This window comes from Mesorhizobium sp. W067, from assembly GCF_054719525.1.
Genome location: NZ_JBTTII010000001.1, coordinates 1,525,102 through 1,581,394 on the forward strand (window position 1 = coordinate 1,525,102; position 56,293 = coordinate 1,581,394).

51 protein-coding genes (2 of these 51 running past the window's edge) are annotated in these 56,293 nt (G+C 63.0%); 30 read left to right on the forward strand and 21 right to left on the reverse strand.

Translation table 11 applies throughout. The features are described 5' to 3' along the window. On the reverse strand, positions 1 to 34 hold the beginning of the coding sequence (locus tag ACYG97_RS07480) for a DUF1176 domain-containing protein (RefSeq protein WP_023734547.1). The gene continues 1,025 nt to the left of window position 1, outside the view; 34 of the gene's 1,059 nt are visible here — the first part of the coding sequence; the start codon lies at positions 32 to 34; the stop codon falls past the left edge of the window. 124 nt (positions 35 to 158) lie between these two features. On the opposite strand from ACYG97_RS07480, the gene ACYG97_RS07485 reads away from it, so the two are divergent. After that, positions 159 to 665, forward strand: a complete 507-nt coding sequence (locus ACYG97_RS07485; protein ID WP_023734548.1) for a DUF1993 domain-containing protein — start codon at positions 159 to 161, stop codon at positions 663 to 665. A gap of 75 nt (positions 666 to 740) precedes the next feature. On the opposite strand, the gene ACYG97_RS07490 is transcribed toward ACYG97_RS07485, so the two are convergent. Next, positions 741 to 905, reverse strand: a complete 165-nt coding sequence (locus ACYG97_RS07490; protein WP_023734549.1) for a hypothetical protein — start codon at positions 903 to 905, stop codon at positions 741 to 743. A gap of 330 nt (positions 906 to 1,235) precedes the next feature. Here ACYG97_RS07490 and ACYG97_RS07495 point away from each other — a divergent pair, with 330 nt between their 5' ends. From ACYG97_RS07495 to ACYG97_RS07505, 3 genes are all read left to right on the forward strand, one after another. Next, positions 1,236 to 1,778 (forward strand): hypothetical protein, encoded by a 543-nt coding sequence (locus ACYG97_RS07495; protein ID WP_023731182.1) that lies wholly within the window; start codon positions 1,236 to 1,238, stop codon positions 1,776 to 1,778. Between the two features lie 118 nt (positions 1,779 to 1,896). Next, entirely contained in the window at positions 1,897 to 2,964 is a 1,068-nt protein-coding gene (locus tag ACYG97_RS07500) for an aldo/keto reductase (protein WP_023734551.1), read from the forward strand. Between the two features lie 52 nt (positions 2,965 to 3,016). After that, positions 3,017 to 4,279: a cysteine desulfurase-like protein gene (locus ACYG97_RS07505; protein ID WP_023734552.1), complete on the forward strand. Its 1,263-nt coding sequence runs from the start codon at positions 3,017 to 3,019 to the stop codon at positions 4,277 to 4,279. A gap of 4 nt (positions 4,280 to 4,283) precedes the next feature. Here ACYG97_RS07505 and ACYG97_RS07510 read toward each other — a convergent pair whose 3' ends face one another. The 5 genes from ACYG97_RS07510 to ACYG97_RS07530 form a co-directional block, all read right to left on the reverse strand. Continuing rightward, positions 4,284 to 5,312, reverse strand: a complete 1,029-nt coding sequence (locus tag ACYG97_RS07510; protein WP_023734553.1) for a histone deacetylase family protein — start codon at positions 5,310 to 5,312, stop codon at positions 4,284 to 4,286. After that, the gene (locus ACYG97_RS07515; protein ID WP_031262449.1) at positions 5,309 to 5,812 is read right to left on the reverse strand and encodes a GNAT family N-acetyltransferase; all 504 of its coding nucleotides are present in this window, start codon (positions 5,810 to 5,812) and stop codon (positions 5,309 to 5,311) included. Before ACYG97_RS07515 ends, ACYG97_RS07510 begins: the two co-directional genes overlap by 4 nt. A 209-nt stretch (positions 5,813 to 6,021) precedes the next feature. After that, positions 6,022 to 6,951, reverse strand: coding sequence for a beta-keto acid cleavage family enzyme (locus ACYG97_RS07520; RefSeq protein WP_023734555.1), 930 nt, complete (start codon positions 6,949 to 6,951; stop codon positions 6,022 to 6,024). Positions 6,952 to 6,961: 10 nt separating this feature from the next. Next, the gene (locus ACYG97_RS07525) at positions 6,962 to 8,335 is read right to left on the reverse strand and encodes an aminotransferase family protein (RefSeq protein ID WP_023734556.1); all 1,374 of its coding nucleotides are present in this window, start codon (positions 8,333 to 8,335) and stop codon (positions 6,962 to 6,964) included. Position 8,336: 1 nt separating this feature from the next. Beyond that, complete coding sequence (locus ACYG97_RS07530) at positions 8,337 to 9,968, reverse strand: N,N-dimethylformamidase beta subunit family domain-containing protein (RefSeq protein ID WP_023734557.1); 1,632 nt, start codon at positions 9,966 to 9,968, stop codon at positions 8,337 to 8,339. Between the two features lie 169 nt (positions 9,969 to 10,137). On the opposite strand from ACYG97_RS07530, the gene ACYG97_RS07535 reads away from it, so the two are divergent. The 6 genes from ACYG97_RS07535 (at position 10,138) to ACYG97_RS07560 (ending at position 14,441) form a co-directional block, all read left to right on the forward strand. Next, positions 10,138 to 10,386, forward strand: a complete 249-nt coding sequence (locus ACYG97_RS07535; RefSeq protein ID WP_023694150.1) for a ParB N-terminal domain-containing protein — start codon at positions 10,138 to 10,140, stop codon at positions 10,384 to 10,386. 117 nt (positions 10,387 to 10,503) lie between these two features. After that, positions 10,504 to 11,460 (forward strand): alpha/beta fold hydrolase, encoded by a 957-nt coding sequence (locus ACYG97_RS07540; RefSeq protein WP_023690161.1) that lies wholly within the window; start codon positions 10,504 to 10,506, stop codon positions 11,458 to 11,460. Positions 11,461 to 11,647: 187 nt separating this feature from the next. Further along, positions 11,648 to 12,046 carry a GFA family protein gene (locus ACYG97_RS07545; protein WP_023684918.1) on the forward strand — a complete coding sequence of 133 codons (399 nt, stop codon included), beginning with the start codon at positions 11,648 to 11,650 and terminating at the stop codon, positions 12,044 to 12,046. Positions 12,047 to 12,162: 116 nt separating this feature from the next. Next, positions 12,163 to 12,360, forward strand: a complete 198-nt coding sequence (locus ACYG97_RS07550) for a hypothetical protein (RefSeq protein WP_023684919.1) — start codon at positions 12,163 to 12,165, stop codon at positions 12,358 to 12,360. Positions 12,361 to 12,715: 355 nt separating this feature from the next. Next, complete coding sequence (locus tag ACYG97_RS07555) at positions 12,716 to 13,780, forward strand: glycoside hydrolase family 25 protein (protein WP_023734558.1); 1,065 nt, start codon at positions 12,716 to 12,718, stop codon at positions 13,778 to 13,780. A gap of 154 nt (positions 13,781 to 13,934) precedes the next feature. Then, positions 13,935 to 14,441, forward strand: coding sequence for a DUF2314 domain-containing protein (locus ACYG97_RS07560; protein WP_023700830.1), 507 nt, complete (start codon positions 13,935 to 13,937; stop codon positions 14,439 to 14,441). A gap of 162 nt (positions 14,442 to 14,603) precedes the next feature. On the opposite strand, the gene ACYG97_RS07565 is transcribed toward ACYG97_RS07560, so the two are convergent. Beyond that, a complete protein-coding gene (locus ACYG97_RS07565) occupies positions 14,604 to 15,509 on the reverse strand; it encodes a LysR substrate-binding domain-containing protein (protein WP_023734560.1) in 906 nt (301 codons plus the stop codon). Positions 15,510 to 15,613: 104 nt separating this feature from the next. Between ACYG97_RS07565 and ACYG97_RS07570 the strand changes: the two genes are divergently transcribed. From ACYG97_RS07570 to ACYG97_RS07580, 3 genes are read left to right on the forward strand one after another with little or no spacing between them, the layout of a single operon-like run. Further along, a complete protein-coding gene (locus ACYG97_RS07570) occupies positions 15,614 to 15,787 on the forward strand; it encodes a hypothetical protein (protein ID WP_023669054.1) in 174 nt (57 codons plus the stop codon). Positions 15,788 to 15,813: 26 nt separating this feature from the next. After that, positions 15,814 to 16,422 (forward strand): class I SAM-dependent DNA methyltransferase, encoded by a 609-nt coding sequence (locus tag ACYG97_RS07575; protein WP_023669053.1) that lies wholly within the window; start codon positions 15,814 to 15,816, stop codon positions 16,420 to 16,422. Further along, on the forward strand, positions 16,419 to 17,303 hold the full coding sequence (locus ACYG97_RS07580; protein ID WP_023734561.1) for a DMT family transporter: 885 nt from the start codon (positions 16,419 to 16,421) through the stop codon (positions 17,301 to 17,303). The genes ACYG97_RS07575 and ACYG97_RS07580 overlap by 4 nt, the downstream gene beginning before the upstream one ends. A gap of 20 nt (positions 17,304 to 17,323) precedes the next feature. Here the strand turns inward: ACYG97_RS07580 and ACYG97_RS07585 are convergent, their stop codons facing one another. Continuing rightward, positions 17,324 to 18,265 carry a phosphoribosylaminoimidazolesuccinocarboxamide synthase gene (locus ACYG97_RS07585; protein WP_023734562.1) on the reverse strand — a complete coding sequence of 314 codons (942 nt, stop codon included), beginning with the start codon at positions 18,263 to 18,265 and terminating at the stop codon, positions 17,324 to 17,326. Positions 18,266 to 18,428: 163 nt separating this feature from the next. On the opposite strand from ACYG97_RS07585, the gene ACYG97_RS07590 reads away from it, so the two are divergent. Next, positions 18,429 to 19,400 (forward strand): DUF3592 domain-containing protein, encoded by a 972-nt coding sequence (locus ACYG97_RS07590; RefSeq protein ID WP_023734563.1) that lies wholly within the window; start codon positions 18,429 to 18,431, stop codon positions 19,398 to 19,400. Positions 19,401 to 19,430: 30 nt separating this feature from the next. On the opposite strand, the gene ACYG97_RS07595 is transcribed toward ACYG97_RS07590, so the two are convergent. Genes ACYG97_RS07595 through ACYG97_RS07605 form a run of 3 tightly spaced genes read right to left on the reverse strand, consistent with a single transcriptional unit; the run spans position 19,431 to position 24,462 of the window. After that, a complete protein-coding gene (locus ACYG97_RS07595; RefSeq protein ID WP_023734564.1) occupies positions 19,431 to 19,637 on the reverse strand; it encodes a type II toxin-antitoxin system HicB family antitoxin in 207 nt (68 codons plus the stop codon). A gap of 36 nt (positions 19,638 to 19,673) precedes the next feature. Further along, a complete protein-coding gene (locus ACYG97_RS07600; RefSeq protein ID WP_084023792.1) occupies positions 19,674 to 20,681 on the reverse strand; it encodes a DUF4062 domain-containing protein in 1,008 nt (335 codons plus the stop codon). A 16-nt stretch (positions 20,682 to 20,697) separates the two neighbouring features. Then, positions 20,698 to 24,462 (reverse strand): vitamin B12-dependent ribonucleotide reductase, encoded by a 3,765-nt coding sequence (locus ACYG97_RS07605; protein WP_023734565.1) that lies wholly within the window; start codon positions 24,460 to 24,462, stop codon positions 20,698 to 20,700. Between the two features lie 732 nt (positions 24,463 to 25,194). Here ACYG97_RS07605 and gltX point away from each other — a divergent pair. Then, a complete protein-coding gene (gltX, locus tag ACYG97_RS07610; RefSeq protein ID WP_023734567.1) occupies positions 25,195 to 26,568 on the forward strand; it encodes a glutamate--tRNA ligase in 1,374 nt (457 codons plus the stop codon). On the opposite strand, the gene ACYG97_RS07615 is transcribed toward gltX, so the two are convergent. After that, positions 26,486 to 27,682 (reverse strand): DUF2865 domain-containing protein, encoded by a 1,197-nt coding sequence (locus tag ACYG97_RS07615; RefSeq protein WP_023734568.1) that lies wholly within the window; start codon positions 27,680 to 27,682, stop codon positions 26,486 to 26,488. The genes gltX and ACYG97_RS07615 overlap by 83 nt on opposite strands. Before the next feature lie 203 nt (positions 27,683 to 27,885). Between ACYG97_RS07615 and ACYG97_RS07620 the strand changes: the two genes are divergently transcribed. Further along, entirely contained in the window at positions 27,886 to 28,506 is a 621-nt protein-coding gene (locus ACYG97_RS07620; RefSeq protein WP_031262451.1) for a DUF1287 domain-containing protein, read from the forward strand. 5 nt (positions 28,507 to 28,511) lie between these two features. Here ACYG97_RS07620 and ACYG97_RS07625 read toward each other — a convergent pair whose 3' ends face one another. Both ACYG97_RS07625 and ACYG97_RS07630 read right to left on the reverse strand, forming a co-directional pair. Continuing rightward, on the reverse strand, positions 28,512 to 30,836 hold the full coding sequence (locus tag ACYG97_RS07625; protein WP_023684938.1) for an NADP-dependent malic enzyme: 2,325 nt from the start codon (positions 30,834 to 30,836) through the stop codon (positions 28,512 to 28,514). Between the two features lie 159 nt (positions 30,837 to 30,995). Beyond that, positions 30,996 to 31,775 carry an SDR family oxidoreductase gene (locus ACYG97_RS07630; protein WP_023699356.1) on the reverse strand — a complete coding sequence of 260 codons (780 nt, stop codon included), beginning with the start codon at positions 31,773 to 31,775 and terminating at the stop codon, positions 30,996 to 30,998. A gap of 120 nt (positions 31,776 to 31,895) precedes the next feature. On the opposite strand from ACYG97_RS07630, the gene ACYG97_RS07635 reads away from it, so the two are divergent. Both ACYG97_RS07635 and ACYG97_RS07640 read left to right on the forward strand, forming a co-directional pair. Then, positions 31,896 to 32,711 carry a UDP-2,3-diacylglucosamine diphosphatase gene (locus ACYG97_RS07635; protein ID WP_023669040.1) on the forward strand — a complete coding sequence of 272 codons (816 nt, stop codon included), beginning with the start codon at positions 31,896 to 31,898 and terminating at the stop codon, positions 32,709 to 32,711. Between the two features lie 104 nt (positions 32,712 to 32,815). After that, positions 32,816 to 34,030: an MFS transporter gene (locus tag ACYG97_RS07640; RefSeq protein WP_023726894.1), complete on the forward strand. Its 1,215-nt coding sequence runs from the start codon at positions 32,816 to 32,818 to the stop codon at positions 34,028 to 34,030. Here the strand turns inward: ACYG97_RS07640 and dgcA are convergent. Next, complete coding sequence (dgcA, locus tag ACYG97_RS07645) at positions 34,001 to 34,984, reverse strand: N-acetyl-D-Glu racemase DgcA (protein ID WP_023734570.1); 984 nt, start codon at positions 34,982 to 34,984, stop codon at positions 34,001 to 34,003. The genes ACYG97_RS07640 and dgcA overlap by 30 nt on opposite strands. 77 nt (positions 34,985 to 35,061) lie before the next feature. Here dgcA and ACYG97_RS07650 point away from each other — a divergent pair, with 77 nt between their 5' ends. Genes ACYG97_RS07650 through ACYG97_RS07665 form a run of 4 tightly spaced genes read left to right on the forward strand, consistent with a single transcriptional unit; the run spans position 35,062 to position 39,136 of the window. After that, positions 35,062 to 36,249 (forward strand): MlaE family ABC transporter permease, encoded by a 1,188-nt coding sequence (locus ACYG97_RS07650; RefSeq protein WP_023734571.1) that lies wholly within the window; start codon positions 35,062 to 35,064, stop codon positions 36,247 to 36,249. 1 nt (position 36,250) lies between these two features. Continuing rightward, a complete protein-coding gene (locus ACYG97_RS07655; RefSeq protein ID WP_023694175.1) occupies positions 36,251 to 37,069 on the forward strand; it encodes an ABC transporter ATP-binding protein in 819 nt (272 codons plus the stop codon). Positions 37,070 to 37,083: 14 nt separating this feature from the next. Next, entirely contained in the window at positions 37,084 to 38,457 is a 1,374-nt protein-coding gene (locus ACYG97_RS07660; RefSeq protein ID WP_023690141.1) for an MlaD family protein, read from the forward strand. 37 nt (positions 38,458 to 38,494) lie between these two features. After that, the gene (locus tag ACYG97_RS07665; protein WP_460221573.1) at positions 38,495 to 39,136 is read left to right on the forward strand and encodes an ABC-type transport auxiliary lipoprotein family protein; all 642 of its coding nucleotides are present in this window, start codon (positions 38,495 to 38,497) and stop codon (positions 39,134 to 39,136) included. Positions 39,137 to 39,446: 310 nt separating this feature from the next. Here the strand turns inward: ACYG97_RS07665 and ACYG97_RS07670 are convergent, their stop codons facing one another. After that, positions 39,447 to 45,656 carry a kinesin gene (locus tag ACYG97_RS07670; RefSeq protein WP_352916659.1) on the reverse strand — a complete coding sequence of 2,070 codons (6,210 nt, stop codon included), beginning with the start codon at positions 45,654 to 45,656 and terminating at the stop codon, positions 39,447 to 39,449. A gap of 313 nt (positions 45,657 to 45,969) precedes the next feature. Here ACYG97_RS07670 and ACYG97_RS07675 point away from each other — a divergent pair, with 313 nt between their 5' ends. The 3 genes from ACYG97_RS07675 (at position 45,970) to ACYG97_RS07685 (ending at position 47,922) form a co-directional block, all read left to right on the forward strand. Beyond that, entirely contained in the window at positions 45,970 to 46,308 is a 339-nt protein-coding gene (locus tag ACYG97_RS07675) for an Hpt domain-containing protein (protein WP_023688665.1), read from the forward strand. Between the two features lie 157 nt (positions 46,309 to 46,465). Next, complete coding sequence (locus tag ACYG97_RS07680; RefSeq protein WP_023673507.1) at positions 46,466 to 46,786, forward strand: 2Fe-2S iron-sulfur cluster-binding protein; 321 nt, start codon at positions 46,466 to 46,468, stop codon at positions 46,784 to 46,786. Between the two features lie 104 nt (positions 46,787 to 46,890). Further along, positions 46,891 to 47,922 carry an NAD(P)/FAD-dependent oxidoreductase gene (locus ACYG97_RS07685; RefSeq protein ID WP_023734295.1) on the forward strand — a complete coding sequence of 344 codons (1,032 nt, stop codon included), beginning with the start codon at positions 46,891 to 46,893 and terminating at the stop codon, positions 47,920 to 47,922. Positions 47,923 to 47,942: 20 nt separating this feature from the next. Here ACYG97_RS07685 and ACYG97_RS07690 read toward each other — a convergent pair whose 3' ends face one another. Continuing rightward, positions 47,943 to 49,427, reverse strand: a complete 1,485-nt coding sequence (locus ACYG97_RS07690; protein WP_023734296.1) for an MDR family MFS transporter — start codon at positions 49,425 to 49,427, stop codon at positions 47,943 to 47,945. A gap of 233 nt (positions 49,428 to 49,660) precedes the next feature. Continuing rightward, positions 49,661 to 50,281, reverse strand: a complete 621-nt coding sequence (locus tag ACYG97_RS07695) for a DUF922 domain-containing Zn-dependent protease (RefSeq protein ID WP_023728091.1) — start codon at positions 50,279 to 50,281, stop codon at positions 49,661 to 49,663. Positions 50,282 to 50,429: 148 nt separating this feature from the next. Here ACYG97_RS07695 and folP point away from each other — a divergent pair, with 148 nt between their 5' ends. From folP to folK, 3 genes are read left to right on the forward strand one after another with little or no spacing between them, the layout of a single operon-like run. Continuing rightward, on the forward strand, positions 50,430 to 51,275 hold the full coding sequence (folP, locus tag ACYG97_RS07700) for a dihydropteroate synthase (protein ID WP_023734297.1): 846 nt from the start codon (positions 50,430 to 50,432) through the stop codon (positions 51,273 to 51,275). Between the two features lie 35 nt (positions 51,276 to 51,310). Next, positions 51,311 to 51,670, forward strand: coding sequence for a dihydroneopterin aldolase (gene folB, locus ACYG97_RS07705; protein ID WP_023673502.1), 360 nt, complete (start codon positions 51,311 to 51,313; stop codon positions 51,668 to 51,670). Then, a complete protein-coding gene (gene folK / locus ACYG97_RS07710) occupies positions 51,654 to 52,172 on the forward strand; it encodes a 2-amino-4-hydroxy-6-hydroxymethyldihydropteridine diphosphokinase (RefSeq protein WP_023734298.1) in 519 nt (172 codons plus the stop codon). Before folB ends, folK begins: the two co-directional genes overlap by 17 nt. On the opposite strand, the gene ACYG97_RS07715 is transcribed toward folK, so the two are convergent. After that, complete coding sequence (locus ACYG97_RS07715) at positions 52,169 to 52,717, reverse strand: DUF924 family protein (protein WP_031204189.1); 549 nt, start codon at positions 52,715 to 52,717, stop codon at positions 52,169 to 52,171. The two genes, folK and ACYG97_RS07715, sit on opposite strands and share 4 nt — an antisense overlap. Then, a complete protein-coding gene (locus ACYG97_RS07720) occupies positions 52,717 to 54,564 on the reverse strand; it encodes a monovalent cation:proton antiporter-2 (CPA2) family protein (protein ID WP_023734300.1) in 1,848 nt (615 codons plus the stop codon). Before ACYG97_RS07720 ends, ACYG97_RS07715 begins: the two co-directional genes overlap by 1 nt. A gap of 160 nt (positions 54,565 to 54,724) precedes the next feature. On the opposite strand from ACYG97_RS07720, the gene ACYG97_RS07725 reads away from it, so the two are divergent. Further along, complete coding sequence (locus ACYG97_RS07725) at positions 54,725 to 55,714, forward strand: AraC family transcriptional regulator (RefSeq protein ID WP_023734301.1); 990 nt, start codon at positions 54,725 to 54,727, stop codon at positions 55,712 to 55,714. A 59-nt stretch (positions 55,715 to 55,773) separates the two neighbouring features. Beyond that, positions 55,774 to 56,293: the beginning of an MFS transporter gene (locus ACYG97_RS07730; RefSeq protein ID WP_023734302.1), read on the forward strand. Its footprint extends 689 nt past the window's final position; 520 of the gene's 1,209 nt are visible here — the first part of the coding sequence; it begins with the start codon at positions 55,774 to 55,776; the stop codon falls past the right edge of the window.

Consider the following 56,293-nt stretch of genomic DNA (forward strand, 5'->3'; position numbering starts at 1 on the left):
AAAAGGCGGCCGCTGCCAGAAAGACGCGTCTCATCGGAGAATCTCCACCACGAAAGGAGCCTATCATAGAGATTGCGGCGACGTGGTGACGCTTGAAGAATCGCCCGGGAAGGCGCTACGTCCCGCGGTCGGCGCTTCAGCCGCAATGGAGATTTGACGTGACACTATCGATGTATGAAGCCTCGGTGCCGGTGTTTTCGGCCAGGCTGAAGGCGCTGTCCGGCGTGCTGTCGGCAGCCGAACAGAATGCAACTGAACGCAAGATCGACCCGCAGGTGTTTTTGACCGCGAGGCTGGCGCCCGACATGTACGCGCTGGTCAGGCAGGTGCAGGTCGCCACCGACCACGCCAAGGGCGCGCCATCACGGCTGGCCCGTCGCGAGGTGCCGAAATACGAAGACAATGAAGCGACCTTCGCCGAGCTTCAGGCGCGCCTGACCAAGACGCTCGATCTGCTGGCGTCATTCTCGGCCGCCGAATTCGATGGTTCGGATGACAGGGTGGTCGAACTGAAGTTTGGCCAGCGCGAAGTCTCGATGCCCGGCATGCAGTATCTGCTGCATGTCGCCATGCCCAACTTCTATTTCCACGTGACCACGGCTTACGACATCCTGCGCCACAACGGCGTGCCGCTGACCAAGGGCGCCTATCTCGGTAATCGTTGAAGCATTCGCCGTTGCGAGGTTTCCCGGCCGCTGCCGGGAAACTTCGTTTGGCGCTGGTTCAGCGCCAAGGCTTACTCAACGCAGTGACATTTCGCGCGCGATGCGCGGGAAATCGGCCGGCTTGACGCCGATGTCGGCGCGGTCGGCATTGCTCATCAAGTGCAGCAGTGCCAGGGCGGAACGATAACGCTGATGCTCCTGCGGACGCGGACGGGCAAACATTTCAGTGAAGAACCCCATGATTCGGCCCCTTGTTGATCCTCCACGGCGCCGAGTATAGGAAAATTGTGAAGATTGTGCAGTGCAGCATTTGCATGGCAGCCATGCCAAGCGATTTTTTTTCGGCACAATTGCCGCGTGCGCTGAAACTTGTGGCGCATCCCCACCGTATGCATAGACGCTGGCACATGGCCGGCTTTTCCTCGCCACTCCTGGCGAATTTCCGGACTGCATGCAAATGCAGTCCGGCTTTTTGTTGGGTCTTGCGCATCGCCAACCGGGCCCGCCCAAACCTCGCAAACGCCTAAACTGGTTAAGATCAGCGGCATTCATTTTTAACGAGCCGGTTCTATGCTGCGACCGGCTCTGTTCGCACGCTTAAACGAGGGGGAGGCTGACATCGGCGCCAAGCGGGATTTCGCTTCCTTGCTCGACGATCTGTTCGTTGCCTCCGACAAGGACGAGGCGGGCGAGGAGACCGGCGCGCGGCCGTCGATCCCGTTCGACTATCTCTCCGTGGCCGACGAGCTTCATTCCGGCCGGATCAAGGTCTCGGGCGAAACATTCGCCGCCGAATACCGCGAGGCGGGAGCCGATCTGGCCGCAGAATTTGCCGCCCTTCTCGATCATGCCAAGCTGGCGCTGGCCGGCGAGGAGGCAAAGCCCGAGGAAAAGCTGCCGCCGATCGACCCTGACGCGATCGCCGTCGAGCTCGGCCTCGATCATCCAGTCAAGAACGCCGATCTCGGCCGCATGCGCCGCAGCTTCGCCTTCGCCAACCACCCCGACCGCGTCGCGCCGCATCTGCGCCAGCGCGCCATGATCCGCATGCAGGTGGCCAACATGCTGATCGACGAGGCCAAGCGGCGCGCGCTGGCCGGCGCAAGGCGCTAACTTTTCCTCCTTCACGCAAAAGTCGGTCCGCTGAGGGTTGGAGAGCGGCGCCGCTTTCCCTATAGATGCGACTTCCTTCCCGCGCTGTCGCGCCCAGCATTCCCGCCGGAGAAATTCCATGCACAAACGCCGTCTCGGTCGGACCGATCTTCTTGTTACCCAGATCTGCCTGGGGTCGATGACCTGGGGCGAGCAGAACACCGAGGCCGATGGCCACGCGCAGATGGATCTGGCTTTTGAGCGCGGCGTGAATTTCATCGACACCGCCGAGCTCTACCCGATCCCGCCCAAGGCCGAGACGCAGGGGCGCACGGAGAAGTTCATCGGCAGCTGGATGAAGGCCAACGGCAACCGCGACAAGGTCATCCTGGCCTCGAAAGTGGTCGGCCGCACCGCCAACAGCTGGTTCCGCGGCGGCCGTCCGTCGAAGCTGGTGCGCGCCGACATCTTTGACGCCATCGACAAATCGCTGTCCAAGCTCGGCACCGACTATCTCGATCTCTATCAGATCCATTGGCCGGAGCGCGACATCCCCTGGGGCGCCAACCCGACCCGCGTGGGTGCTGTGCCGCGCCGTGCCGATGCCGTTGGCGCGCCGCCCGGCGAGACGCCGATCGCCGAGACGCTGGCTGTCTTCGATGAACTGGTGAAGGCGGGAAAGATCCGCCATCTCGGCCTGTCGAACGAAAGCTCCTGGGGCGTCATGCGCTTCATTGCCGAGGCCGACAAGGGCGTCGGCCCGCGCGTCGTTTCGCTGCAGAACGCCTACAATCTGGTCAACCGCACGTTCGAGGTGAACCTCGCCGAGGCCTGCGAACGCGAGGATGTCGGCTTTCTCGCCTATTCGCCGCTGGCGCAGGGCTATCTCACCGGCAAATACGACCATGGCGCACGGCCGCAGGGTTCGCGCTCGCAGCTGTTCAACCGCGGCCAGCGCTACGAGACGCCAAATGCGGCGGAGGCGCAGCTCGCATACAATAAACTGGCGCGTTCCTTCGGCCTTGAACCGGCGCTGTTTGCCAACGCCTATGTCGCCAGCCGGCCTTTCGTCACTTCCAGCATCATCGGCGCGACGACGATTGCCCAGCTTGAGATGGCGCTGTCGTCAGCCGACGTGACCTGGACCGACGAGATGCAGAAGGGCGTGGATGCGATCCACCAGCGCGTCGGCAATCCGTGCCCATAAGCAGACCGTTTGGCCGGAATTGCCGAGCAAAGACAAGGGGAAGGGGACAGCCATGGATTTTCCGATCGAGACCGTCAGGGGAAAATTTCCGGCGCTGGACCTGACCGATAAGGGCCGCCGGCGCATCTATCTCGACAATCCGGCCGGCACCCAGGTGCCGCAAGCGGTTGCCGACGCGGTGGCGCGCTGCCTCCTGACCACCAACGCCAATCTCGGCGGTTATTTCGAAACCACGCTTGCCGCGCAACAGGTGGTCGACGGCGCCCATGCGGCGATGGCCGATTTCCTGGGTGCAGCGAGCGCTGAGGAAATCATCATCGGCGCCAACATGACGACGCTGACCTATCACATGTCGCGCACGCTCGGCCGCGGCTTCAAACCGGGCGACGAGATCATCGTCACCCGCATGGACCATGAGGGCAACGTCTCGCCCTGGCTGCAACTGGCCGAAGACCTTGGCCTCGTCTTGCGCGTCCTGCCCTTCGACGAGAACAGCTGGCAGGTCGAGGAGGCGGCATTGAGCGCTCTGCTTACCGACAAGACGCGGCTCGTTGCGCTGAACTATGCCTCGAACCTCACCGGCTCGATCAATCGGGTGAAAGCACTGACCGCCATCGCCAAACAGGCCGGCGCGGTGGTCTATGTCGACGCCGTGCAGTTCGCGCCGCATGGGCTGGTCGACGTGCAGGACCTCGGCTGCGACTTCCTGGTCTGCTCTGCCTACAAGTTCTTCGGCCCGCACATGGGCATTCTTTGGGGCCGCCGCGACATCATCGATGCGCTGAAACCCTACAAATGCCGTTGCTCGTCCAATGGCCTGCCGGAGCGCTTCGAACTCGGCACGCCGCAGATCGAACTGATGGCCGGACTTACCGCAGCGGTCGATTACTTCGCCGAACTCGGTGCTGCGGCCGGCGAGGGCGGTTCGCGAAGGCAAAAGATCGCAAAGGCATACGAAGTGTCGATCGCCTACGAAAACCCGCTGGCGCTGAGGCTGATCGATGGGCTGTCCGCCATTGAGGGCCTGACCATCCGCGGCATCACAGATCAGAAGCGTGTCATTGAGCGCGTGCCGACCGTGTCCTTCACCGTCGACGGCATCGTGCCAGAGACGATCGTGCGGCAGATGAATGCCGAGAACATTTTTCTATGGTCGGGTCACAACTACGCCTGGGAGATCGTCCACCATCTCGGCATTCCGGCCGAGCAGGGCGTCGTGCGCATCGGTATTGCGCACTACAACACGGCGGCAGAGATCGACGAGACGTTGGAAAGCGTGCACCGGGTGATCGCCATGCTGAGGCAGCAGCGCTAGTCAGCTATCGCTGTTTGCCGCCGAAACCGGTGAGGAACGCCGTGAGATTGTCGCCGAGCGCGTCGCAGAGATAGCCGCCTTCCTGGACGATAACCGTCGGCAGGCCGAGCTTGGCAATTGCCTCGCCGATCCGCGAGAAACCGGGCGTGGTCACCGAAAGCCCGCCGAACGGATCGCCTTCGAACGCATCGAGACCCAGCGCCACGACCAGCGCATCCGGCGAGAAGGCGCGGATACGCTGGAACGCCACTTCGATTGCTTCGAGAAACGCCGCGTCGGCGGATTTGCGCGGCAGCGGCAGGTTGAAATTATAGCCGAGGCCCGGCCCTTCGCCGCGCTCATCGGCATGGCCCCAGAAGAACGGGTAGAAGCGCACCGGATCGGCATGCAGCGACACCGTCAGCACGTCCGAGCGCGTATAAAAGATGCCTTGCGTGCCGTTGCCATGATGCAGGTCGACATCGAGGATCGCCACGCGCGCCGCCTGCTTGCGCAACACTTGCGCTGCGACCGCCGAATTGTTGATGAAACAGAAGCCGCCGGCGACATCGGCAAAGGCATGATGGCCGGGCGGCCGGCAGAGCGCATAAGCGGCAGGCGCGCCCGATATCACCGCTTCGGCTGCCTCGACTGCACTCCAGGCGCTCCACAGCGCGCTGTGCCAGGTTTCGGCCGAGATCGGGCAAGCGGTGTCGGCCATGTGGTAGCCGGCCTGGCCGACCGCCGAGGCCGGATAGGACCCTGTGCGGGCCAGTGGATGGATGTTGGGGGTGACTTCCGCGGATGCGCCCTCGATGCGCTGCCAGCGCGCAAAAATGTGTTCGAGGAAGGCGAGATACTCCGGCGTATGCACGGCCGCCACCGGGCCTAGGCCATGTTCCCTGGGCCGCTCGATCATCAATCCGGCGGATTTTGCGCCGGCTAACAATCGCTCTGCCCGCTCCGGCTGTTCGGGATTGGGCTGCGGCGCACCGCTGGACAGAAAGGCCTTCGGGTCGTGGCGTTTCTGCTCCTCGGCAAAGAAGGCTTTCATTCCGCGTCCCCATCCTGCGCTGCATCGGCAAAGGCGAAAAAGGCATCGCCAACAATCTTCCGCGTCTGCTCGTAGCTCGACCAGGCGATGCCCAGTCTCTCATAAAAAGCCTTGGCGCCGTCATTGTCGGTGTCGACGGACAGCCTGAGATAGGCGCCGCCGTCCTTGCGGCAGTCGCGCGCGACCCGGCGCAGCAGTTTTTCGCCGATCTTGCGGCCGCGAAACCGGTCCTCGACATAGAGATCCTGGATATAGACGCCGGGCCGTCCCATCCAGGTCGAGAAGATCGGGAAATGCAGGCACAGGCCTGCGAACTCGCCGCCTGCCTCGGCGATCACGGTGGAGAAGGCGGGTTTGTCGCCAAAGCCGTAGCGGCGGAGATCGTCGGCAGTGGACGTGATCTCCTGATGCGCGCCGATATGGGTGCCGAGCTTGAGCAGCGCGGCATGGATGGTGTCGATGTCGTCGATGGTGCCGGGGCGGAGGGTGACTGTACTCACGATAGGCAAGGCGCCCAGGCACCCCCCTCTGTCCTGCCGGACATCTCCCCCTCAAGGGGGGAGATTGGCAGCCTTGGCGCTGCCATCCATTTTGCAACGATTGAGATTGGCGAAGGCCGCAGTGACATCCGATCTCCCCCCTTGAGGGGGAGATGGCCGGCAGGCCAGAGGGGGGGGTGCCAGAACGCCATCATCGCAGATCAATCATCTCAAAACGCCACCCTATCACCGCCCTTCAGCGCCAGCATCTCGCGCGCCTCGGTCGGCGTTGCGACCTCCAGCGACAGGCCATCGAGAATAGCGCGTATCCTGCGCACCTGGTCGGCATTGGCTTTCGCCAATTGCCTTCCATCGTAGAGACTGTCCTCCAGCCCGACGCGGACATTGCCGCCCATCGCCGCCGCGATCGAGATCAGCGGCATCTGGTGGCGGCCGGCGGCGAGCACCGAGAACTGGTAGCTGTCGCCGAACAGCTTGTCGGCGATGCGCTTCATATGGATGAGATTGTCGGGATCGGCGCCGATGCCGCCGAGAATGCCGAGCACGAACTGGATGAACAGCGGCCCCGACACCAGCCCGCGGTCGCGAAAATGCGCCAGCGAATAGAGATGGCCGACATCGTAGCATTCGAACTCAAAGCGCGTGCCGCAGCCCTTGCCGAGCTTTTCGAGCACGCCTTCCATATCGGCAAAAGTGTTCTTGAAGATGGTGTCGCGCGTGGCTTCGAGCAGCTTTGGTTCCCACTCGTGCTGCCACTCCCTTGGCTTGTCGAGCATCGGGAACAGCGCGAAATTCATCGAGCCCATGTTCAGCGAGCACATTTCCGGCTCGGCCCGCAGCGGCGCGGCCAGCCGCTGGTCGAGCGTCATCAGCGACGAACCGCCGGTGGTGATGTTGATCACCGCATCGGTCGCTTGCTTGATGCGCGGCAGGAACTGCATGAACACCTCAGGATCGGCGGTCGGCCGGCCGTCTTTGGGATCGCGGGCGTGGAGATGCAGGATTGAGGCGCCAGCCTCGGCCGCCGCGATGGCGTCGGTCGCGATCTGGTCCGGCGTCACCGGCAGATAGGGCGACATGGACGGGGTGTGCACCGAACCGGTGACCGCGCAGGTGATGATGACTTTCCTCGGCGCCATTCTTTAGCCCTCAGCCTTCGACCGGCAGGTCGAGTTCGGCGGCCAGAACTTCCAGCGAATCGCCGGTGATGGAAATGATCTCGCCGACCTGCTCAGCCGTGACGATCATCGGCGGCGCGACCATGAAATTGTCGCCGTCGACGCCGCCCTTGACCCTGCGGCCATAGATGATCAGCCCGCGTTCATAGGCGAGGTCGAGCAGCCGCTGCGTGGCTTTCTTGCCCTGCTCGATCGGCCGCAGCGTCTCGGGATCGGCGACCATTTCTGCGCCGGTGAGCAGGCCTTTGCCACGCACATCCGCAATGAACGGGAAGCGCTTGGCCAGCCCTTTCAACCCGTCCATCAACACGTCGCCCATGGCGGCGGCGTTGGCGATCAGGTCGAGCCGATCCATTTCGCCCAGCACGGCGAGCCCGGCGGCGCAGGCGAGCGGATTGCCGGCATAGGTGTGGCCGTGCTGGAAGCCGCCCGACGCCAGCAGCGGCTCGACCAGCCGCCTCGGCGCGGCCAGCGCGCCGAGCGGCGCATAGCCGGAGCCCAGCCCCTTCGACAGCGCGACGATGTCGGGCTTGCAGTTCCAGTGATCGCCGCCAAGGAATTTTCCGGTGCGGCCGGCGCCGCTCATGACTTCGTCATGGATGAGCAGGATGCCGTAGCGGTCGCAGATCTCGCGGATGCGCGGATAATAGCTGTCCGGCGCCACCAGGGCGGACGTCGCGGCACCGCCGATGGGCTCCATGATGAAGGCGAGCACGCTGTCCGGGCCCTCGGCCTGGATCTTCTCCTCCAGCATGTCGGCATAGCGGATGCCGCGCTGTTCCATCGACAGGTTGTCGCGGTCGCGCCAGGCGGTCGGCGCCGGCACGGTCGGCATCACCCGCATCATCGGTGTAAAGGTCTCGGCCAGCGCATCGTCGCCGGTTATCGAAAGCGAACCCAGCGTGCCGCCATGATAGGAGGGAAAACGCGTGATAACCTTCCAGCGCTTCGGCTGGCCGGTCGCGACCGCCCATTGCCGCGCCAGCTTGATGCAGGATTCCGTCGCCTCCGAACCGCCGGAGACGAAGAAGATTCGGTCCATGCCCTCCGGCAGTTTGCCGGCGAGCTCCCGCGCCAGTTCTTCCGCCGGTTCGTTCTCGAAATGCAGCCGGTAGGCGAAGGTGGCGCGGTCCATCTGCCGCTTCATGGCATCGAGCACGTTGCGGTTGGAGTGACCGATATTGGCGACCATCGGCCCGCTCGATCCGTCGATGAAGCGGCGGCCGTCCTGCGTCCACATATAGATGCCTTCGGCGCGGTCGATCAGCGGCCGGCGCAGGCTGGAGAGGTAGAACAGGTGCGATGGCGCGCGCGTTTCTGAACCAGTTGATGAGGGCTTCTGCATGTCAGGACTTTCCGAGGTAGCGATCGATTACATTCCTGGTCACGCGCTCGACCATCGGATCCTGCCTGAGCAGGCCGGCCACCCATTCGCAGCTTCCGGCGTGGAAAACCTCGCCCTTGCCGCGCGGGAAATTGACGATCATGCCGTTGCCGCGTTTGACTTTTTCCAGATTGGCGTCGGTCGCCTCGCCAAATAGCGTTTCGGCCGTAAAGCGGCCATCCTCGTCGGTGAGAAACTGGTCCTCGATCGGGATGTCGGCGCTTTCCTCGACCTGGCTCGCCATGCCGACGGCCAGCACCTGCAGCCCGTCAGGCGCACCGCTGTCCGGTGTCGGATAGGGCAGGCCGCCGCGGATCTCGAAATCGAGCCCGTCGACCTCATAGCCATAGACATGGCTGTCGGCGCCAAGCAGGTCGCCATAATAGATGCCGGTGCCGGCAAAGGCCCAATGCTCGGGCCGATAGACCGGAAAGCCGCGCACGCCGCGCGGCGCGCACCCGCCCCAACCGGCATAGACGCCGCGCGTGGCGTTGAGGCCGAAGGTCATTGCACCGGGACGACCGATCTCAGGCGCTTCCCAGGAATTGGTGGCGCGGGTGACGTCGCCGCTATAGGCCGGGTCTTCGGCCCGCGCCCGGTATTTGTAGCAGACCTGCCGGCGGCCTTCGTCCTCGAGCCTTGTCTGCCACATGAAATTGCCGGCAAAGCGAGCCGCATGACCGCCGCGCTCGACGTAGCTGTCGACGGCGTCCCGCATTTCCCAGGTCCAGTACTCGTCATGGCCGACGAAGACCACGCAGTCATAGCCATCGAGGATTTCGGGCGAGAAGTGCAAATCGTGCTGGCTGGCGAGATCGACGCCGTAGCCGGCGCGCTCGGCAAAGCGGAAGAAGTGGCAGTCATAGCCCGCCCAGCCGGAGGAGGTGTATTTCTTCGAATGTCCGGTGGCGTACGCCCATTCCATGTGCGGATAGCGCGGCACTGTTTTCGGCGGCACCGCAACCTCCAGCGGCACGCGCGGCGCATCCTTGGGCAGCACCACGAAGCCGCGGCACCAGGGCCGCTGCGTCGACACCATGCGCGCATATTGGTCGCGGCCCGGGCCGGTGATGCCCTGATAGGCGTTGGAGCCGCCCCATGTGTTGTAGGACAGCCAGGTGCCGGTCGCCGCCACCTGCAGCACGCGACCGGGTTTTCTGCCGGGCAGGGGCGCGACGATGATGAGGTGATGGCAATGGATGGGCTCGCGCCCGTCCGCCGTCAGCGTCAGCCGATAGGCGCCGGATGGCCAATCGTCGCCGATGCGAAATTCGAAAGACGCCTCCCAGCCGCAGCCTTCGACCGAGCACTGGTCGGGCGTATCCTGCCAGCGCGCCGAAAGCCCCGTTTGCTCGAAGACCTTTGTCTCGCTGCCGCCGTCGCGGACAATGACAATGCTGAAGCGCAGCGCCGTCGAGCTGACATGCAGCGTCACGGTCTCGCCGGCGCGGTAGGAAAATCGATCAGAATAGCACCAGATCTCGCCCCGCTCGCCGTCCATTCCCGGCCATTCATAGTAATGGCCGCGCACTGCCTCGCGGCGCTGCTCGGGCGTCAGTCCGAAATCGGGAAATTCGGTTGGCAGATGGGTCATGAACACCGGAAAAGTGACAGGCCGCCATTTCGGCCATCTGCCGGCCAAGCGTCAAATGGAAACGATCGGGCCAGCAATTGCATACGACACAATTGCTTGGCCGCTCTTGGCCGCACCCGGCAAACCGACTATCTCAGGCGAGGCGGTATGTTCCGCCTCGGGAGCCGGCATGCTGAGAGTGCAGAAGGTCAAGGTCGACGACATCTACGTGCCGACGGCGCGCAAGAAGACGCTGCATCCCGAAACGGTCCGGCACCTGGCCGAAGACATACTGGAAAACGGCATGAAGACGCCGATCCAGGTTCGCAATGACGGCAAGCGCCACATCCTGGTCGAGGGCCTGCACCGGCTGGAAGCCGCCAAATGGCTCGGCGAGACCGAGATCGACGCCTATCTGGTGCAGGCCAAGCGCCACTGAGGCGCGCGACCCGATCGAAAACAGCCAAACCGGTCATTCTTCCGCGGATTTTTTCGCAGGGCATGTCGGCATGCGGCGTGCTCGCTCGTCCTTGGGGCGGAACCCGAGGAGACCGACATGTCCAGACCAATCTATTTCGCCATTCTTGCCTCGGTCGCTGCCTTGTTTGCAGCGCCCGGCCCAGCCAATGCAGTGGAGACCAAGCCCGCCATGACCACCGAAGCAACAGCCATGCCGAAGCCGGAAAAGTCCGGCCTGCTGCCGATCGACGGCCTGAATTACTACTATGCCGTCTACGGCAAGGGCGAACCGCTGCTTCTGCTGCATGGCGGCCTTGGCACGTCGGACATGTTCGCGCCGCTGCTGCCGAAGCTGGCGGAAAACCGCACCATCATTGCCGTCGACCTGCAGGGCCATGGCCGCACCGCGCTCGGCGAGCGACCCTTCAGCCTGGAGGGGATGGGCGACGACATGGCTGGTATCGTCAAGGCGCTCGGCTATGACAAGGTCGACGTGCTTGGCTATTCGCTGGGCGGCGGCGTCGCCTTCCGTATGGCCGTCCAGCATCCCGAGACGGTGAGACGTCTGGTCCTGGTCTCGACCGGCTTCGCCGCCAATGGCTTCTATGACGAGATGCGCGGCCAGCAGGCGCAGGTGAGCGCGGCCGCCGCCGATTTCATGAAGGACACGCCGATGTACAAATCCTACGTCGCCGTCGCCCCACGTCCCGACGATTTCCCTAAACTGCTCGATGCGCTGGGCAATTTCATGCGCAAGGATTACGACTATTCCGCCGATGTGGCGAAGCTGAAGATGCCAGTCATGCTGGCCTATGGCGACAGCGACATGTACAAGCCCGAGCACGAGATCAAGTTCTACCAGATGCTCGGCGGCGGGCTGAAGGATGCCGGCTGGATGCGTGAGAACCTGTCGCAGAACCGGCTGGCCATCATTCCCAATCGCACCCACTACGACGTCTTCTTCGCACCGGAGCTGACGGCCGCGGCACTGCCCTTCCTCAATGGCGAAACCAAGGTGAAGACCTGGGACGAAGTCCTCAGCGAAACGAAATAGCTTGCCTGAAAATACATGCCGGCCGTCTCGAAGAGGCGGTCGGCTTTTTTGTGCCTGCGAAGCTACGGAGCCTTGGCGCAGCCATTGGTCCTATCGGCGCAATCGATGGCGCCATCAGGGCTTTTCAATTGACCGGAAGGTACCTGTCGATATCATCAAGAGACCTTCAGTGCGATGGGTTCGAATGATGACGAAATACCAGGGCGGATGCCATTGCGGGGCAGTGCGCTACGGCACCGAGGCGGCGCCGCTCAACCAGCGCGTCTGCCATTGCCGGCGCTGCCAGAAGGTGATCGGCGCGGCTTTCAATGCCCGCCTTTTGTTTCGCATCGACGATGTCACCGTCGAGGGAGAGGTGGCGACGGTCAACACCTCTCCGGACCTCAAGCGCGGCTTTTGCGCCGCTTGCGGCACCACGCTGTTTTCCCGACGCGACTCCGCCGGCATCGTCGGCATCACCACCGGCTCGCTCGACGATCCCTCGCTGTTCAAGCCGGAAATGCATATGTGGACCGCCTCGAAGCAGCCCTGGCTGCAACTCGATGACGGCCTGCCGCACCATGAAGGCGCGCCGCCTCCGAACTGACGCCGGCCTTACCGGAAATTAATCCCGAACCCACGACATAGCCGGCAAAGCGTCATTGGCGGGCCATGATTGCCTGCCTATCTATCGTCTGCGGGCCGGTATCGAGGAGACGACCGATGAGCGACAGAATCAACACCCTGGACGAGCTTTTGAGCGACCCGATGGTCCTCCTCGTCATGGAGCGTGACCGCGTGCGCCCCGAACAGGTTCGCCTGCTGCTCGAACGTGCCCGCCGCCCGGCCGCCGACGAACCGTCGGTGCCGCCGGCGCATGTGGTGGCCAAGACTTGTTTGCAGCAATGGCTGGGAAGGTAAGGCTATGATCCTTCGTCGTCCTCGGGCTTGACCCGAGGATCCACGCCGTGACGTCGGCCGAAGTATGTCGCGGTCGAGAATGGCTTCCTTGCTCGACCCGTTTCGCCCAAACTCAATCTTGAACCGTCTTCATGCCATGGATGCAACGGCATGGATTCCAGGGTCTGCGCGACGTCGCTTCGCGACTGCTTCGCCCTAGAATGACGAAGGTAGGTTATGGCCGCCGAACATACCCCGGCCAATTCCTAACAACTTGATTCAAACTTTGTTGGTAATTTCTCGTTAGTAATCGAGGCCGGTTTGTCCGGCGGCGTCTGTTTGCCTTCGGTCTGTTGTGTTTTGCGTACAGGTCCAGATGCGGATTTCAGGCGTCGTCAGTTTCATGTTGGCATCGCTGTGGCTTGCCGGCTGTTCGTCCACAGCGGGCGTCGATGGCTTGCAGCCGTCGAACGAGACGACCAGTTCGGTCGTGCGTCCGAGCGCGCCGGTCACAGCGGCTCCGGCGGAGACCGCCGACCTCGCGCCGATGCGGTCCGACATGGTGGCCGACAACGCTGTGGCCGACAATGCGCCGCCCTTTTCCATGGTCGAGGAAGAAGAGGCCATCGTCGCGGGCACGCCGCAGGGGAGCACCAGACCACAGCTCGAGCCCGCCGCTCTGATGTCTGCGCCGAAGCGGTTGACGCGCGCTGCGCCGGCCATGCTGGCCTCGCCGGTCACCCGCTACGGTTTTCGCGACGCCAAGCCGATCAATTTCGGCAAGGCTTCGCCACGCTACCTTGCCGTCCACGGCGTCGACGTCTCGCGCTGGCAGGGCAATGTCAATTGGGGCAAGCTGCGCGCCCAGGGCGCCAACTTCGCCTACATCAAGGCGACCGATGGCGGCGACCATCTCGACCCGATGTTCATGAAGAACTGGCGCAATGCCGACGCCGCCGGGCTGAAGCGCGGCGCCTATCATTTCTTCTACTGGTGCCGCACCGCGGGCGAGCAGGCCGACTGGTTCATCCGCAATGTGCCGAGGGTCGAAGGCGCGCTGCCACCGGTAATCGATGTCGAGTGGAACGGCGAATCTTCCTGCAAGCGGCGGCCGTCGCGGGCCACCGTGCTGGAAAAGATGAAGGTGTTCATAGACAAGCTGGAGCGCCATTACGGCCAGCGGCCCATCATCTACACCGCACCGGATTTCTATCGCGACAATCTCAAGGGTGCGTTTCTCGATTATCCGTTCTGGCTGCGCGCCGTGGCGCGGCATCCCTCAAAAGTCTATCCCGGCCGCAAATGGCTGTTCTGGCAGTACTCCGGCTCCGGCCTGTCGCACGGCGTGACCGGCCGCATCGACCTCAACGTCTTCCATGGCGACGAGCGCGCCTGGCGGGCATGGGCAGGCGGGCAGACGACCGTCGCCGACGCCGACTGAACGTCAGGCCGGTGTCGGTGCGCCTGCGCCGCCTGCCGCTGCGCCTTGGGTTGAATTTTCAGCGTCTCGCTAACGATCCGCTCACTCTGTCCTTTAGCGGTATCGCAACAGCCTTCCGGTAACGTGCCCGTGATCGGGTTTTCGGAGGGATCCATTGCGCAATCCAGTTGTGGCTGTCGCACTTGCCGCCGCCGTCGGCTACGGGTTTTTCAGTTCGCTCGGCCACATGCCGGGCGGAAGTGGCGCTTCGCTGGCGGAGTCGAAGCAGAACGTCGTGTCCTATTCCACCGAGGACAAGGCGATGCAGGCCGCCAAGGACAGCGGCCGCTCGACCCTCAAGCGCTTCCACGAACTGATGGACGCCGGCACGCCGGGCACCTACACGGTAAAATTCCCGCTGACCCAGAACGGCGCCACCGAGCATATCTGGCTGCAGCTGGTGGGCTACAGCGAAGGCTCCTATATCGGCCTGCTTGCTGACGTGCCGGTCAATGGCAACAAGTACAAGATGGGCGACAGGATGACGGTAACCGAGGCCGACGTCGAGGACTGGATGATCAAGAACGGCAAGGTGATCTACGGCGGCTACACCACGCGCCAGGCGCTTGCGGATATGCCGAAGGAGCAGGTTGCAAAGTACGGGTTGACCTTCAAGGACTGAGCGCTTCTTCCTTCTCCCCTTGTGGGAGAAGGTGGCCGAGCGAAGCTCGGTCGGATGAGGGGTGTTCCAGCTTGGCAATGACGGTACTCCGTCACGCACCCCTCATCCGTCTCGGCGCTATCGCGCCGATCCACCTTCTCCCACAAGGGGAGAAGGGAAAGTCTAGCGCCTTTCGCGTTCGCGTATGTCAGCCGTCTGCGCCAGCACCCAGTCGCGAAACACCTTGATTTTGGGCGCGTTGCGGCGGCTCTCCAGATGCACCAGCCAATAGCCGTCGCCGTCCGAGCCAAGCACGTCGAACGGCTGTATCAACTGGCCCTTTTCCAACAGGGCGCTGTAAAGGTTTCTGGTGAGGATCGCGGCGCCCTTGTCGGTCAGCGCCGCCATCGCATCATAGGCCTGCGTACCCAGCTTCGGGCCAGCGATGACGCGATCGGGCTCGAACGGCACGCCGGCAGCCTTGAACCAGATTTCCCACCAGGGATCGTCGGCACAGCATAGCGGCACTTGGTAAAGATCCTCGGGGCGGTGGATGCCGCCGACGCTTTCGGCGAGTCTCGGGCTGAGCATCGGCGTATAGTCCGCCTTGAACAGATAGTGAGCCGTCAGGCCCGGCCAATTTCCACTGCCGGTGCGAATGCCGACATCCATGTCGCCGCGCGTGAAATCGACCAGCCCGTGCGATGTATTCACCTTCACGGCAAGGTCGGGATGCATCAGCTGGAATGTTCCAAGCCATACGGCCAGCCAGTTCGATGCGAAGGTTTCCATGGTCGTCACCGACAGCACGCCGGTCGCTCCACCCTTGGTGGCGACCCATGCGTCGGCCAGGGTCGAGAACGCGCCTGTTGCGTGCGGCGCCAGCTGCTGTCCGGCCTCGGTCAGCGCGATCTGCCTTGTTTTTCTTATGAAAAGCAGCGTTCCGGCACGTTCTTCCAGCACCTTTATCTGATAGCTGGCAGCTGATTGGGTCATGCCGAGTTCTTCGGCTGCCTTGGTGAAACTGCCCAGCCGGGCCGCGGCTTCAAAGACCCTGATGGCTCCTAATGGTGGCAGTTCCCAGCTCATGACGCATCAATCCCGCTGATGCATACTACGCGACGTTCGATTGGAAACCAAGCCCGGAAAACGGCATGCTGCATTCATCGGATCAAACCCTGGAGGATACGGCAATGACCACCACCATCGCTCTCTACAACACGCTTCGCCGCCCGGTGCTCGACCTCTTCACCGCGCCGTTCAGGCCTCGCAAGCGCGGCCTGCTCGACCGCCGCTCGCTGTCGGATCATTTCCTCAGGGATATCGGTATGCTTGACGGACGCGTGCCTCCCGGCACCATTGGCTAAGCAAGCTCTTTGACCATGGGGGAAAGATGACTGTGCCATCCGAGGATCTGGCGAAGAGCCGCCAAACGATCAACGCCTATGAGGACTATGCCGAACGCTACGACGCTCTGGTGCGGCACGTTCCGAACCAAAGAGAACAGAAATGGCTGAAGCGCCTGGTGAAGATCGCCGGCAAAGGCGGCCGGATTCTGGAAGTCGGTTCGGGACCCGGATACGATGCGGACTTCGTCGAAGGGCTCGGTGTCCAGGTTCGGCGCACAGACGCAACGAAGCGGTTTCTCGAGTTGCAGGCCGCACGCGGCAAGCATGGTGAGTTTCTCGATCTCATCACCGACGATCTCGGAGGCCCCTACGACGCGGTGCTGGCCTTGTGCGTCCTGATCCACGTGCCGCGCGAGCAGGCCGACCAGGTGCTTGCCAAGATTGCCGGGTCGTTGCGGCCGGGCGGCGCCTTCCTCGTCTCGATGCGCATTGGCGATGGCGAGAAGAGCGGCGAATATCATACGGTCTACTGGCGCAGGGACGACTTCGCGGCCCGCCTCGAAAACGCCGGGCTGGTCCTTGTCGGAGACGAATTCAACGTCGGCCGCGATCGCGAAGAGTGGACCACCTTTCTGGCTGTGAGGCCGTCATGACGCGCCGCGGACTGTTTTTGTTCGTGCTGCTCAGCCTCCTGTGGGGCATTCCCTATTTGTTGATCAAGCTGGCGGTTGCCGAGGTGTCGGTGCCCTTCCTGGTCTTTGCCCGAACAGCCGTCGGCGCGCTCGCGCTGCTGCCCTTCGTCCTTGTCCAGCGCAGTTTCGGATGGCTGAAGACACATTGGCGGGCGGTCGCCGCATTCTGTCTGGTCGAGATGAACCTGCCATGGGGGCTGATCACCCATGGCGAAGTCAGCATCGACAGTTCCACCGCCGGACTGCTGATTGCCATGACGCCGGCCGTAACCGTCGCGCTCTCAAAGCTGATGGGCTCGGATGAGCGGCTGGGGATACGCCGCTGGACCGGCCTTTTCCTCGGTTTTGCCGGTGTCTTCGTGCTGGCGCTGCCGACCTTGGGTGGCGGATTTCTCGCGGTCGTCGAGATTCTCGTGGCCGCGGCCTGCTATGCCTCGGGTTCGATCATCGCGTCGCGCTGGCTGAACGATGTGCCGGCAACCTCGCTGACGGCAGTCTGTCTGGCAGGGGCCGCGCTGATCTACGCCGTGCCGGCGGCGTTGGCCTGGCCGGCGGCCATGCCGTCGACAACGGTGGTTGGCGCAATCCTCGGTCTTGGCGTGTTTTGCACGGCGATTGCCTTCGCCACCTACTTCTTGCTGGTGCGGGAGATCGGCCCCGAACGGGCGGTCGTCATAACCTATGTGGCGCCCGCCGTCTCCGTGGCAGCCGGCGTGCTCGTCCTTTCAGAGCCGCTCGATATCGGCATTGTCGCGGCCTTCGCGCTCATCCTGTGCGGATCATATCTCGGCACGTGGCGCGCTCCGCCAGAACCGTCCGTATCCGCGACCTCGGCAAGTTGACCCGCGGCCGCCAGCCGCCGTCAGAAATAAGGGCGCAGGTTCTCGCGAATGCGGTCCAGCACCGTCTTTCCCGAGATATCGGCGGTGAAGGTCTTGCCGGTGATGGTCTCAAAGGCCTGCGTATAGACACGCGACGTCTGCTCGATGAGTTCGGCGGGGATTTTCGGAATACGATCCTTGTAGGGATCGCAGCGCGCGGTCACCCAGGCGCGAATAAAGTCCTTGTCGAAACTTTGCGGCCGCTCGCCTGCCTTGAAACGCTCCTCATAGCTTGCCGCAAGCCAGTAGCGGCTTGAGTCGGGCGTATGGATTTCATCGGCAAGGATGATGGCGCCATCCTTGTCCGTGCCGAACTCGTATTTGGTGTCGACCAGGATCAGGCCGCGCTTGGCGGCCAACGCCTTGCCGCGCGCAAACAGCGCCAGCGCATAGCGCGAGACTGTGTCCCATTGCTCTTCCGATAACAGGCCGCGCGTCAGGATCTCGTCGCGCGTCAAGGGCTCGTCATGGCCGCCATCGAGCGCCTTGCTGGTCGGCGTGATGATGGCCTGCGGCAGCTTCTCATTGTCGCGCAGTCCGTCCGGCAGGCGGATGCCGTACATATCGCGTTCGCCGTTCTTGTATTTCGTCAGCACCGAAGTGCTGGTGGTGCCGGCGAGATAGTCGCGAACGACGATTTCCACCGGCAGAATGTCGAGCCTGGTGCCGACGACGACATTGGGGTCGGGATAATCGAGCACATGGTTTTGGCAGATATCCGCCGTTTCCTCGAACCAGTAGCGCGCCGTCTGCGTCAGCAGTTCTCCCTTGAGCGGTATTGCGGTCAGGATCACATCGAAGGCGCTCAGCCGGTCGGTGGCGATGATGATGCGGCGGCCATCCGGCAGATCGTAATTCTCGCGGACCTTGCCTTTGTAGTGGTTCGGGAGTTCCGGAATGAAGGCATCCGAGAGAACGCGCAGTGCTGTCATCCTGGTCTCGTGGCTCCTAACAGTTTGGGCGACTCTTAACAAAGTTGGCGGGGCTTCGATACCCGAGGAAGGGCGGTTCGTCCTTTGCGAATAATCAAGACATTGCCTTCGCCGTGCTATCTATTCGCAGCTTCCGACACTCCTGGGGGACGCGGTGGACGTAGAGCTCAAATTTCTGATTGTCGGGTTTGCCTGCGCGATCGCGGGCGGTCTGTCGTTCATCACCTTCGTCAAATGGCGCGAGGTGCAGGCGATGAGCCACTGGCTGCCGGCGCCGGGCAAGATCATCTCGTCGCGCGTCGAGGCGCGTGAAGTCAGAAGGTCGGGCGTCGGCTCGGACAGCAGCGACACCACCGAGATGCGCAATTTTCCGGCGATCACCTTCGAATACAAGGTCGGTAAAAAGAAATTTCAAAGCTCGCGCTACAGCGTGAAGGAGAATCTGGGGAATTTCGAAGTCACCGAAACCCTGGCGCAGTTTCCCACCGGCGCTGAAGTGACCGTCTTCTACAATCCGGCCGATCCGGGCAAGGCCGTGATCGAACGCACCCTGCCGGACGGCGCCTTCAAGTTCATGGTCAAGCTCTCGGCCGGGCTGGTGATCGGCACGGTGGTGTTGGTGTTTTCGCTCGGTGGCGTGCTGGAGGCGATCCGGCCGCACCTGCCCAAGCCGCAGAACCTCGGCGCCGGAGCGCTGCTGCTGTTCATGGGCCTGATGATCCTGCGCATGGCCTTCGTCCAGAAGTCGCTTGCCGAGCAGGCGGCAAAATGGCCGGTCGCGCCCGGCCGCATCGATTCCTCCGGTCTGCAGGCGCTACGAAACTACAGCGGCCATCGACGCTGGAGCACCGTTTTCAAATCCCGCATCGTGTACAGCTACGGCGTCGCAGGCCAGCACTACACCTCAGACCGCGTCACCTTCGGCGCCACGGTCACCGCTTCAATGCCCGGCCTCGTCAGCGGCCAAGGGCGCAGCTATGCCGAGGGCGGCAAGGTCGACGTGCATTACGACCCAGCCAACCCCGCCTCGGCAGTGCTCGAATGCAGGGTGCGCGGGCTTTGGCTGCTGTGGGTCTGTTCGGTGGGGTTTATCGGCGCTGCGGCCTGGTTCGTCGGGCTGGTGTGAGGCATTGAGTCTTCGGCCCGTCGGGTTGCTTCATGCCTCCACATACTCGGCCAGACTAACGCCTTTGGGCACGTCCAGCCCATCGGCGCGCAAGCCTTCGATGTGAAAGCGTATAGCGTCGCGGATTTCGATTTCCACCTCAGGCACGGTCGCGCCCGTCGCGGTGCAGCCGGGCAGATCCGGCACATAAGCAGAGAAATTATTGCCAGCGGTTTCGATCACTACGGCATAACGCATATAGCTAGTCCCCAGCACACGTCTTAATGGGAGAAGTTAGTCTTCTTGGGTTGCAATTTCAAAAAGAGCTCGTTTTCCTTGTGGCCCAAGCGTAAATAATCCGGGAGAGGATTCCAACAAAATGCCAGTTGCAGTCAAAGCAATGCGTATCTTCTCGGAACTGCTTATTGTTAATTCTAAGTGTGGCGCTAAATTTGATGTAATTCCTAGGCCATAGACTCCTTTGTTCGCCTCGGGTATCAATTTTGTCAAATCCTTCAGGGGCGCTGGTTCGAGATACTCATATCCAATTTTCTTAACAATCTCTGCCAGTGAAATTGAAAAATGATGACTACTTGGTGTGGAATCTGAACCTAGAAGACCGGGGGAAATTCTTTGTATGAGCGGAATCGACTTTCGGTAGTCCAGATTTATAATCTTGTTTAGATCCGATATTAGTCGGTCTTGGTCGCCGGATCCCTTTGCTTTTAGCTGAGCTTTCAGTCGGTTATTTTCTTCTCGTAGACTTACTAGCTCGTTTAGTGTTTCTGGTGGGGCTTCGCGATTTCCTCGAACCCATCCTATTGCCGGCTTTCGTCTTATGGCTGAGTTGAGCGAAATAACTACTTGCCCGGGCAATTCCTTTGGGTCAGCCCAGTACTTCACTAATCGACCCGTCGAGACTTTCTCTTTGAACCGCTCGAGGGACTTCCTAAGGTCTTCGCTAGCCTCCGATTTTCCGGAAGGTATACAATTTGGATTGGAGTGAATAAATGCGCAAATCTCCAATCCTCTAGATGAGGCGTAGTCGTATTCTTTCTCTGTGAACGATACCCCTTCGCTGCTCACGGTCCCATATCTGCCGCCAATAATGAGTAGATAGTAGTCCGACTCATCAATGACAGTCTTTATGAAAGAAAACTGCTCCTCGTCAGTTGCTGGAAAAAGCTCCATGCCTGCCGGGATGCAGCTCATCTCCATTAGGGCCTGCGACACCCGCGCGCGCTCCTCCTTCAAATCTGAAAAGGTGGAGCTAACAAAAACCTGATAACGGGTGTCGCTCACTTTGGGTCAGTAAGCCTCAGCTGCACCCGCTCGTCGATCCACAAGTATCGCACTTCTCGCAGGTTCCGTTCCGCACCATGGTGAAGTTGTGGCATTCCGAGCATTCGTTGCCGGTGTAGCCTTGCATCAAGGATTGCTGACGCCGCGTGGAGGCAAGCGCCTTTGCCTCGGCCGCTTCTTTCGCTGCTTCGTCGGTGAACAAACCGGTGAGGTCGGCTGCCTCCTCGGAAACAATATCTTCGACCAGTTCCTTGGCTCGCTCCTCATAGTCGCGCTTGTAGGCGATGGCTTCGTCGCTTGCTGGTTTAAGCGCCAACACGTTGGAGCCTGAGAACGCAGTTGGAGTGACCCGGGCCGGGGCCGCGGCAGGTGATCCGGCAAAACCCTTGGGTTCGCCACCTAGGCCAGACACCAACTTGACCGGCGAGGCGCCGCGGGTAAGGCCCTTCGAGAACGGCGTCGCCTTGCCTTCGTTGATGCCGCGTCCGAGCGCCGTCTTGTCGAAATCCGACTGGTCGACATGGGCGAGGTCGTGGCGGCCGAGGTAGGACACGGCGAGTTCGCGGAACACGTAGTCGAGGATCGACGTCGCATTCTTGATCGCGTCGTTGCCCTGCACCATGCCGGCCGGCTCGAATTTGGTGAAGGTGAAGGCCTCGACAAATTCCTCGAGCGGCACGCCATATTGCAGGCCAAGCGAGATGGCGATGGCGAAGTTGTTCATCATCGCTCGGAAAGCGGCGCCTTCTTTGTGCATGTCGATGAAGATCTCGCCGATGCGGCCGTCGTCGAATTCGCCCGTGCGCAGGTAGACCTTGTGGCCGCCGACGACTGCCTTCTGGGTGTAGCCCTTGCGGCGATTCGGCAGTTTTTCACGATCGCGGTAGAGGCGTTCGATGACGCGCTCGACGATCTTCTCGGTGACCTGCACGGCACGCTGTGAAGCGGGCGCCGCGATCAACTGCTCGACCGCATCGTCCTCGTCGTCCTCGCTGTCGGCGAGCAGCGACGAATTGAGCGGCTGCGACAGCTTCGAGCCGTCGCGATAGAGCGCGTTGGCCTTCAGCGCCAGCTTCCACGACAGCATGTAGGCGCCCTTGGCGTCTTCCACCGTCGCATCGTTGGGCATGTTGATGGTCTTGGAGATGGCGCCGGAGATGAAGGGCTGTGCCGCCGCCATCATCTGGATATGGCTGTTGATGGACAGCGAGCGCTTGCCGATCTTGCCGCACGGGCTGGCGCAGTCGAACACCGCCAGATGCTCGGCCTTGAGGAAGGGCGCGCCTTCCAGCGTCATCGCACCGCAGACATGGATGTTGGCGGCCTCGATGTCCTTCCTGGAGAAGCCCAGCGCCGGCAGCATCTCGAACGAGAAGTCGTTGAGCTGCTCATCGGTGAAGCCGAACGTCTCCTTCACCCAGTCGGCGCCCAGCGTCCACTGGTTGAAGACGAACTTGATGTCGAAGGCCGACTTCAGTGCTGCATTGAGCGCCGCGATCTTGTCGTCGGTGAAGCCCTTCGCCTTGAGCGAGCCGGGGTTGACCGCCGGCGCCTGGTTCATGTTGCCGTGACCGACCGCATAGGCCTCGATCTCGGCGATCTGGCTTTCTGAGTAACCCAGTGTGCGCAGCGCTTCCGGCACGGCGCGGTTGATGATCTTGAAATAGCCGCCGCCGGCGAGCTTCTTGAACTTCACCAAGGCGAAGTCGGGCTCGATGCCCGTGGTATCGCAATCCATGACGAGACCGATCGTGCCGGTCGGCGCAATCACGGTCGCCTGCGCGTTGCGGTAGCCATGCTCTTCGCCGAGTTCGATGGCGCGGTCCCAGGCAGCCTTGGCGTGCGCGGCCAATTCCTGCTGCTTCAGGTCGGACGCGACCAGCGGCACCGGATTGACGGCGAGCTTCTCGTAGCCCTGTTTCTCGCCATAGGCGGCACGGCGATGGTTGCGCATGACGCGCAGCATGTTCTGCGCGTTACGGTCGTAGTCGGCGAAGGCGCCGAGCTCGCCGGCCATCTCGGCCGAGGTTGCATAGGCGACGCCGGTCATGATGGCGGTGAGTGCTGCGCAGATGGCGCGGCCGTCGTCGGAATCATAGGGAATGCCGGACGTCATCAGCAGGCCGCCAATGTTGGCATAGCCGAGGCCGAGCGTGCGGTATTCGTAGGACTGCTTGGCGATCTCCTTCGACGGGAACTGCGCCATCATCACCGAGATTTCGAGGACGACGGTCCACAGCCGCACCGTGTGCTCATAGGCGGCGATGTCGATCGTGCCGTCGGCGTTGCGGTAGGGGAGCAGGTTGATCGAGGCCAGGTTGCAGGCCGTGTCGTCGAGGAACATGTATTCCGAGCACGGATTGGAGGCCCGGATCGCACCGGCCGAAGCGCAGGTGTGCCAGTCGTTCATCGTCGTGTTGAAATGCAGGCCCGGATCGGCCGAAGCCCAGGCGGCGTAGCCGATTTTTTCCCAGAGGTCGCGTGCCTTCAGCGTCTTCAGCACCTTGCCGTCCTTGCGGGCGGTCAGATGCCAGTCGGCGTCGTCCTCGACGGCGCGCAGGAAGTTGTCCTTCAGCGACACCGAATTGTTGGAGTTCTGGCCGGAAACGGTGAGGTAGGCGTCGGAATCCCAGTCGGTGTCGTAGGTCTTGAACGACATCGCGGTGTAGCCCTGCTTGGCGAACTGGATGACGCGGTAGATGTAGTTCTCCGGCACGGCCGACTTCTTGGCCGCCTTGATCTCGCGCTTCAGCGCGGTGTTGATCGACGGGTCGAAGCAATCGTCATCATGGCCTTCGCAATTGATGCAGGCCTTCATGATCGCTTCGAGATGTTTTTTCACGATCTTGGAGCCGGTGACCAGCGACGCCACCTTCTGCTCTTCATTGACCTTCCAGTCGATGAATTCCTCGATATCGGGATGGTCGGCGTCGACAATGACCATCTTGGCCGCACGACGCGTGGTGCCGCCCGACTTGATTGCGCCCGCCGCGCGGTCGCCGATCTTGAGGAAGCTCATCAGGCCGGACGAACGGCCGCCGCCCGACAGCTTTTCGCCTTCGCCGCGCAGCATGGAGAAATTGGAGCCGGTGCCCGAGCCGTATTTGAACAGGCGCGCTTCACGCACCCACAGGTCCATGATGCCGCCTTCATTGACGAGATCGTCCTGCACGCCCTGGATGAAGCAGGCATGCGGCTGCGGATGCTCGTAGGAGGACTTCGACTTGGTCAGCTTGCCGGTGAACGGGTCGACATAATAGTGGCCCTGGCTCGGGCCGTCGATGCCGTACGCCCAGTGCAGGCCGGTGTTGAACCATTGCGGCGAATTCGGCGCCACGCGCTGGGTGGCGAGCATATAGGCAAGCTCGTCGCGGAAGGCGCTGGCGTCTTCTTCCGACTTGAAGTAGCCGCCCTTGTAGCCCCAATAGGTCCAGGTGCCGGCCAGCCGGTCGAAGACCTGGCGGGCGTCGATCTCGGAACCGTAGCGCTCGGCTTCCGGCAGTTTTGCCAGTTCGGCCTCGTCGGCAACGGAGCGCCACAGGAAGGAGGGGACGTCGTTCTCCTCGACCTTCTTCAGGCGCGCGGGGACACCGGCCTTGCGGAAATACTTCTGCGCCAGGATGTCGGCGGCAACCTGCGAGAACTGCGCCGGCACATCGATATTGTCCAAGCGGAACACCACCGAGCCGTCCGGATTCTTGATCTCCGAAAGCGCCTTGCGGAATTCGATCTCCGCGTAAGCTGATTGGCCTGGCTTGGTGAAACGACGCTCGATGCGCATTGGTCCGGTCCCTTTTGTCTATATATAGCGCTTTTCCCCGGGGATTTCTGCCCCCAATGCGAAACGCGCATGTCCGCCGTCTGCCGGCGTTCGAAAACACCGGCTCTCCTTGTGGCAGTCTTCGTCGCCTTGCCGGTCGAGCTTCTTACGAAGCCGCTGTTCCAACTCTGCGCCGAACCCTGCGGGTCCCTCAAAACTGAATTTTTCCTCGATTCCCTCGACCGAGGGAAATTCACATTATCTAGCGTCGAACCTGCCTGCAAACACTAAATATAGTGTTAACAGACAATTTATTCCAGTCCGACAAATCTCCCTTTTCGCTCCCGAAGCCCCCACGATCCAACGCTTCCGCCAGCCTCGTAAACAGGCGGAAATCATGGCCAAAACGCACAAAATCCGGGAAAAATGACCGGGCTCGAAACTCTCCGGTCGCGCCCTCAACAAGAGCACATGGCACATAAAAGGCGACTCGGTTTGCGTCGTCAAGGATTCGTTTGCGTAGCTTTTGTGACCCCAACATCTTGTGTGTCACATATGTGGATAACGGGGACAAAAAGCGGCTGAGGAAAGCCCGATTCTGCCGGCGTGGACCGCTGGTGAGCGGTTCACCCGAGACAGGCCCGGCCGGATTCTGGCTCACAGCCTTTTCATTTTAGCTGGCGTGCATTATGTCTTTGGCGTCGCGCGGGGGCGCGTCTTGTCAATTCCAAGAGCATCCGTTACGCCCCGCCCATGACAGTTACCGTCCGTTTTGCCCCCTCACCAACCGGCCGCATTCATATCGGCAATGCCCGCACCGCCTTGTTCAACTGGCTGTTTGCCATGAACAACAAGGGCCGTTTCATCCAGCGCTTCGACGACACAGACATTGCCCGCTCGAGGCAGGAATTTTCCGACGCCATCCTCTACGACCTGCACTGGCTGGGGATTTTTCCCGACGCCACCGAATACCAGTCGCGGCGCTTCGAAACTTACGACGCGGCGGTGGAGCGGCTGCAGAGAGCCGGCGTTGTCTATCCCTGCTACGAGACCCCCGAAGAACTCGACCTGCGCCGCAAGGTGCGCCGCACGCGCGGCCTGCCGCCGGTCTATGGCCGCGAGGCGCTGGCGCTTTCGCAGCAGCAGATCGCCGAATACCGCTCCGATGGCCGCCGGCCGCACTGGCGCTTTCTGCTGCCCAACTTCACCAGCGATCCGCTGCAGCCCGAACGCACCGAAATCCACTGGAACGATCTGGTGCGCGGCGAGGAAACCGTCGATCTGGCCTCACTGTCCGATCCGGTGCTGCGGCGCGAGGACGGCACTTATCTCTACACGCTGCCTTCGGTCGTTGACGACATCGAGATGGAGGTCAGTCATGTCATTCGCGGCGACGATCACGTCACCAACACCGGCGTGCAGATCGCGCTGTTCAAGGCATTGGGCGCCGAGCCGCCTGTCTTCGGCCACCACAATCTCTTGACCACGGCCTCGGGCGAGGGCCTGTCGAAGCGCAGCGGTGCGCTGTCGATCGAAAGCCTGCGCGAGGAGGGCATCGAACCGATGGCTGTGGCTTCGCTGGCCGTCCTTGTCGGCACCTCGGAAAATGTCGCGGCGGTGCATGACATGCCGGCACTGGCCGCGCGCTTCGATCCCGCCGCCACGTCGAAATCGGCGGCCAAATTCGACCCGGACGAGCTGTTCGTGCTCAATCGTGCGCTCATGCACCACATGCCGTTTTCCGAGGCGCGGGATCGGCTGATCGTGCTCGGCATCTCCGGCGACAAGGCCGAGCCGTTCTGGCTGGCGGTGCGTGGCAATCTCGACCGGCTGAGCGACGCGGTCGGCTGGTGGCGTATCCTTGCCGACGGCCCGCAGCCCGCGCCGGAATTTTCCGACGAGGATCGCGACTTCCTGCAGCAGGCCTTCGACCTGTTGCCGGAAGAGCCGTGGACCGGAACGGTGTGGAAGGACTGGACGGCCAGGATCAGGGAAGCCAGCGGCCGCAAGGGCAAGGCGCTGTTCATGCCGCTCAGGTTGGCCCTTACCGGACTTGCTTCCGGGCCGGAGCTTGCAGATCTATTGCCGCTGCTGGGTCGGGAAGGAACGCTGGCCCGACGACCCTGACCTTGCGCTGGTCCGGCGGGATCAGCGACACCGGCGACACCACCGGCTTGACGGCAAGGCGCTTGATGGCGGCGCGGTCGAGCCCGCCTTGTACGTTCGCCAGCGTCTCCGGATCCGCGCCCGGATCGGGTTTGGCCGCCGGCACCGGAATGAATGGCGTTGTCTCGGTATCAGGCTGCGATTGCTCGGGCGGTGGCGGGTTGCCGCCGATGATCTCGAAATTTCCGGCCTGCGCATTGCAGCCACAAGCCAGCGGCCGCGACATGTTGGGCTGTTTGTAGAGATAGGCGGTCGGCAACTCGCTGTAGGGCCTGCCGGTCACCGACGACGTCATGTTGGCCGAATCGTCTTCCATGCCGCGCGAATAGAACACCTGCATTTCGGTGCCGGGGCAGCTCGATTCGCAATTCTTCTGATCGCGCTCGAAATCGCCGAGCGAAGCCGAGTTCGACATCGGGAAGAAATAGCCGTCGCAGGTGCGCACGCAGCTCGTATGGAACTCGCCGCCGACCGTCGGGAAATCCGGCACGCCGGGCTGATTGAGCACCCGGCGCACATTGCGCTCCTCGCCGGGATCATCGGGCTGATCGAGCGTGTCGATCTGCCGGTTGCCGCCGAAAAGCTGGTCGAACAGATTGCCGTCGTCGGGTTCGCGGCTGGCTTCCTGCAGCGGCTCCCGGCGCGGCGCGGGCTCGTCGCGGCAGCCATTGGCGTCGAGCGCGGCCAGGATGCGGCCGCGGTCGCGCCGCGAGCCGCCGCCGGCAAGCTGCGCGCGCTTGGCTTGCAACGCATCGAGATTGGCGTTCATGCGATCAATGCTGCTGTTCAGCGCGGCACATTGGCTGACATTGCGCGAAAACAGCGAAATCCCGCAATTCGCATCGCTCGCACGACCGCGCACCTTTGATAGCTGTTCGAACTGGCGGGAGATGGCCTTGTCATACTTCCGCACCATGCTGGAATTGCCGCCGCCATTCGATGAAGAAGCAAGCTCGGCTTCCAGTTGACGGCAAACGCGGGAGGCGGCCTGCGGTTCAGTGGTGGCGACGGCCGAAAGCACAAGCGCGCCGAGCAGCGCAGCCAGATGCTTCAGCCTCCATCGTCCGCCCGTCATTGCCCGAACCCCGCTTGCCTGCCTGTCTACCGGATTCGCGGTTAACCGTTCCCTCAATCTACAACCAAAGATGGTCTTAGCCCATAGACGCGTTGCAGGAGGCGTTTGGATAGAGCGGCAACTGTGCGATCTCACCGCTGCATGAAAAAGGCGCAATCGCCCCGGAATTATCCCACGATCCAGCAATGCCCCGGGGAGCTGGCATGACCGCGATTACCCGTCGAACCGCACTGCAGTTCGGCCTCCTGTGCCTGGCGGCGCCCGCAGCCTTGGCGCAGGAAAATCCAGCCGCTCCGGACTGGCGCAGCAAATTGGTCGAAGCCGCGCGTGAGCAGATCGGCGTCACCACATTCTACGACCCGACCTATGTCCGCCTCGACTATCCCGGCGGCGATGTCGCGCCGGATCGAGGCGTGTGCACGGACGTCATTGTCCGCGCCTATCGCCGCGCCTTCAAGCTCGACCTGCAGAAACTGGTGCATGAGGATATGGCGGCCAATTTCGCCGCCTATCCCAAGACCTGGGGTCTGAAAGCGACCGATCGAAACATCGACCACCGACGGGTCGGCAATCTTGCCGCATTTTTCGGGCGCAACGGAGTTTCCTTGCCCGCCAGCGAGTATCCTCCCGACTTTCAGCCGGGCGATATCGTCACCCAGATGCTGCCCGGCAACCTGCCGCACATCGTCATCGTCTCATCCGAACGCTCGGCGGACGTGCCGGAACGAGCGCTGGTCATCCACAATATCGGGTCGGGCGCCCGCGAGGAGGACACGCTGTTCGCCTTCAAGCAGACCGGGCATTACCGCTTCGCGCCTGCGTGAGAAACTCAGCCGAAATGAACCACCGCCTGCGCCTTGTGCGCCGCCTCGACCACCGCCAGCGCCGTCATATTGACGACGCCGCGCGACGTCACCGACGGCGTTAAAATATGCGCCGGCTTGTCGGTGCCAAGCAGGATCGGACCGACATGCAGCGCGTCCATCATCGTGCGCAGCGCGGTCAGCGTGATGTTGGCGGAGTCGAGGTTGGGGAACACCAGGAGATTGGCTTCGCCCTTCAGCCGCGAATGCGGATAGACGCGCTGGCGCAGATGCTCCGATAGGGCTGAATCGGCATGCATCTCGCCGTCGCATTGCAGGTCGGGCGCAACGCGCGCCAGGATCGCCGCCGCCTGCCGCATCTTCAGCGCGCTGGGAGAATCGCGCGAGCCGAAATCCGAATGCGACAGCAGCGCCGCCTTCGGCTCGATGCCGAAGCGCTGGATTTCCTCGGCCGCCAGAATGGTCATTTCGGCGATCTCCTCGGCCGTCGGGTCGACCGAGACATGGGTGTCGGTGAGGAAGATGATGCCGCGTTGCGAGATCAGCATCGACAGCGTCGACAGGTCGCGGTCCTTGACGCCTGCGCGTGGTCCGATGACCAGCGTCACATTGCGCAGATGCCGCTCGAAACGGCCCTCGAGGCCGCAGATCATGGCGTCGGCATCGCCGCGCTTCAGCGCCAGTGCCGCAATCACCGTATTGTCGGTGCGCACCATGGTGCGCGCGGCCTCCGTCGTCACGCCGCGCCGGCCGGCAAGCTCGATCAACAGGTCGACATAATGGCGGTAGCGCGGATCGTCCTCAGGGTTGATCAGGCCGAAATCGACGCCCGGCTTGATACGCAGGCCGTAGCGCTTCAGCCTGACCTCGATGACATGCGGGCGGCCGATCAGGATCGGCTCGGCAATGCCTTCCTCCAGCACCACCTGGGCTGCGCGCAACACGCGCTCATCCTCGCCGTCGGCATAGATGACGCGCTTGGCGGTCGACGCCTTGGCCGACGAAAACACCGGCTTCATCACCAGGCCGGAGCGGAAGACGAAGCGGTTGAGCTGGTCGATATAGGCGGCGAAGTCGGTGATCGGCCTTGTCGCGACGCCGGTGTCGCAGGCAGCCTTGGCCACCGCCGGCGCGATGCGCAGGATCAGGCGGGGGTCGAAGGGCGAGGGGATCAGGAAGTCGGGTCCGAAGATCGGCGTCTCGCCGGAATAGGCACGGGCGGCGACGTCGGATGGTTCCTCGCGGGCAAGGGCAGCAATCGCCCGGACCGCGGCCATCTTCATCTCCTCGTTGATGGCGCTGGCGCCGCAGTCCAGCGCACCGCGGAAGATGTAAGGAAAACAAAGCACGTTGTTGACCTGATTGGGAAAATCGGAACGGCCGGTGCAGATCATCGCGTCGGGACGGGCGGCGCGCGCGACCTCCGGCATGATCTCGGGATTGGGGTTGGCCAGCGCCAGGATCAACGGCTTAGGCGCCATATGATCAAGCAATTCCGGCTTCAGCACGCCGGCGGCCGACAGGCCGAGAAAAACGTCGGCGCCAGGGATCACATCGGCCAGCGTGCGCGCCTCGGTGTCCTTCACGTAGGGGTCTTTCCAGCGATCCATCTCGTCGGTGCGGCCCTTGTAGGCGACGCCGAAGCGGTCGGTGACCCAGATATTCTCTACCTTGGCGCCAAGCGAGACCAACAGGTTGAGGCAGGCGAGCGCTGCCGCACCGGCGCCTGAGGTGACGATCTTGATGTCGGAAATGGTCTTGCCGGCGAATTCCAGCCCGTTGAGCACGGCGGCGGCGACGATGATGGCGGTGCCATGCTGGTCGTCATGGAAGACGGGAATGCCCATGCGGGCCTTCAACTGCGCCTCCACCTCGAAGCATTCGGGCGCCTTGATGTCCTCGAGATTGATGCCGCCGAAAGTCGGCTCCAGCGCCGAGATCGTCTCGACCATGCGCTCTATGCCCGGCGCGTCGATCTCGATGTCGAAGACGTCGATGCCGGCGAATTTCTTGAACAGCACCGCCTTGCCTTCCATCACCGGCTTGGAGGCGAGCGGGCCGATATTGCCGAGCCCGAGCACGGCCGAGCCGTTGGAGACGACGCCGACCAGATTGGCGCGCGCTGTATAATCGGCCGCGGTTGCCGGATTGTCGCGGATTTCGAGGCAGGGCGCGGCAACACCCGGCGAATAGGCCAGCGCCAGATCGCGCTGGTTGCCGAGCGGCTTGGTCGCCTGGATCTCGAGCTTTCCCGGCCTTGGATGCTTATGGAAGTAGAGGGCGGCTTCGTCGAGGTCCGAACGTGCCGTCTTCTTGTTCTCGCCTTCCATGCGGCCGCTCCCTCAAACCTGCTTTGCAGCCTTTTAGCACGCAAAAATGGTTTTTCGCGACGCCAAATGACGCAAGGGCGGCTAAAACAACCCGGTCCGGAAAGATCGAACTATTTCAGATGATTGCGCTGAAATCCTGCCGATTATCCATCGAGCCCTTCAGAACGCGCTGACATAAAGGCCGCCATCGACCGGGATGTTCTGGCCGGTGAGATAACCGGCATGGACCGAGCACAGAAAGGCGCAGATCTGGCCGAACTCTTCCGGCGTGCCGAGCCGCTTGGCCGGAACGTCGGCGCTGATGCGGGTCTTGCGCGCTGCGGCCGCTGCCGGGTCTTCCATCGTGCCGGCCTCATGCGGGCCGCGCAGCCGGTCGGTGTCGAGCTTGCCCGGCAGCAGGCTGTTGATGGTGACGTTGCGGTCGATCACCGTTCGTGCCACGCCGGCGAGGAACGAAGTCAGCCCGGCTCGCGCGCCGGACGACAGATCGAGGCCGGGAATCGGGACGTAGACCGACAGCGAGGTGATGTTGACGATGCGTCCGAAGCCGCGCTTGGCCATGCCGTCGATGACGGCCTGCACCAGTTCGATCGGCGTCACCATGTTCTGCGTCACGCCTTCGAGGATCTTTGCGCGGTCGAGTTCGCGGAAATCGCGCAAGGGCGGGCCGCCATTGTTGTTGACCAGGATATCCGGGTCGGGGCAGGCGGCAAGGAGCGCGTTCTGCACGTCGGGTTTCGAGACGTCGCCGACGATCTCGGTCACCTTCACGCCGTAGCGTTCGCGCAGTTCGGCTGCGGTTTTTGCCAGCAGCTCGGCATTGCGGCCGTTGACGACGAGATCGCAACCGGCCTCGGCCAGCGCCATGGCGCAGCCGCGGCCCAGCCCCTTGCTCGATGCGCAGACGATGGCTTTCTTGCCCTTGATGCCAAGATCCATGACGATTTTCTCCTGTGAATGGCGCGGCACGCTAGCCCTTCGGCTGGCCCAATCGCAACCGTCATACGGTTGTTGCATGAATCGGGGCATAGCCTGCGCGAAAGCAACGGTGACGATCTGATGTCCGGTACAGAAACCCGCACTTTCCGCAGCATGTTCATATCCGACCTGCATCTCGGATCGAAGGCGGCCAAAGCCGAGTTCCTGATCGATTTCCTGCGTTATCACGACGCCCATATCATCTATCTCGTCGGTGACATCGTCGACGGCTGGCGGCTGCGGCGCAGCTGGCATTGGCCGCAGAGCCACAATGACGTCGTCCAGAAACTGCTGCGCAAGGCGCGCAAGGGCACCTCGATCACCTATATCGCCGGTAATCACGACGAATTCGCGCGCCAGTTCCAAGGCGTGCATTTCGGCGGCATCGTCGTTGCCGACCGCGCCATCCACGAAACCGCCGATGGCAGGCGCCTGCTGGTCATCCACGGCGACCAGTTCGATACCGTCGTCCACAATGCACGCTGGCTGGCCTACCTCGGCGACTACGCCTATGACGCCGCGATGGTGGTCAACCGCGTGGTGACGAGGCTCCGCCATATGCTCGGCCTTCCCTACTGGTCGTTCTCGTCCTGGGCCAAGGTCAAGGTCAAGAAGGCGGTGAACTTCATCGGCTCGTTCCAGACGGTGCTGACCGAGGAGGCCCGCCGCTCGCATGTCGACGGCGTCATCTGCGGCCACATCCATCACGCCGCGATCGAGACTTATGAGGATGTGCAGTACATCAACACTGGCGACTGGGTGGAGAGCTGCACGGCGGTGGTCGAACATTTCGACGGCAAGATGGAGATCATCCACTGGGCGCTGGTGCTGCCCGAAGCACCGGACGAGCCGCTCATCCCCTTGCTGATCGAAGACAGGGTCGTCGAAGCGGCATAACCCTCCTGTTAATCGACTGGCCCAGGCAGTTTCGGACCGCTTTCGCGCATGTTAAGGGATCGATCTGCGTTGCAGCCCTTTGTGCAGCGTAATTGGATCGATTCATGTCGCTGCCGCCGCTCTCGCCCGAACAACTCGTCAAGCCGCGCCATTTCGAACTGCGCATGAGTCTGATCTTCGCGACATTATTCGTGTCGCTGGGAACGCATGTGCCTTATTTCCCGCTGTGGCTGCATGCCCAGGGTTTCCACGCCGAGCAGATCGCCATCATCCTGGCGGCGCCGATGTTCCTGCGCGTGGTGACGACGCCGCTGCTGACCGCGCTGGCGGACCGGGCGAAGGACAGGGCCGATGTCTATATTGCGCTGGTGGCCGCGACGATGGTGCTTTCCGCCGGCTATTTCCTCACTCCCACCTATGCGGCGGTGCTTGCCGTATCGCTGGCGCTGACGGTGGTGTGGACGCCGCATTCGCCGATCGCCGATTCGCTCGCGCTGTCGGGCGTGCGCCGCTTCGGCTCGAACTACACCGCGATGCGCAAATGGGGCTCGATCTCCTATCTCTGCGCCAACGTCGCAGGCGGCTTTATCCTGGCCTGGACGAGCCCGCAGGCCGTGCCGGTAATCATCTTTGCGGCATTGTCTGCCGCGCTCGTCGCCGGATTGCTGGCGCCGCGGCTTGGCCGCCCGCGCCGGGCTTCGCCGCTTTCGGCCGCCGACATCCAGCATCAGGCGCCGAGCCTTCTCAATCCGTATTTCCTGTATTTCACCCTCGGCGTCGGCATCATCACCGCCAGCCATGCCTTCCTCTACGGCTTTGTCTCAATCTACTGGAAATCGGTCGGCATCAGCGATTCCGTCGTTGGCCTGCTGTGGGCCTGGGGCGTGGTGGCCGAGGTCTGCATGTTCGTGTTTTTCAACCGTATTTTTGCCTCCGTCTCAGTCGTCAAGGTGATGCTGATCGCCGGCGTCGGCTCCATCGTGCGCTGGATCGCCTTTCCGTTGATCTGGCCACTCGGGCTTGGCGTTGCCGGTTTCTTCGGCGTCCAGACCCTGCATTCGGTGTCGGTGGCGATGGTGTTGATCGGCCTGCAGAAGATGATCGGCGAAACGGTTTCGGAAGAACGCACGGGTGCGGCGCAAGGCATTGCCTATTTCTTCAACGGCTTCTTCATGGCGGCGGTGACGCTGGCGTCCGGCCCGCTTTACGAGCGCTACGGCGTCGACGGCTTCCTGGCGATGATCCCGATCGCCATCGTCGGCCTGGCGCTGATCGGGCTCGCCGCGCGTTCAGCCCCACAGCATCCTGTCAGGCGGTGACACCAGCGACCCCTGGTACACGAGGCCGGGCTGGCGGTCGCGGGCAAGCAGCAGCGGACCGTCGAGGTCGACGAAGTCGGCGCCTTGCGCCAAAAGCACTGCCGGCGCCATCGCCAGCGACGTGCCGACCATGCAGCCGACCATCACGCCGAATCCCAGCTCCCGGGCGCGGTTGCGAAGGGTAAGGGCGGCGGTCAGGCCGCCGGATTTGTCGAGCTTGATGTTGACGGCGTCATAGAGGCCGACAAGCGTTTCGAGGTCCTTCGCCTCGTGGACGCTTTCGTCTGCGCAGATCGGCACCGGATGCGCGATGTGGCGCAGGATGGCATCATGGCCGGCGGGAAGCGGCTGTTCGATCAGGGCTATGCCATGTTCGGCGGCGAAAGCGAGATTCTCGATGATGTTGGCATCGATCCAGCCTTCATTGGCGTCGAGGATGATGCGGCTGTCGGGCGCCGCTTCGGTCACGGCGCGGATGCGGGCCATGTCGTTGTCGCCGCCAATCTTGACCTTGAGCAGCGGCCGCCCGGCATTGGCGCGGGCTTGCGCCGCCATTGCCTCCGGCTCGCCCAGCGACAGCGTGTAGGCCGTCTCCAGCGCCGACAAGGGCACAACGTGGATGGCGTCCGCGACCGCAACGCCGCTGATCTTGGCCTCCAGGTCCCACAAGGCGCAATCGATGGCGTTGCGGGCAGCACCCGCCGGCATCGCATCGAGCAGGTCCTTGTGGCTGATGCCGCCTTCTATCTGCCGGCGCATGGCCTCGATGGCGTCGCGCACCCCCTCCATAGTCTCGCCATAGCGCTTGTAGGGGACGCATTCGCCCCATCCGCGATTGTCCCCATCACTGATCGTGCAGGTAATGACTTCGGCTTCGGTCTTCGACCCGCGCGAGATGGTGAAGGTGCCGGCAATGGGAAAACGCTCGGCCTCAACCGAAATGACACGCGCCATAATTTTCTGCTCCGGCTATGCGACAACGCGTCGTCGGCAAATCGACAGGTACGACCCGTCAGGCTAAACAGGACGCCATGTTGACCATCGGCAAACGCGACGCAAGCGGCAACGCCGCCAAGGAGGCCGACCACCAGCCCCGCGTTGCGGTCGGCGAGGAGGGCGGCGTCCTCGGCTGCGCTTTCTCCGGCATCTGGACGACGACGACAGTGGCGCTGATCGACGCCGAGATGCGCAAGATCGAGCAGCGCAAAAGCTTCCAGACGCTCGCTTTGGATCTTTCCCACATCGAGAAGATGGACACCGCCGGCGCCTGGCTGATCGATCGCCTGGTCAGTGTCTTCGAAAAGAAGGGTGTCGAGATCAAGATGCAGGGGCAAAGCGATGTCGCCTCGATCCTGCTCGGCGCCGTTGGCGAAGCTGTCCGGCGCGAGCCCGAATCGCGCGGCGTCCGGCGCCCCAACATCATCCTCCGCGGGCTGGAGGCGGTCGGCCGCCGCATCTATGAGATGCGCGACGATTTCCTCGCCTCGATGAACATCCTCGGCGCCACCATCGGCGGCGCCCAGATGAAGCTCGGGCGCGGCCATGCCATCAATCCGGCGGCGATCTTCAACCAGATCGATCGCATGGGGGTCGGCGCCATCCCCGTGGTGGTGCTGATGTCGGCGATCGTCGGCGCCATCGTCGCCCAGCAGGGCGCCTACCAGCTCAATTATTTCGGCGCCAACATTTTCGTTGTCGATCTGGTCGGCGTGCTGATCCTGCGCGAACTCGGCGTGCTGATGACCGCCATCATGATCGCCGGCCGCTCCGGCAGCGCCATCACCGCCGAGATCGGCTCGATGAAGATGCGCGAGGAGGTCGACGCGCTGAAGGTCATCGGCCTCAACCCGATCGGCGTGCTGGTGTTTCCGCGCCTGGTGGCGCTGGTGATCGCGCTGCCCTGTCTCACCATCGTCGCCAATTTTGCCGCTCTTGGCGGCGGCATCCTAGCCGCCTGGCTTTATTCCGGTATTGCGCCGACGGCCTTCATCGACCGGCTGCGCGGCGCGATCGATATCAGCACCATCTTCGCCGGGCTGATCAAGGCGCCGTTCATGGCCATGATCATCGGCACCATTGCTTCCGTTGAAGGCATGAAGGTCGGCGGCAGCGCCGAATCGCTGGGTCTGCACGTCACCGCCTCGGTGGTGAAGTCGATCTTCGTCGTCATCATCCTCGATGGCCTTTTCGCCATCTTCTACGCATCGATCGAGTTCTGACATGATGCGCAGAAACTCAAAGGCGACCAAGGCTATGCAGGGAACGGGCGAAAGCGATATCGTGCTGTCGGTGCGCGACATCACCGTTGCCCTGGACGACAAGCTGATCCTCGACAAACTGGCGCTCGACATCAAGCGCGGCGAAATCCTCGGTTTCGTCGGCGCCTCGGGCGCCGGCAAATCGGTGCTGCTGCGCACGATTCTCGGCCTGCTGCACAAGCAGTCCGGCACGATTAAGCTGTTTGGTCTCGACCTCGAAAAGGCCAGCGACATCGAGCGGTTGCGCATCGACATGCGCCTTGGCGTGCTTTTCCAGCACGGCGCCCTGTTTTCGGCGTTGACCGTGCAGGAAAACGTGCAGGTGCCGATGCGCGAATATCTCGATCTGCCGAAGAAACTGATGGACGAGCTGGCCTTGCTCAAGATCGAACTGGTCGGCCTGCCGCCGGACGCCGCGCAAAAATTTCCCTCGGAGCTTTCGGGCGGCATGATCAAGCGCGCCGCCCTGGCGCGGGCGCTGGCGCTCGACCCCGACATCGTCTTCCTCGACGAGCCGACGTCCGGCCTCGACCCGATCAGCGCGTCCGAATTCGACGAATTGGTGGTGAAGTTGCGCGATACGATGGATCTGACGGTCTATATGGTGACGCACGATCTCGACACGCTGTTTACCGCTTGCGACCGCGTGGCGGTGCTCGGCAACAAGAAAATCCTGGTCGAAGGCACGATCGACGACATGCTGAAAAGCGAAGAACCGTGGGTCAAATCCTATTTCCGCGGAAAACGCGCTCGGCAACTTGATCTTGCCGCGCGCGCATAGACATAAGTGGGGCAATGGAAACCAGAGCCAACTACGTAATTGTCGGCATTTTCACCCTGGCTGCAATCCTGGCGGCGTTCGGGTTCGTCTATTGGACCGCCCAGATCGGTGATCGCGGCGAGACGGCGGAGCTGCGCGTGCGCATTCAGGGTTCGGCCTCCGGCCTCGGCCCCGGCAGTCTGGTGCTGTTCAACGGCGTCAAGGTCGGGGTGGTCAAGCGCGTCTATTTCGACCGCAATGACCCCAATGCCGCCATTGCTACGACCGAGATCGACCAGACAACGCCGCTCACCAAATCGACGCAGGCCGATATCGGCATCGCCAGCCTTGCCGGCCAGGTCAACATCGAATTGAAGGGCGCCGATCCAAAGGAACCAAATCTCCTGGAAGAGGCGGCAAAGGAAGGCAGGACGGCCGAGATCATCGCCAATCCGTCAGCGGTCACCAACCTGCTGCAGACGGCGCAGAACATCTTCACCCGCGCCGACAAGGTGCTTTCCGACCTAGAAGGTTTCACCAGGGATGTGCGCGGGCCGCTGACCCAGACCGTCAAGAACGCCCAGACATTTTCCGATGCGCTGGCCAGGAATGCCGACGGCATCGACAAGTTCCTGACCGCCGTCAGCGCGCTGTCGGATGAGCTGAAGGGTGTTTCCGGCAAGCTCGACGGCACGCTGAAGGCTGCCGAAGGCCTGCTCAATGCCGTCGACAAGGACAAGATCAAGAGCATCGTCGCCAATGTGGACGCCGTCACCGCCAATCTGAAGGAGACCAGCGGACAGCTCGACGGCGTGATCAAGAACGTCGATACCGCGGTCGGCTCGGTCAACGATTTCGCCACGCGCACGCAAGGCACGCTGGCAAAGGTCGACAATGTGCTCGACGGCATCGATCCGGCGCAGGTGCGCGTGGCGCTCGCCAACATTCAGAAGGCCAGCGAAAATGCCAACAAGGCCGCCGCCGACATCGCCAAGGTGACCGACAAGTTCGCCGACCGGGCCGACGACATCGACGAGACGATCAAGGACGCCAAACAGCTTGCGTCGCGCCTCAACGATGCCTCGGTGCGCGTCGACGGCATCCTGAAAAGGGTCGATACGCTGCTCGGTTCGGGCCAGGCCGACGGCGTCATGGCCGATGCCAGGGACACGCTGAAGTCGTTCAAGCAGGTCGCCGACACGCTGAACGCCCGGCTTGGCACGATCACCGACAACATCGCGCGCTTCTCGGGCCAGGGCCTGTCGAATGTCGAGGCGCTGGTCCAGGACAGCCGGCGTTCGATCAGCCGCATCGAAGAGGCGGTGACCGATCTCAGCCGCAACCCGCAGCGCATCCTGTCGGGCGGCGACGGCGAGGTCCGGCAGTTCGATGGCAGGGCACGGCGTTGACTTCCGTGCCCGCCCGCAGCAATTACATGGATCGCGGATGCGGATTCATCATACGATCCGGGGACAGTGGGGATCACGCGTGACGTTCGGGTTGGGTGGGTATAGATCGGCAGTCGTTTTGCTTGGCTTGACGCTGGCTGGTTGCGCGGCATTGGGAGGCAAGCCGGCGCCGCTCGATACGTTCGAGCTGTCCGCCCCGTCGATCGACGCCCATGGCCACAGCCGCCGCCAGATCCTGATCGCCCAGCCCTCCGCGCTCAAGGCGCTGGACAGCCAGAACATCGTCATCAAGCCGTCAGACCGCTCGATCCAGTATCTCAAGGGCGCGCAATGGGCCGACCGGCTGCCGCTGATCGTGCAGGCGAGGCTCGCCGAAACCTTCCAGCGCTCCGGAAGCTTTGCCGGCGTCGGCAAGCCGGGCGAGGGGCTGGCGATCGACTACCAGGTGATCGTCGAGATCCGCTCCTTCGAAGTCCGCGTCAATGGTGGCGAGCATGCCGAGGTCAATCTCTTCGTGCGCATCCTGAACGACCGCAACGGCGAGGTGCGCGCCTCGAAGAGCTTCACCGCATCCGCTCCCGTCTCCGGCGGCGGCAATCCGGCCTATGTCAACGCGCTCGACAGCGCCTTCGGCGAGGCGGCGAAGGATATCGTGGGCTGGACGGATTCGGTGATCTGAGCCGGTCGAGGCTTCGAACGATCGTTCGTCGCGTTAAACCAGCACTCGACCAAATATCGCAGGTTCGCGCTGCCCCTCATTGCGCTGCCGGGCATTTCTCCCCGTATAGTGAGAAAGAACGCCATCGCCAATGATTTCGCCAATTGTCACCGTCGCAGTATGGGCGGCGAGGCTGATGCCATCTCCCTTCACCCTCGCTATACGGGAGAAGGTGCCGGCAGGCGGATGAGGGGCAGCGCAGACCGACGATTTTGCACAAAGAAAAAGGCGGGAACTTCCCGCCTTTTCTGTGTCTGTGGTGTCGCCTCAATCAGTGCAAACGGCCGCTCGCATGGGCCAGCATGGTGTAGACCTTGCCGGTGTCCGACGTCAGGTAGGTCTGCGCCATGATGTTGTCGCGGTCGTTGCGCGAGACGTCCTTGAGCAGCTTCTCGAAATCGTCGCAGTAGCGGTCGACGGCGGCGCGGAACTCCGCCTCGGCCTGATATTTGCGGCGGATTTCGTCAAAGGTCTGCTGGCCCTTGAGCGTGTAGAGGCGGCGCGTGAACACGTCACGCTCGCCGCGCCGGTAGCGGTTCCACAGCTCGATCGAGGCGTCGTGGTCGATCGCCCGGGCAATATCGACCGAGAGCGAGTTGAGCGACTCCATGACATGCAGCGGCGAGCGCTGGACGGGAGTTGCGCGCGGTGCTTCCGCGGGCGCTGCCGGCCTGGCGACTTCCTCCTCGCGCGATGCCCCGGTCAGGAGATCGCGCACCCAGCCGCCTTGCGGCGTGCGGGCGTTGGCGTCGCGCTGGCGCGGTGCTTCGGCAGGGCGTTCGATATCGAGCGTGCCACGCAGGCCGCCGAGCGGCGCCTGCGGAGCAGGGCGCTCCGGCTGTGGCGCCGGCGGCGGGCGGCGTACCGGCTCGGCCGGGCGCTGCACTGGCGCCTGCGGCGCCGGGCGCAGGGCGCGCGGTTCGGCATTGTCGCCGCCGCGTCCCGATTTCGCAACGATATCCGAAAGTTCCTTGAGCGCGTTGATCTGCTCGGCAACGGCACGGCGGATCGCCGAGGTCGATTCCTTGGCCTCTTCCGGCATCTCGATGACGCCCTTCTTGAGCTCGGCGCGGGTGAGGTCGAGCTCGCTCTTGATCGAGCTTGCGGTGCGCCGCATCTCCTCGGTCGCATCGGCGAACCGGCTGGTTGCCGAATCGACCACTTCCGTTATGGCGATGCGGATCTTGTCGGCTGATGCCAGCGTCTTGCCTTCGGCATTCTGCATCGTCTGGCCGACAAGGTTTTCGAACGAACGCATCACCTTCTCGAGGTCTTCCGACTTCTTGACTAGGCCGACGGCGAGATCTTCGAGCGACGATTGCCGCTCAAGCGTGTGCTCCAGATTGCTCTGCGCCGAGCTCAACAGATCCGAAGCCGAGGACAGCAAGCGGCTGTGCTCGTCGAACTTGGTGGCGATCGAGGCCACTTCGCGCAGGGTCGACGACGACAATTCGGTAAGCCGCGTCGTGTTCGAATCGACCAGGCGTGCCGAGCTGGCGAAGGTCTGCGCGGCCTTTTCGGTGGTTGCCGCGAAGCTTTGCGTGCTGCCGCTCAGACGTTCGTCAACCTGGCCGAGGTTGATCGCCGCCTGTTCGATCAGCTCACCAAGCTGCGAGCTGGAGACGCTCATGCGGCCGATGAGGTCGGCGACGCTATCGGCGAGCGACGAGCGCGCGCCTTCGACGGCCGACAGCGTTTCGGCGGTGCGGCTGGCGAGCGCGTTGACGAGGGCGGCATTTTCGCTGCGCAGCTTCTCGGTCGCGCGTTCGGTGACCTCTTCCATGCTCTTTTGCAGTTCCGAGCCGCCCTGGGCGAAGCGCTCGACCAGCGGCCGCGCGGTTTCGTCCAGGATCTTCGCCATCTCGGCCGAACGCGCCGCCAGCATCGTGTTGAGCTCGCGGGTATTGGTGCCGATTGTCTTGGCAGCGTCGTTGGTGCTTTGGCCGATGTGCTGGCCGACCGCGGTAAAAGTCTCCGCAATCGTGTTGGCGCGCGAGATCAGCTGAGCTTCTGCGCTGGAAACCTGCTCGTTGAGCTTCTGGCCCATCGTCTCCGTCGTATAAAGAAGGCGGTTCTCGACGCTGGCGACCTGTTCCTCGACGCGCGAAGCTGCGGACGCAACGCTCGCGGCCAGCCGCTCGTCGGCGCCGGCAAGAGCCTGCTCCATCTCGCGGGCGTGGACGGCAAGTTCCTGGCCGGTCTGGCGTGCGCGTTCGGCAACACGCTGCTCGGTGCTGGCGAAGGCACCGACGATGTTGTTGGCATGCTCGCCGATCGTCGACGTGGAGTCGGCGATGCGCGACACCAGGCGGTGATCGGCCTCGTCGAAGATGCGGCTGATCTCGGTGGCGCGTGCCGACAGCGCGTCCGAACCCTCGGCAATGCGCGAGATCAGCTGCTGGTCGGCGGCGTCGAAGATGCGGCCAAGGTCCGAGGCGCGGGCGGCCAGCGCTTCGGCGGATTCGCCGATGCGCATGCTCAGCCGCTGGTCGGCGCCCTCGAAGTTACGCAGGATGTCGCCGGCGCGGTCGGCCAACGACTGCGCCGTCTCGACCGCGCGGGCGACCAGCTTCTGGTCGGCGGCGTCGAACGTGCCGGCGATCTCGCCGGCGCGGGCAGCCAGCCGTCCGGCCGTTTCTTCGGCGCGGGCGAGCAGCGAGTTCGACGTCTCGTCATGCCGGGCAAGCAGCACGCTCGTTGTGTCCTCGGCGCGGGCAAGCAAGGCGTTCGTCGTATCCTCTGCGCGCGCAATCAGGGCGCTCGATGTGTCCTCGGCACGGGCGTGCAGACGGCGATCCGCGTCCTCGAAGGTCCGGGCGATGTCCTCGGCCCGGGCCAAAAGGGCGGCCGAGGTCTGCTCGGCACGCTCGGCGATCTTGCGGTCGGCGTCGCTGAAGGCAGCACCGGCCTGTTCGTGCAGCGCGCTGGTGACTTCCATCACCTTCTCACGGAGCGCGCCGGCAACGAAGACGGCGCTCTTTTCAAGCACGCTGCGGACATTGTCGACACCCACCGACAACGCGCGCTCCATGGTTCCGGCGCGCTCTTCGATGATGCCGGTCTGCTTGCTGAAGGCCTGCTCGATTTTCTCGACATCGGCAGCGATTGCCGCCGAGATATCGGTGCTTCTGCCGGCAATCTGGTCGATATGGCCCGACAGAGAGCGGTCGACGTCCTTGCGTATGTCGGCGAGCTTTGCCAGATCGTCTTCCAGCGCCTGGGTCAACATGTTGCGGCCTTCGGCCAGCTTGCCGACATGGCCGGCGATGATGTCGTCAACCTCACCGCGGCTTGCCGACAGCTTCTGCAGGTCGGCTTCCAGCGCACGTTTCAGGATGTCTCGGCCCTCGGCCAGCTTCTCGACCTGGCCTGCGACCAGTCCGTCGATGCTCGACCGGCTCTCGGCCAGCTTGGCGAGGTCGTCCTCGAGAGCCTTCGACAGCGTCGCGCGATCCCGGACGAGCTTGTCGCTGTGACCCTCGATCAGGCTGTTGACATTTTCCAAATCCGCTTCCAGCACCCGTGCGAACTCGCCACGGTTTTCGCTCAGCTTCTGCGACTGGTCGGCAATGGCGCTCCTGATCGCATTGAGATCGGCTTCGAGCGCCCGTGTGAGGATGTCTCGGCCCTCGGCGAGCTTCTCGACCTGTCCGGCGACCAGCCCATCGATGTTGGAGCGGCTCTCCGCCAGCTTGGCGATGTCGTCTTCCAGTGCCTTTGAGAGCGCCGAACGGTCCTGGACGAGCCTGTTTTGATGATCGGCCATGATGCCGCTGACATTGTGCAAATCGTCCTGAAGCGCCTGGGATAGCGTCGAACGATCCTGGACAAGCCGGCTCGAGTGGTCGGTGATCAGGCTGTTCACATTCTGAAGGTCATCCTTAAGCGCCTGGGATAGCGTCGAACGATCCTGAACAAGCCGGTTCGAGTGGTCGGCGATCAGGCTGTTCACATTCTGCAGATCGGCCTCCAGTGCCCTGGAAAGCTGACCGCGCTCTTCCGCCACCTTGTCGGAATGACCCGCGATGGCGCCCTTGATGGTGTTGAGGTCGGCTTCGAGCGCGCGCTTGAGGATATCGCGGCCCTCGGCCAGCTTCTCGACCTGGCCGGCGACCAGCCCGTCGATGCTCGACCGGCTCTCGGCGAGCTTGGCGAGGTCGGCCTCGAGCGTCTGTGACAACAGGCCACGATCGTCGGCAAGCCGGCTCGAATGGTCGGAGAGCAGGCCTCTGATGCCGGACAGGTCGTTCTCCAGCGCCTTGCTGAGTTCGGTGCGATCCTCGGCCAGTTTCGCAGAGTGGCTCTCGATCACGCCCTTGATGCCGATAATGTCGTTTTCGAGCGCCTTGGTCAGGATGGCGCGGCCTTCGGCGATCTTTTCAACCTGGCCGGCGACCAGCCCGTCAATCGAGGCGCGGCTGTCGGCGAGCTTGCCGAGATCGGCTTCCAGGGCGCGCGACAGAATGTTGCGGCCTTCGGCCAGCTTACCGACATGCCCGGCGACCATTTCGTCAATGATCGTACGGGCTTGCACAAGTTTTCCGGAGTCTTCATGCAAAGCCTGGTTGAGCCGGTTGCGGCCTTCTTCAAGCCGCTCGAGATGGCTGCCCAGCGACGCGTCGATGGCGGCGCGCGACTCGTTGACCTTGCGCAGATCCTCTTCCAGGGCGCGCGAGATCAGGTTGCGGCCTTCGGCCAGCTTCTGCACCTGGTTCGTTACGGCCGCATCGATGCCGGCGCGGCCCTCGGCGAACTTCGCCAGGTCCGCCTGCATGGCAGCCGCCATGCGTTCGCGGCTTTCGGACAGCTTGCGGCTGTGGTTTTCGACGGCGTCCTCGATGCCGACACGGGCATCGGCAAGACGCTGGATGTCGGTGTCGAATGAGCGCGACACGACATGGCGGGCGGCTTCCATCCGGCCGGCGAAATCGCTGGCGCGGGCTTCGAGCATCGACGAGGTCGACGAGACGATGTCGGCCATGTCGGCGCCGATCTGGGTCTTGCCCTGATCGATCATGGCCGACAAATGATCCTTGCTCTCGGCAAAGGTGTGGGCGATCTCGCGGGCGCGCTCGACCAGCGTTTCGTTGATCTGGCGGGCGCGCGCCTCGAGCGCGGCGTTGAGCTTCTGCGTGCCGGTATCGAGTGCTTCGGCGCGGGTCTGAAATTCGCTGATCAGCGCCTGGCCGCGCTCGGCCAGCGTCCGCTCGATGCCGTTCAGGCTGGACTCGAATTCCGAGCTCAGGGTGCGGGCGGCGCCGCCGAGCAGCGACACCATACCGGTGGTGCGGTCGTCGAGCAGGTCGGTCAGCGACCGGGTCAGGCCGTCTGTGGTGTCCGTCAGCTTGGCGATGCGGGTGTCGAGCAGCGAAGCAAAGGCTTCGCCCGACGTCGACAGCCTGTCGGTGATTGAATCCAGCCGGGTTTCGACGGAATCGAAGATCGACATCGAGCTTTCATTGATGCGGTCGATCAGTGTGTCGCCGGAATTCGTGATCGTCATCGACAGCTTGGTCGACGCGTTGAGGATAGAGTCGCGAATAATGTCGGAGGCGGCGCCGATCTCGTCCTTCAGCGTTTCATGCGCGCCGGTGATCGAGGCGCGCACGCGCTCGGCATGAGTGACGACGGCTTCGCGCTCGCTGCCCAGCCCGTCGACCAGCGACCGGATGCGCGATTCATTCTCCGAATAGGAGCGTTCGATCTGGTTGACCTCGCTGTGGACCAGAGTTTCGAGCTCGACGGCGCGCGCCAGCGTGCGCTCGATGCCTTCGCCCATCGCCGCCACTTCACGGCGAACGGCCTGGCCGATCATCATCACGCGGTCTTGGGCGAGGTTTTCCGGCTCCGCCAAGCGGAAAGCCACCTCCGTCATCGATTGCGCGGCAATGCGCATTTCCTGCGCGCGGCGGATCATCGCCGCGAAGGCCCAAAACAGGACGACCGGTATGATTGCCGCGATCGCCAGGCCGATCAGTTCAGGGCGGGCCAGGATTTGATCGAACGTACGAATTTTCCAGATGCTGGGGCCAAACAGCAGATTGGCGAGGCCGCCGGCGCCGGCGATCCAGGCCAGCGACACGAACGCCACGACCCAATAGATCGTGCTAGACGCGCGCCGGTTGAGGCTGTGCAGCAGCGTCTTGTAATCTTTCTGGCGGTCATCGTTTGCCGGCTTGAAGCCGGCTGGCTGCGCGCTGTTGCGCGATTCGACCGGGCGCAGCTCGGCGGGCTTGGCTGCCGGCTTCGCACTCTGGTTTTGTTGGACGGGCGCGTTTTGAGCGGGGGCGGGCTTCTGGGGGCGGCCTTCGCGCGCCAGTTCGTCCGCGGCCTGCGATATCTGCGCTTCCAGATCTTCCATCGACGCCGCGATATCGAGATCGCCGCTGCCGTCTCCGCTGAGATCGAGGTCTAGTGCCTTTTCGAGTTCCCTGGCTACGTCGCTGTCGAGAGTTCTGGTCGTCGTTGGTTTCTTCGCCATGCCTTCGCTACCCTGTACTAGCTGCCGAGGGACTTCTTATTTTTGCCTGATTCTGGCTCGTCTTATCCCACGCAGGAGGCTGAAAATGGACCTTCGTATCGTAATGACACACAGGGGTAAAGAAAACATGCATTCCGCGAGATACGTAAAACTTTAAATATAAGGTTAACGACAACGTGATCTAACCGCCTCAACGGCAACAATTTTCCAGCCCATTCATTAACGCGTTGGCGACGGAAATCGCCTAGTTTTTTCGGCGATCGGCACAAGGAGTTTCAAATTGGTACGCGGTGAAAGCGGCATTGCCTTCTCAATGCCGGGCGGCGATGCGTCGGGACCGGCCCGTTCGCGCCCAGTGGATCTGGCCCATCTGGCCCGTCAGACAATGGGCGATCGCGCCCTCGAACAGGAGGTATTGGCGCTGTTCGTACAGCAGGCGCTTTCCGTCCGCGACAGAATAGTCGATGCCGATGTCAGGGAGCGACTGCTTCTGGCGCATGGGCTGAAAGGTTCGGCGCGCGGGGTCGGCGCCTTTGCCATCGCCGACTGCGCCACCTCGATCGAACAGCAGCCGGAAGATGCGCGCATCCTCAAGCGCCTCGGCACCCTGATCGAGGAAGTGCGCGATTTCATCGCCGCCATCAGCCGGTAATGGCTGCCGCTCGGCAGCGGCCACCGGGATGAATCGACGGGGCCAGGGCGTGCTTTGGCCAGCTTTCCGAAAAAACGTCACAAAGCGGCGCTTTCGCGCCGCAGTTGACTTGTCCGGTGGAGTGATTATCTCGGCTGGGACTCCCTTCAGGTGATAAATGACCAAGCTGACCTTCATTGCCCATGACGGCACTCCTTTCGATGTCGAGGCCGAAAACGGCTCGACCGTCATGGAGAATGCGATCCGTAGCGCGGTGCCGGGCATCGAGGCAGAATGCGGCGGCGCCTGCGCCTGCGCGACCTGCCATGTCTATGTCGACGAAGCCTGGACGGCCGAGGTCGGCGAGCCGGAGGCGATGGAAGAGGACATGCTGGACTTCGCCTATGACGTCCAGCCGAACTCGCGGCTGTCCTGCCAAATCAAGGTGCGCGACGCGCTTGACGGCCTGGTCGTGCGCGTGCCGGCTCGCCAGGGTTGATCTCCCGTACCATCTGATTTTTCCCGCCGCCGCTTGGCAGCGGGCCAATGCTCATGCAGTCTCGCGCCAGTTTCGCCCCAGTCTGACAATGAGGCTCGCCTGGCATGACCGATGTAATCAAGACGGACGCACTCATCGTCGGGGCGGGTCCGGTCGGCCTGTTCGCCGTGTTCGAACTTGGCCTCTTCGACATGAAGTGCCATCTGATCGACATCCTCGACCGACCGGGTGGCCAATGCGCCGAACTCTATCCGGAAAAGCCGATCTACGACATTCCAGGCTGGCCATCGATCTCGGCGCAAGGCCTGGTCGACAGACTGCTCGAGCAGATTCACCCGTTCAAGCCGGATTTTACCTTCAACCGCATGGTCTCCAGCCTGGAAAAGCTTGACGACGGCTCATTTCGGGTCACCACCGACGAGAACGAGGTGTTCGAAGCCAAGGTGGTGGTGATCGCCGCCGGTGGCGGCTCGTTCCAGCCCAAACGGCCGCCCATTCCCGGCATCGAGGCCTATGAGGGCAGGAGCGTCTTCTATTCGGTGCGCCGTATGGAGGAATTCCGCGGCCACGACCTCGTCATCGTCGGCGGCGGCGATTCCGCACTCGACTGGACGCTGAACCTGCAGCCGGTGGCAAAAAGCGTGACACTGGTCCACCGGCGCGCGGAATTCAGGGCGGCGCCCGACAGCGTCAACAAGATGTATGCCATGCAGGAGATGAAGCAGCTGGAGTTCCGGGTCGGCCAGGTGAGCGGCCTGACCGGCGCCGACGGCGAGCTGGCCTCTGCTATCATCAAGGGCGGGCCTGACGGCGACATCGAGGTGCCGTGCACGCGCATGCTGCCGTTCTTCGGCCTGACCATGAAGCTCGGCCCGATCGCCGAATGGGGGCTCAACCTTCATGAGAACCTCATCCCGGTCGATACCGAGAAATTCCAGACTTCGGTGCCAGGCATCTTTGCCGTCGGCGACATCAACTGGTACCCAGGCAAGCTGAAGCTGATCCTGTCGGGTTTTCACGAGGTGGCGCTGATGGCGCAGGCCGCCAAGCGCATCATCAGCCCCGGTGAGCGCATCGTCTTCCAGTACACGACGTCGTCGACCAGCCTGCAGAAGAAGCTCGGCGTCGTGGAGTAGGTCCTACAGCGCTTTCCGGATCACTCCACCAGAACGACCGGCGCCTCGGCCTCGTCGCGGCCGCGCAGTGACTTCTCCGGCATCAGCGCCAGCGTCATCAGCGCCAGCACGAGCGTGACGGCCGCGGCAAGGAAGATCATCATGAAGGGCGTCGCCGAGACGATCTGTCCGGCAGCCGGCGCGCCTTCGCCGGCAAGCGGCAGGCCATAGCCGAGCGCGACGGCGCCAAGCATGGCGACGCCGAGCGCGCTGCCCAGCGAACGCAGGAAGGTCAGCACGCCGGTGGCAACGCCGAGATGCGCGCGATCGACGGCGTTCTGCACCGATACGGTGGCGACCGGGAAGGTGGTGCCGCTTCCAAGGCCGATGCAGATGGTCAAGAGCTCGACCACCAGCAGCGAGGCGCGGCCGGCGACCAGGCTGAGCACGCCAAGACAGATAATGGCGAAGAGAACGCCGACCATGGCGATACGCTTGTAGTGGAAGAAGCGCGGTATCGTGCGGCCGCTGAACGTCGCGCCGGCGACCGTTCCGAGCAGCAGGCCGAGCATGGCAAGGCCCGACTGGCTGACCGACAGGCCGATGATCGACTGCAGATAGACCGGCAGGTACACCGACAGGCCGATATTGGCGGCCTGCAGCAGGAACATCGACGCCGTGCCGGCAAGCACGATCGGATTGCTCAGCACTTCAAGCGAAATCAGCGGCTCGGCCGCACGCATCAGCCTGAGCGCGAACGCACCCCAGAAGACCGCCGAACAGGCCAGCAGGCCGACGATCTCGCGCGAGGCCCATGGATAGGCGCTGCCGCCCCAGTTGAGGGCCAAAAGCAGCAATGCCGTCGCCACCACCAGAAGCAGCGCGCCCAGCGCGTCGATGCGATGCCGCTTTGCGGCGACCGGCAGTTTGCGCAGCGGCTTGTTGATGATGGCCATGGCCAAGATGCCGAGCGGGATATTGATCCAGAAGATCAGCGACCAATGCAGATGTTCGGCAAATCCGCCGCCGAGCAAAGGCCCGGCGATGCTGGCGACCGCCCAGGTGCCCGAAATCCAGGCGGCATAACGCGCGCGTTCGCGCGGCGGCACCAGGTCGCCGATGACGATCTGCGCCAGGGCGAACAGGCCGCCGCCGCCCGCACCCTGGATCGCCCGGCCGACAACCAACACGAACATGTTGGGGGCCATGGCGCTGACCAGCGATCCCAGAAGGAAGATCAGGATCGCCGCATAGACGGTCGGCCGGCGGCCATAGACGTCGGAAATCTTGCCGTAGAGCGGCGCCATGGCCGTCGCCGTCAGGAGATAGCCGGTCACGATCCACGGCAGGTAGTCGGCATGGCCGAGCGAACGGCCGATGGTCGGCATGGCCGGCGCGACGATTGTCTGGTCGAGCGCCGCCAGCAGCATCGACAAAAGGATGCCGGCGATGATGACGTTCTTCTCGCTTTCCGTCAGCGGCGCGGCGGGCGCCACCCCGTCCGGCTTGTCGACAGCCTGGTCCATATCAGTTCATCCATAACGTTCGAGAGCGATTGCGCGGCGCCAAATGGCCGCTCCGCTACACGCCGCCTCAATTGGTCTTGATCTGGTGTTTCGAAGCTCGCGCCTTGCCAGCCTGACATATCTTGCGAGCCTGACATATGTCGTCCCGTATAGGCCGATTTCGACCTATGCCCGAAAATATTCTGGGGCTGGCCTCATGTTTCGGCAGAATTGGCTTGGTATCAGTCCGTGTTTCAGCCGGGCGGAAGCTGGCCGTTCTCGACGCGCTGCATGCGGTAGCGCAGCAGCCGCAGGATGCGGCTTTCGAAATTCACGCCTTCCACGCGGTCGAAGCGCAATTGGTCCTGGTCATGCCTGGCGAGTTCGGCCGCGGTGATCTGCGCCGCCTTCGCCTTGGCCCCGGCGCAGGTCTTTTGCGCAAAGCTCGCGTTCAGCGCGTCTTCGAGCAGACGGCCGTGGTTCTTGGCGATCTCGACATGACGCTCCTCATGGCGCTTGATGTCGGCCGACAGCGTGTCCCAGAACAGCCTGACATCGGGATCGGCCTTGCGCGGCCTGCGCCACTCCGGAAGGATGACCTTGACCTTGACGGTAACGGCGGCCTTGGCGATGCGGCAGGTGTCTGCGGTTTGCGCGTAGCTGATGCGGGTGGTGAACGCCATCTGGGTGGCGCCTGGATGCCGCATCCCGGTGCTTTTCACCTCGGGTCCATGCTTCGACAATTGCGTCTCGATGTCATCGAGCGTGCTGCCGCCGATGGCAAAATAGCTGTAAGTCTTCACCAGATTGGCAGCATTCGCCGGCAGGACGGTCAAAGCCAGCATCAGGGCGCAGAGCAGGGGTCGTTTCATCATGTTGCCTCTTCACTCACCTTGCTTTACGGCCGTTGCCGGCGCAACGGAATTGATCTTCCACCGATCACGCATCGTTGATGGATTGCAAGCGCTCGATGAGCCACATGCCAATGAGCCACATGCCAATGAGACACATGGTTGAAGGACAATGACGACAAGGCGATGGCAACTGGCGCATAAGTGCCATCTTGACCTTGGCGAGAAAGCCATTGTGGTCGGCATTCTCAACGTCACGCCGGACAGTTTTTCCGACGGCGGGCTGTTCATCACGCCTGATCAGGCTGTGGCTCAGGCGCACCGCATGGTCGAAGAGGGGGCCGCCGTCATCGACATCGGCGGGGAATCCACGCGCCCTGGCGCATCGCCCGTAACTGCTGAAGAAGAGCAGGGCCGCATCCTGCCGGTGATCGCAGCACTCGCCGTTTCAGGCGAAGCCCTGGTATCGGTCGACACCTATCGCGAGGAAACCGCGCGCCTCGCCGTCGCCGCCGGTGCGCATATCGTCAATGATGTCTGGGGCTTGCAGCGCGAACCGGGCATCGCCCGCGTCGCCGCCGAGACCGGCGCCGGACTGGTCATCATGCATACCGGGCGCGAGCGGCAAAAACTGCCCGACGTCATCGCCGACCAGTTTTTGTTCCTCAAGGCTTCGCTGGAAATCGCCAGGCGCAGCGGCGTTGCGGACGATCATATCGTACTCGATGCCGGCTTCGGCTTCGCCAAGGAGACGGCTGAGGAAAACCTCGACCTGATGGCGCGGTTTTCCGAGCTTAAGGAGCTCGGTTTTCCCTTGATGGCCGGCACCTCCAGAAAACGCTTCATCGGCACCGTCACCGGCCGCGAAGCCGGCGCGCGCGCCGCCGGGACGGCAGCCACCAGTGTCATCCTGAGGCTGAAGGGCGCCGATCTGTTTCGCGTTCACGATGTCGCAATCAACATGGACGCACTGGCCGTCGCCGATGCTATGCTGGCGCGTGAAAAGCCAGGACGCTGAGCCCAGGACACCAAGAAATGCCAGGACACTAAGAAATGTACGTCATCCGCATGAAGAACTGCGCCTTCTTTGCCCGGCACGGCGTGCTGGACGAGGAAGAGGCGCTTGGCCAGCGTTTTTATGTCGATGCCGAGTTGACGGTCGAGCCCAGCCGCCCACTGGAGGATGATTCCATCGAGGACACCGTCAATTACGGCATCGCCTTCACGGTGATTGAAAAGATCGTCACTGGACATCGCCGTTTCCTGATCGAGGCGCTGGCGCTCGAAGTGGCGAAGGCGCTGACTTCACGGTTTCCGCAGATCAGGAAGGCCGAGATCACCGTGCGCAAGCCCAACGCACCGGTGCCCGGCGTGCTCGATTACGTCGAGGTGACCGTTGTCTGGCCAGAGTAGCAAAAACACGGTCTATCTCAGCCTTGGTGGCAATCTCGGCGATCCCTCGGCCTCGATGGCCACGGCGCTGCGCCTGCTGGACGCCGACGAGAACACGCGTGTCATCGCCGTCTCCTCGCTCTATCGCACGCCGCCCTGGGGCAAGCTCGACCAGCCGGATTTCCTCAACGCCGCTGCCGAAATCTCGACCGCGCTGGCGCCAAGGGCGCTGCTCGACCTCTGCCTCGAGGCCGAGCGCAAGCTGAAGCGGGTGCGCGAGGAGCGCTGGGGTCCGCGCCTGATCGACATCGACATATTGGTGTTCGGCGACCGCATCATCCACGAAACCGGGCTGGAAGTGCCGCATCCCCGGATGCTGGAGCGCGCCTTCGTTCTGGCGCCCCTGGCCGAGATCGCGCCGGATCTGGCGGTGGGCGGCAGGAGCGTGAGCGCGCGGCTCAGCGCCGTCGATACATCAGGCATAGAGCGACTGGCATCCGGCCGCGACTGGTGGCTGGGTTAACCGGAAAATCCGCCGCCATCGAGAAATGCCTGTTCGTCCGCCGTCGTCTCGCGGCCAAGCATCTTGTTCCTGTGCGGAAAGCGGCCGAAACGCTCGATGATGTCGCGATGCTCGATGGCGTATTTCACATACTCCGGCGCCCTGGCGGTGGTGAGCTCGACCGATCTGTCCTGGTCGGCGGGCAGTTCCGAATGTTCGTAGGGCAGGTACAGGAAGACGCGCAGGTTTTCTTCCAGCGCAAGGTCGTGGCCGGCAGCGATCGCCTTGGCGGCAAAATACCGCGCCAGCGGATCGGTGGCGTACATATGGCCTGAGCCGCGAAAGCAGTTGCGCGGAAACTGGTCAAGCAGGATCATCAGCGCCAGCGAACCCTCGGCATGCTCCGACCATGCGTCGCACTCGCGCCGCGCGGCGGCAAAGTGCAGGTCGAGAAACCTGCTGCGGAAATTCGCGTCGAAGGCGTCGTTCTTCTCGAACCACGCGTCTTCGCCGGCCTCGCGCCAGAATTTTGTGACGGCGAGCGCGCGCTCATCCAATGCGGTCATCAGCTTTCCCCCTGATCGGCGGGCTCCGGCTTGTGCAGCACGCCGGCCGTCTCTTCGTTCAGAGCCTGGCCGGGCCGGCGCGGTTGCGTCAGCGGCGTCGGGATCGGCGTGCCGGTATTGCCCCTGAGGAAACGTTGCCCGGCGCGGACGCCTTCGGCCAGCTGCGTCTCCAGTCGGGCATTGTCGCGCCGTCGCACATCCTCGATGACATCGGCGACATCTTCCGGCTCGACGCCCAAAACCTCGAGCGCGGAACCGCCGAAGACCAGGGCCGATTCGAAGGTCTCGCGCAGCTGGAAGTCGACCCCGGCGCGGATGAGCGACAGCGCGGTGCCGCGATCGAAGGCACGCGCCAGGACAGTCAGCAGCGGGAACTCCGCCTTGATCAGTTCCGCCATGCGCACGGCGGCGTCCGGCTTGTCGACGCAGATCAGCACGGCGCGGGCGCGGCCTGCACCTGCGGCGCGCAGAATGTCGAGCCGCGTGCCGTCGCCATAATAGACCTTGAAGCCGAAATCGGCGGCCGCCTGGATCATTTCGACATCATTGTCGATGATCGACACGTCGATGCCGCGCAACAAAAGCGGCTGGCTGGCGATCTGGCCGAAACGGCCGAAGCCGATGACCAGCACACTGCCGGTAAGGCCGTCGGCGATGTCGACGCCTTCAAGCGACTGCTCGTCGCGCGGCGTCACATATTTGAGCGCAATGATGGCCAGCGGCGTCAGCACCATGGAGATGATGATGATCGCGGTCAGCGTTGCGTTGGCCCGGCTGTCGATGATGCCAACCGCCGCCGCGGCCGAATAGAGGACGAAGGCGAATTCGCCGCCTTGCGCCATGATCACGGCGCGTTCCAGCGCTTCACGATGACCGCTGTTCAGCAAGCGGGCGACGAGGTAGATGCCGAGCGCATTCATCGCCATGTAGGCGACGACATAGACGGCGATCAGCCGCCAGTTGTCGGCCACCACATGCAGGTCGAGCGACATGCCGACGGCGAGGAAGAACAGGCCAAGCAGGATGCCGCGGAATGGCTCGACGTCGGCCTCCAGCTGGTGGCGGAAAGTCGATTCCGACAACAGCACGCCGGCCAGGAACGCGCCCATCGCCATCGACAGGCCGGAAAGCTGCATGACCAGCGCCGACCCCAGCACGACCAGAAGTGCTGCCGCCGTCATCACCTCGCGCGCCTTGGCGTCGGCCAGGATGCGGAAGAACGGATTGAGCAGATAGCGGCCGGCCACCACCAGCCCGACGATGGCGCCAAGACCGATGCCGATTTCGGCCAGCCTCTGCTGCAGGGTCATCTCGGCGCCGCCCGGCGCCAGGAAGGCGACCAGCGCCAGAAGCGGCACGATTGCCAGATCCTCGAGCAGCAGGATGGATACGATGCGCTGGCCCTTGGGGCTGGCCATCTCGCCACGCTCTTCCAGAAGCTGCATGACGATCGCCGTCGAGGTCAGCACGAAGCCGGCACCGGCAACGAAGGATTGCGCGATCGGAAAGCCGCCGGCGAGACCAACACCGGTAAGCAGCAATGCGCAGACGCCGACCTGCAGCGCGCCGAGGCCGAAAATCTCGCGGCGCAGGCCCCATAGCCGCGACGGCTGCATCTCCAGCCCGATGATAAACAGGAACATGACCACGCCGAGTTCGGCGACATGCAGGATGGCTTCCGATTCGGAAAAAATGCCAATACCGAACGGGCCGATGACCACGCCCGCGGCGAGATAGCCGAGGATCGAGCCCAGCCCCATGCGTTTGAAGATCGGAACGGCGACGACGCCTGCGGCAAGCAGCGCCACCACCTGAATGAGATCGCTGCCCGATGCTTCCGCTGCCATGCCTCTTGTCCCTGTGTCCGACAGCACTCCTTGCATGCACTGGGAGCGGGAGGCAAGGGCGGGAAGCCTGCCAGGATGGGTAGGGTGCCGCGGCAGCGATTCCCCGGTGGAACAACAGTCTGCGCTTGCCTGTCGGACGGCCGGTATTTATATCTGACAAATGCCTGATTATTCGTCCCGGCCGTCGCCGCTGCCACATATCCCGATGGATGCGCTCAGCGAAGTTCTGCAAGACTTTCGCTTGAGTGGCGTCAACTATGGCCGCTGCGAACTCCGGCACCCATGGAGCATAGACTTTCCGCAACAACAACTGCTTCGTTTTCACTTTGTCGGCCAGGGTCCATGTTGGATTCACACCGAAGCGCAAGGCTGGCAGGAGTTGCGCGATGGCGATCTGGTGCTGCTGCCGCAAGGCATCGCCCATCGGCTGGCGAGTGCGCCGGACGTGGTGGGCGACTCGCTCGAGGGCTGCCAGGTGATCAAGTTGGGCGGCAACGTTTGCGAAGTGATACGGCAGGGAACGGGCGCGACAAGCACCCTTTTCTGCGGCTCCATGTCTCTCGGCTCCTATGCGCTCAATCCGTTGGTCACGTTGATGCCGCCTCTCATCAAGGGTTGCGACGTGGCCGGCAATGACCCGATGGTCGGCCCTTTGCTGGCGGCCATGACGGTGGAGGCCGCGCAACCGCAGATGGGCAGCGCCACCATCCTGTCGCGTATGGCGGATTTGCTGACAGCCAGGCTCATACGCTGCTGGGTCAATTGCAACGGCGCCTCGACCACCGGTTGGCTCGCAGCCATCCGCGACCCCCATATAGGCCGCGCTCTGGCGGCCATGCACCGCGACCCCGGCCACAACTGGACGCTGGGAAGCCTCGCCGGCGTGGCAGGCCAATCGCGTTCGATTTTCGCCGAGCGCTTCAGCGCGGTATTGGGGGAGGGTGCCGCACATTATCTCGCCCGCCTGCGAATGCAGCTTGCCCGCGAGTTACTGGGCCAAAACGGCTTGTCGGTTGCCGAAGTCGCTACCCGTTTGGGCTATGATTCCGAGGCGTCCTTCGCCCGCGCGTTCAAGCGCATCACCAATGTCTCGCCAGGCGTTGTGCGTCGCACAATTCCCGGACGAATGGATATGAATTTCGGATTTTAAGGTACATAACATCCGGACGGACTCGCCTATCTAAGATCTCCAACTGTGGAGATCTTTCCGTGACTGACACAACACTACAGCTTGAAGACGCCGCCATCGGCCTTGATGCCGATGCACCAGCCGCGTGGAGCGCGGCCACATGGTTTGCGGTCCTATCATTGGCGGCCACCAGCTTTGCCCTGGTGTCAGCCGAGTTCTTGCCGGCAGGTCTGTTGACGCCGATGGCGCGCGATCTCGGCATCAGCGAGGGAACTGCCGGACAGGTCGTCACCGCCACCGCTTCCGTTGGCGCCGTGACGGCCATGTTGAGCAATGTTCTCATCGGCCGATTGAACCGCAAGGCGGTGCTGGTTGGCCTCATGGCCTTGGCGGTCGGTTCCAATATTCTTGCGGCGCTGGCGCCCAATTTCTGGCTGTTGTTGCTGGGCCGGGCCGGGCTGGGGATTGCTCTCAGCGCTTTCTGGGCACTTTCGGTTGCCGTCGTGTCGAGGCTGGTCGGCGCCAATGCGACAGGTCGAGGCATGGCGATCGTCACCCTCGGCGTCTCGCTCGCCACCATCGCCGCGCCGTCGATGGGTG

What these genes read in the sequence shown, in the direction of transcription:
- ACYG97_RS07620 (WP_031262451.1), top strand. Translation starts at nt 27,886, where the DNA reads ATGACCGCGATTACCCGTCGAACCGCACTGCAGTTCGGCCTCCTGTGC.
- ACYG97_RS07525 (WP_023734556.1), bottom strand. Translation starts at nt 8,335, where the DNA reads ATGCAGAAGCCCTCATCAACTGGTTCAGAAACGCGCGCGCCATCGCAC.
- ACYG97_RS07685 (WP_023734295.1), top strand. Translation starts at nt 46,891, where the DNA reads ATGACCGATGTAATCAAGACGGACGCACTCATCGTCGGGGCGGGTCCG.
- ACYG97_RS07575 (WP_023669053.1), top strand. Translation starts at nt 15,814, where the DNA reads ATGACTGTGCCATCCGAGGATCTGGCGAAGAGCCGCCAAACGATCAAC.
- ACYG97_RS07570 (WP_023669054.1), top strand. Translation starts at nt 15,614, where the DNA reads ATGACCACCACCATCGCTCTCTACAACACGCTTCGCCGCCCGGTGCTC.
- ACYG97_RS07530 (WP_023734557.1), bottom strand. Translation starts at nt 9,968, where the DNA reads ATGACCCATCTGCCAACCGAATTTCCCGATTTCGGACTGACGCCCGAG.
- ACYG97_RS07495 (WP_023731182.1), top strand. Translation starts at nt 1,236, where the DNA reads ATGCTGCGACCGGCTCTGTTCGCACGCTTAAACGAGGGGGAGGCTGAC.
- dgcA (WP_023734570.1), bottom strand. Translation starts at nt 34,984, where the DNA reads ATGGCGCGTGTCATTTCGGTTGAGGCCGAGCGTTTTCCCATTGCCGGC.
- ACYG97_RS07655 (WP_023694175.1), top strand. Translation starts at nt 36,251, where the DNA reads ATGATGCGCAGAAACTCAAAGGCGACCAAGGCTATGCAGGGAACGGGC.
- ACYG97_RS07695 (WP_023728091.1), bottom strand. Translation starts at nt 50,281, where the DNA reads ATGATGAAACGACCCCTGCTCTGCGCCCTGATGCTGGCTTTGACCGTC.
- ACYG97_RS07650 (WP_023734571.1), top strand. Translation starts at nt 35,062, where the DNA reads ATGTTGACCATCGGCAAACGCGACGCAAGCGGCAACGCCGCCAAGGAG.
- ACYG97_RS07580 (WP_023734561.1), top strand. Translation starts at nt 16,419, where the DNA reads ATGACGCGCCGCGGACTGTTTTTGTTCGTGCTGCTCAGCCTCCTGTGG.
- ACYG97_RS07535 (WP_023694150.1), top strand. Translation starts at nt 10,138, where the DNA reads ATGCTGAGAGTGCAGAAGGTCAAGGTCGACGACATCTACGTGCCGACG.
- ACYG97_RS07660 (WP_023690141.1), top strand. Translation starts at nt 37,084, where the DNA reads ATGGAAACCAGAGCCAACTACGTAATTGTCGGCATTTTCACCCTGGCT.
- ACYG97_RS07630 (WP_023699356.1), bottom strand. Translation starts at nt 31,775, where the DNA reads ATGGATCTTGGCATCAAGGGCAAGAAAGCCATCGTCTGCGCATCGAGC.
- gltX (WP_023734567.1), top strand. Translation starts at nt 25,195, where the DNA reads ATGACAGTTACCGTCCGTTTTGCCCCCTCACCAACCGGCCGCATTCAT.
- ACYG97_RS07550 (WP_023684919.1), top strand. Translation starts at nt 12,163, where the DNA reads ATGAGCGACAGAATCAACACCCTGGACGAGCTTTTGAGCGACCCGATG.
- ACYG97_RS07615 (WP_023734568.1), bottom strand. Translation starts at nt 27,682, where the DNA reads ATGACGGGCGGACGATGGAGGCTGAAGCATCTGGCTGCGCTGCTCGGC.
- ACYG97_RS07665 (WP_460221573.1), top strand. Translation starts at nt 38,495, where the DNA reads ATGCGGATTCATCATACGATCCGGGGACAGTGGGGATCACGCGTGACG.
- ACYG97_RS07500 (WP_023734551.1), top strand. Translation starts at nt 1,897, where the DNA reads ATGCACAAACGCCGTCTCGGTCGGACCGATCTTCTTGTTACCCAGATC.
- ACYG97_RS07510 (WP_023734553.1), bottom strand. Translation starts at nt 5,312, where the DNA reads ATGAAAGCCTTCTTTGCCGAGGAGCAGAAACGCCACGACCCGAAGGCC.
- ACYG97_RS07490 (WP_023734549.1), bottom strand. Translation starts at nt 905, where the DNA reads ATGGGGTTCTTCACTGAAATGTTTGCCCGTCCGCGTCCGCAGGAGCAT.
- ACYG97_RS07505 (WP_023734552.1), top strand. Translation starts at nt 3,017, where the DNA reads ATGGATTTTCCGATCGAGACCGTCAGGGGAAAATTTCCGGCGCTGGAC.
- ACYG97_RS07680 (WP_023673507.1), top strand. Translation starts at nt 46,466, where the DNA reads ATGACCAAGCTGACCTTCATTGCCCATGACGGCACTCCTTTCGATGTC.
- folP (WP_023734297.1), top strand. Translation starts at nt 50,430, where the DNA reads ATGACGACAAGGCGATGGCAACTGGCGCATAAGTGCCATCTTGACCTT.
- ACYG97_RS07545 (WP_023684918.1), top strand. Translation starts at nt 11,648, where the DNA reads ATGACGAAATACCAGGGCGGATGCCATTGCGGGGCAGTGCGCTACGGC.
- ACYG97_RS07670 (WP_352916659.1), bottom strand. Translation starts at nt 45,656, where the DNA reads ATGGCGAAGAAACCAACGACGACCAGAACTCTCGACAGCGACGTAGCC.
- ACYG97_RS07640 (WP_023726894.1), top strand. Translation starts at nt 32,816, where the DNA reads ATGTCGCTGCCGCCGCTCTCGCCCGAACAACTCGTCAAGCCGCGCCAT.
- ACYG97_RS07520 (WP_023734555.1), bottom strand. Translation starts at nt 6,951, where the DNA reads ATGGCGCCGAGGAAAGTCATCATCACCTGCGCGGTCACCGGTTCGGTG.
- ACYG97_RS07595 (WP_023734564.1), bottom strand. Translation starts at nt 19,637, where the DNA reads ATGCGTTATGCCGTAGTGATCGAAACCGCTGGCAATAATTTCTCTGCT.
- ACYG97_RS07555 (WP_023734558.1), top strand. Translation starts at nt 12,716, where the DNA reads ATGCGGATTTCAGGCGTCGTCAGTTTCATGTTGGCATCGCTGTGGCTT.
- ACYG97_RS07675 (WP_023688665.1), top strand. Translation starts at nt 45,970, where the DNA reads ATGCCGGGCGGCGATGCGTCGGGACCGGCCCGTTCGCGCCCAGTGGAT.
- ACYG97_RS07720 (WP_023734300.1), bottom strand. Translation starts at nt 54,564, where the DNA reads ATGGCAGCGGAAGCATCGGGCAGCGATCTCATTCAGGTGGTGGCGCTG.
- ACYG97_RS07635 (WP_023669040.1), top strand. Translation starts at nt 31,896, where the DNA reads ATGTCCGGTACAGAAACCCGCACTTTCCGCAGCATGTTCATATCCGAC.
- ACYG97_RS07540 (WP_023690161.1), top strand. Translation starts at nt 10,504, where the DNA reads ATGTCCAGACCAATCTATTTCGCCATTCTTGCCTCGGTCGCTGCCTTG.
- ACYG97_RS07565 (WP_023734560.1), bottom strand. Translation starts at nt 15,509, where the DNA reads ATGAGCTGGGAACTGCCACCATTAGGAGCCATCAGGGTCTTTGAAGCC.
- ACYG97_RS07725 (WP_023734301.1), top strand. Translation starts at nt 54,725, where the DNA reads ATGCCTGATTATTCGTCCCGGCCGTCGCCGCTGCCACATATCCCGATG.
- folB (WP_023673502.1), top strand. Translation starts at nt 51,311, where the DNA reads ATGTACGTCATCCGCATGAAGAACTGCGCCTTCTTTGCCCGGCACGGC.
- ACYG97_RS07625 (WP_023684938.1), bottom strand. Translation starts at nt 30,836, where the DNA reads ATGGAAGGCGAGAACAAGAAGACGGCACGTTCGGACCTCGACGAAGCC.
- ACYG97_RS07715 (WP_031204189.1), bottom strand. Translation starts at nt 52,717, where the DNA reads ATGACCGCATTGGATGAGCGCGCGCTCGCCGTCACAAAATTCTGGCGC.
- ACYG97_RS07605 (WP_023734565.1), bottom strand. Translation starts at nt 24,462, where the DNA reads ATGCGCATCGAGCGTCGTTTCACCAAGCCAGGCCAATCAGCTTACGCG.
- ACYG97_RS07690 (WP_023734296.1), bottom strand. Translation starts at nt 49,427, where the DNA reads ATGGACCAGGCTGTCGACAAGCCGGACGGGGTGGCGCCCGCCGCGCCG.